Origin of the sequence: Actinomadura nitritigenes, from assembly GCF_017573545.1 — a bacterium.
GTDB classification, from domain to species: Bacteria; Actinomycetota; Actinomycetes; order Streptosporangiales; family Streptosporangiaceae; genus Spirillospora; species Spirillospora nitritigenes.
In genome coordinates, this window is sequence record NZ_JAGEOK010000031.1 from 1 (window position 1) to 56,627 (window position 56,627).

Sequence of the window (56,627 nt, forward strand, 5' to 3'; positions counted from 1 at the left end):
CCTGCGCCGCCGTCCTGCGCCGCCGTCCTGCGCCGCCGTCCTGCGCCGCCGTCCTGCGCCGCCGTCCTGCGCCGCCGTCCTGCGCCGCCGTCCTGCGCCGCCGTCCTGCGCCGCCGTCCTGCGCCGCGCCCGCCGAGAATCGCCCGAAAAGGTGAATTTCGAATGATCGGGTTGAGCCGGGCAGGGGTGCCGGGCCGTGTTAGGAGTATGGGACTCATACTCCGACTGCTGGTCGCCGCGGGGCTCGCCGCGGACGCCGTCGTGCACTGGAGGTTCGCTCCCCAGATGGCGTTCGTCCAGGGCGGCTCGATCCACGGCGACCTGCTCTTCCGCATCCAGGCCGGGATCGCCGCCGTCGTCGCGGTGATCATTCTCACCTACGCGGCCCGCTGGTCGTACGCGCTGGCGTTCCTCGTCGCGGGGAGCGCGGTCGGCGCGCTCCTGCTCTACTACTACGTCGACGTGGGCGCGCTCGGTCCGCTGCCGGACATGCACGAGCCCGTCTGGTACACCGAGAAGACGATCAGCCTGGTCGGCGAGGGGATCGCGGCGGTCGCGGCGGCGGTCGGCATCCTCACCGTCCGGCGGCGGCCGGAGGACGGGGACCCGCTCTTCGAGCGCGAGCACGTCCGCAACCTCTGACCCGCACCGCCCGGGAGCGGGCCACGCGGGGTGACCGGCGAATTCACTAGCGTGGCTAATGATCTTGATTCCCGGGTGGAACCGGGATTTTCCTGGCTACCATCCCCGTTGATCTTGGGAAACGGCGGCGGGGGAGGCGCGGGATGGTCGACCGGCGGAAGCGGGGCGCGGGCGTGCACCGCGCGGCGTCCCCACTCGAGCGGACGCTGCTGCACCGCACGCTCATCAGGCTGGGCGTGCCGCGCTTCATGGCGGACCACGCGGCCGCGCTCCTGGCCGCGAACCGCCGTCCCGCCCCCAAAGGGGCCGAGGGCGACGACCGGTAGGTCCGCGCCTACGCCGCGACCTCCGACTCCTTGGGCGCCGGTGCCGTGACGGACCCGATGAAGCGGGCGGCGTCGCGCATCGCGGCGCTCGCCTCCGGAAGCACCCGGTTCAGGATCTGGAAGACGTGCATCTGCCCCTTCCAGACCTGGAGCTCGCAGTCCGCGCCCGAGGCGGTCAGCGCGTCCGCGAGCGCCTCCGCCTCGGGGCGCAGCACCTCCACGCCGCCGACCTGGATCAGCACCGGCGGCGTGTCCGCCCACGCGCAGGTGAGCAGGGCCAGCCGCGGGTCGTCGAATCCGGCCGACCCCACCACGAGGCGGGCGACCCGGCGCGCCGCATAGGCGCTGATGTACGGGTCGCGGGCGCGCCGCTGCGCGCGGGTGGACAGTTCGCAGGTCAGGTCGACCCAGGGCGAGAACAGGACGATCCCGGCGGGGGACGGCAGCCCCGTCCGGCAGATCTCGCCCGCCAGCGTCGCGGCGAGGTGCCCGCCCGCCGAGTCGCCCGCCACGACGATCCCGGACGCGGGGACGCCGCGGTCGAGCAGCCACCGGTAGGCGGCGGCGGCGTCCTCCAGCGCGGCGGGGAACGGGTGCTCGGGCGCGAGCCGGTAGCGGGGCGCGAGGACGGGCAGCCCGGTGTCGACCGCGAGCCGCGACGTGATGGAGCGGTGCGTGCGCGGCGAGCAGACGACGTAGCCGCCGCCGTGCAGGTAGAGGATCGCGCCCTCGGCGGGGGTCTCGGGCGCGTCGCGGGCGACCACCCACTCGCCCCTGACCGGCCGGTCACCAGGGCTCTCGACGCGCGGGTCCGCCAGCGGGACGACCCGGACGCGCGAACCGGCCCGCAGCAGCCGGGACGCGGCGTCCACGGCGGAGCGGGCGGTGCGGATGCTCGGGGCGTGCCCGGGGACCCGGTGCATGAAGGGGTGGACGCCCAGCCGGAGGGCGCCGGAGATCGTGCGGCTGCGGACGCTCGGGTCCATCGGCACCTCACTGGCTGTTTCCGTTGTGTTATGTACATGCCCATTTGTGGCGTGTAATCAACATCACAGCTTGATCGCGAGGGAGGCCCGGACCGGCGGGGTCTGTGATCCTGGCCACGGGCCCGCCGCGATACCGTGAGGTCATGAGCGCCGTGCCGCCTTCCCAGCCTCCGCCCCGGGGCTGCGGGCTGGAGATCTTCTGGGACGACCGGCTCGTCTCCTACGACTTCGGGCCCGGCCACCCGATGAACCCGGTCCGCGTCGAGCTGACGATGGCGCTGGCCCGCGAGCTCGGCGTGCCGGACCGCCCCGGCGTGCGGGTGTCCCCGTTCGAGCCCGCCGGCGACAAGCTGCTCCGCCTCGTCCACGAGGAGGCGTACATCGCGGCCGTCAAGCACGCGGGCGCGACCGGGCTGCCGGAGCCGCGGTACGGCCTCGGCACCGACGACAATCCGGTCTTCCTCGGCATGCACGACGCGTCCGCGCTGGTCACGGGCGCCTCGGTGGCCGCGGCGGAGGCGGTCTGGACGGGCCGCGCCGAGCACGCCGCGAACATCTCCGGCGGCCTGCACCACGCGCTGAGCGGCGCCGCGAGCGGCTTCTGCGTCTACAACGACCCGGCCGTCGCGATCGCGTGGCTGCTGGAGAACGGCGCCGAGCGCGTCGCCTACGTCGACATCGACGTGCACCACGGCGACGGCGTCCAGGCCGCCTTCTACGACGACCCGCGCGTCCTGACGATCAGCCTGCACGAGACGCCGCGGACGCTGTTCCCCGGCACCGGGTTCCCCACCGAGACCGGCGCCGACGGTACGGCGGTCAACGTCTCGCTGCCGCCCGGCACCAACGACGCGTCCTGGCTGCGCGCGTTCGAGGCGGTCGTCCCGCAGCTGCTGCGCCGGTTCCGCCCGCAGGTGCTCGTCACCCAGCAGGGCGCCGACTCCCACGCGCTCGACCCGCTCGCCCACCTGATCCTCACCGTGGACGGGCAGCGGACGGCGTACGCGGCGCTGCACCGGCTCGCGCACGAGACGGCCGGCGGCCGCTGGATCCTGACCGGCGGCGGCGGTTACGAGCTGGTCCAGGTCGTCCCGCGCGCCTGGACGCACCTGCTGGCGGAGGCGTCCGGCGACCCGATCCCGCCGGCCACCGAGACCCCGGAGGCCTGGCGCGAGTTCGTCCGGCGGCGCACCGGCGAGATCGCCCCGCGCCGGATGACCGACGGGACGGACGTGGTGGAGGTGCACCGGTGGGGGAACGGCTACGACCCCGCGAACCCGGTCGACCAGGCGATCCTGGCGACCCGGCGGGAGGTCTTCCCCGAGCACGGCCTCGACCCGATGACGGACGAGTGACGGCGGACGAGCGACGAGCGGCGACGAGCAGCGACAAGCGACGACGAGCAGCGACGAGCGACGACGAGCAGCGACGAGCGACGACGAGCAGCGACGAGCAGAGTGACGGCGGACGAGTGATGGCGGATCCTGGCAAGCCCCCCACGCGGGACGAACTGCGCGCGCACCTCGTCCGGACGATGATCGCGGGCGACGTGGCGACACCGCGGCAGAACAACCTGCTGCACTACCGGCGCATGGCGGCCGGCAACCCGTACTACCAGTTCGGGCTGGAGCTGAAGCCGTCGTGGACCGAGCGCTCGGTGCTGGAGATGATGGTCGAGCGCTGCGGCGTGAACCCGGATCCGCGGCACGTGTACGGCGACGACACGATCGACCCCGGCATCACCCTCGACACGCTGGAGGCGATGGGCGACCGGATCGGCCTCGCGGCGCGCCGCCGGGAGACCGTGGTGATCGCGACCGGGCATCCGGCCACGCTGACCCCGCTGTACCAGGCCGTCGCACGGGCGCTGGAGGGCGCGGGCTGCCGCATCCTGACCCCGGCGGCGGGCTGGACGTACGAGATCGAGGTCGACTACGGCGGCTCCGACCTGCGCCGGATCGTCTACGCCGAGCCGGGGGTGGCGATGCTGGAGGGCGAGGACTTCCGCACCCACCACACGCACGATCCGCATCCGATGGAGGCGATGCTCCGCGAGCTGGCCTCCGGAGGCGCCGACCCGGCCGCGTCCGCTAATAGCGGAAACGGCGAGACCATGAACGATAAACACGATTCTTGGCCGGATCTGGCCATTGCCGATCATGGCTGGGCGGGCGCCGCCGGGCAGGCCGGCATCGACACCGTCGGATTCGCGGACTGTAACGATCCCGCGCTGTTCGCCGGCGCCGCCGAAGGCAAGATCGATGTGGTCGTCCCGCTGGACGACGGCGTATCTCCGCACCATTACGCGCCCTTGACGGCGTATCTCCTCGCCCGCGCCGGCCTGTCCTCGAAGGACTGACCTTGCTTACCTTCCGGCGCGGCCGTCCATCCTGTCACTGGGTGTGACAGGGCTGCCGTAACGGTGTCCGTGGTTTGGCGCGACCCCAGCGCGAACCTCTGAGTCGCAGGTCATCGCCTGTTTTCGGTTGACATTCGGTTGAATCGCCACGCCCTGTGCCGTCATGTTCGCGCTCCGTACGGGAGCAACGATATGGCCGCCCGGTCAGGGTCGGATACGGAAATGTGCGGAACTCCCCTCTTGCGACTGCCGATACGCGATTTACGCTGGAGGAAGTACACGTGCGTGATCAAAGTCACCCGAAGGGCCGGTGCGCGGCACGTGTGGAAGAGGGCGTCCGATGAGCTCAGGCGAGCGACCTCTCAGCGAGGTCAGGTTCCTGACCGTGGCCGAAGTGGCCTCGGTGATGCGGGTGTCCAAGATGACCGTCTACCGCCTCGTCCACTCGGGCGAGCTTCCCGCCATCCGGGTGGGCCGCTCGTTCCGGGTCCCCGAACAGGCTGTTCACGACTACCTGCGCGACGCGTACATCGAAGCCGGATAACGGGTGAGGGCGGGGCCGACAGGCCCTCGCCGAACCTGCCACCCGGCCGTGCAGGGGGCGCCGGGACGACCCCGAGAGGACCGTCCCGGAGCTGGGGAAACAGGACGAGGACCGGCCGGCGGCCGACAGGTCGCCGGACTCGGGGACCGGGCGGACGGGGCATCGCCGATGCCCCGCGCGACCCCCGGTCCGGGGCCGGTCCGGACACCGCGGGACGGGCGGAATCACCATCCCCGCCCGCCCGCGCGGAAAGGTGCCCGGCATCGCGGGCGGCGCCGCGGGACGGCGCGCGCGGCGCGATGCCGGTCGCCGCGCGCCATGCCGCGGCGAGATCTCCACCTGCGCAGCGGTACCCTTGGGCAGCGGACCGTGCGCGCTTATCGAGTCACCACTCGCCTGCGGCACGTTCGTCTCCTGCACAACACCCGATACGCCGAGCGAGGTCTCGTGGGCTCTGTCATCAAGAAGCGCCGCAAGCGGATGGCCAAGAAGAAGCACCGCAAGCTGCTGAAGAAGACGCGCATCCAGCGCCGCAACAAGAAGTGAGCACGCCGGTCGCTCAGCCGTAAGGGGTGGGGCGCACAGTGCCTGCAATGCCCGCCGCGGCCCGTGTCGTCCTCGTCACGGGCGTCTCCCGCTTCCTGGGGGCGCGGGTCGCGCACGCCCTGCAAGCCGACCCGGGGATCGAGCGGGTCATCGGGGTGGACACCGTGCCGCCCACGATGCCGCTCGGGCGCACCGAGTTCGTGCGGGTCGACATCCGCACGCCCGGCATCGCGAAGATCATCTCCTCCGCCCGCGTCGACACCGTGGTGCACCTCAACCTGGTCACCTCGGCGTCGGTGCCGCGGGCGAAGGTGAAAGAGCTCAACGTCATCGGGACGATGCAGCTGCTCGGGGCGTGCCAGCGCTCGCCCGACGCGCGCAAGCTCGTCGTGCGGTCCTCGGCCGCCGTCTACGGCTCCTCCCCGATGGACCCGGCCGTGTTCACCGAGCGGGACGAGCCCGTCGAGGCGCCGACGTCCGGGTACGCCAAGGACGCCGTCGAGGTCGAGGGGTACGTCCGCGGGCTGACGCGGCGCCGCTCCGACCTGACGGTGTCGGTGCTGCGGTTCGCCAACTTCGTCGGCCCCGGCGTCGACTCGCCGCTCACGCGGTACCTGCGCATGCCGGTCGTCCCGACGGTGCTGGGCTTCGACCCCCGGCTGCAGTTCGTCCACGAGGACGACGGCGTCGAGGTGCTGCGGCGGATGACCGTCGAGGACCACCCCGGCTGCTACAACGTGGCCGGCGACGGCGTGCTCCTGCTGTCGCAGGCGCTCCGCCGCGCGGGCCGCCCCTACGTGCCCGTCCCGGCGCCGTCGATCTCGCTGTTCGGCGACATGGGACGACGGTTCGCGGGCATGTCGGGATTCTCGCCCGAACTGCTGCGCTGGCTCACCTACGGCAGGGTCATCGACACGTCGGCCCTGGAGGAGGAGCTGGCCTGGCGCCCGAAGTACGGGTCGGAGGCGGCGTTCGCCGACTTCGTCGCCGCCCAGGGCCTCGGCCGCCGCGGCCCGGCGGCACGGCTGGCCTCGCTGCTGCGCGGCTGACCGGCGAGCGCGGTCGCACCGGCACGGTCCGGCCGGCCGCGCGACCGGGCGACCCGTCCGGGGACGACACCGTGCGGCCCGCGCCGCACGGGGAAGGAGGCAGGACGATGCACGCCCGCCACGAGGACGACGAGGGCGCGCAGGTCATCCGGCTCGCCTCGGCCCGCCACGACGGCGGCGAGGACGGCGGCGAGGCGGGGGAGCCCGGCGGGGACGCCGATACCGGGCCCGGCCCGCTCGAACGCGGCATCGCGTCCGGCCTGGCCTTCCTGCGCCGCCGCATCTCCGGCGAGTACGAGGTCGACGAGTTCGGCTACGACCCCGACTTCAACGAGCACGTCCTGCTCCCCGCGGCCCGCGCCCTCTACGAGCGCTGGTTCCGCGTCGAGACCGCGGGCGTCGAGAACGTCCCGGCGGAGGGCGGCGCGCTGATCGTCGCCAACCACTCCGGCACCGTCCCGCTCGACGCGCTGATGCTGTCGGTCGCGCTGCACGACAACGCCCGCCGGTGCGTCCGGCTCCTCGGCGCCGACCTCGTCTACCAGGTGCCCGTCCTCGCGCACCTGGCCCGCAAGGCCGGCCACACCCTCGCCTGCCAGGCCGACGCCGCCCGGCTGCTCGGCAAGGGCGAGCTCGTCGGGGTGTTCCCGGAGGGCTTCAAGGGCGTCGGCAAGCCGTTCTCCGACCGCTACAAGCTGCAGCGCTTCGGCCGCGGCGGCTTCGTCGGCACCGCGCTGCGCGCCGGCGTCCCGATCGTCCCGGCCGCCATCGTCGGCGCCGAGGAGATCTACCCCAAGATCGGCGACCTGCGGCCGCTCGCGCGGCTGCTCGGCCTGCCCTATTTCCCGGTCACCCCGACGTTCCCGCTGCTCGGCCCCGCCGGGCTCGTCCCGCTGCCGTCCAAGTGGATGATCCAGTTCGGCGAGCCGATGACGCTGGACGAGTACGCCGCCGAGGACGCCGACGACCCGATGACCCTTTTCAACATCACCGACCACGTCCGCGAGAACGTCCAGCAGATGCTGTACGACACCCTGCTGCGCCGAGGGCCCGCCTTCTTCTGAGAGCGTCCGCGGGCGGGACGCAGCCTAGAGTGATCGCATGCCATCGCTGCGCACCCGGATGGTCGCCCGTGACCTGGCCGAACCCCACCGCGTCTCCAGCCCCCTGGAGCTGCTGTTCGACCTGACGTTCGTCGCCGCCGTGTCGCAGATCGCCGGACGGCTCGCGCACGCCACCGAGGAGGGCGAGGCGGGCCACGCGGTCGGGGCGTTCCTCGCCGTGTTCTTCGCGATCTGGTGGGCGTGGATGAACTTCACCTGGTTCGCGTCCGCCTACGACACCGACGACGTCCCGTACCGCGTGATGACGTTCGTGCAGATGGCCGGCGTCCTCGTCCTCGCGGCGGGGGTGCCGTCGGCGTTCGACGGCGACTTCACCACCGTCACCATCGGCTACCTCGTCATGCGCGTCGGCCTGGTGAGCCTCTGGGTGCGCGCCGCCATCGCCCATCCCGACGGCCGGGCCACCGCCCTGCGCTACGCGATCGGGGTCTCGCTCGTGCAGGTGCTGTGGGTGTCCCGGCTCGCCCTGTCCGGCGACGGCCCGGTGTGGGCGTTCGTCGTCTGCGCCCTCGCCGACCTCTCCGTCCCGCTGTTCGCCGAACGCCCGGGCATGACCACCTGGCACCCGCACCACATCGCCGAACGGTACGGCCTGTTCACCATCATCCTGCTGGGCGAGAGCGTCCTCGCCGCCACCAACGCCGTCCAGGGCGCCGTCGCCCACGGCCTCAGCGCCGAACTCGTCGTCATCGCCCTCGCCGGGCTGGCCGTCCTGTTCACGATCTGGTGGATCTACTTCTCCGAACCCGCCGGCGAGGGCCTCGAAGCGCGCCGCGACCGCTCCTTCATCTGGGGCTACGGCCACTACGCCATGTTCGCGGCCCTCGCCGCCCTCGGCGCCGGGCTCGAGGTCGCCGTCGCGTCCGCCGGCGAGGGCGAGCACGCCATCAAGGCGAGCGCGACGACCGTCGTCGCCGCCACCGCCGTGCCCGTCGCGATCGTCCTGGCCATGCTGTACGTCCTGCACGCACCGCTCGGGCACGTCACCGTCCCGCCCCCGTTCACCGCCGTCGCGGTCGTCCTCACCCTGCTCACCGTGCCCGGCGCGGGCACCATCGGCGTCGCCGGCTCGCTCACCGCGATCGCCGTCGTGCTCGTCCTGCTGCTCGGCGGCACCCTCGTCCGCAAGAGCCGGAGCCCCGCCACGATCTGACGGTACGCGATCAAATGATCACAGACGGCTATGGTCTGAGAGGAGAGGCACCGGCCACCAGGGGGACCACACCATGCTCCGTCGATTCCGGCTCGCGGCGACCATGCTCACGATCGCGGCGGGGTCCGTCGCACCCGCGGCACCGGCCGCCGCCGACGACGCCCCGCCCTCGTGCCCGCAGGACGCGGCGTGCCTCTACGAGAACCCCGACTACACCGGCGCCGTCACCGTCCTGCGCTTCGACCGGCTCCCGTCGCAGTGCGCGTCCCTGCCCCGGACCGTCCGGTCGGGCGTCAACAACACCCCGTACTTCTTCAGTCTCTACGACGCCCCGGCATGCTCCGGCAGCAGCAGCGTCGCGCTCCTGCCCGCCCACTCGACCAAGCCCGCGTTCCCCGCCCCCATGCGCGCGTACTTGTAGGGGCCGCCCCGACCGGACCGCCGAGTAAGATCATCGGGTTCGCGCCGCGGGCGCGCGACCTGACGACGGGGGCTCCCATGGCGACCCAGATCACCGCGGACGAGGTACGGATCGACGTCGGGGAGCCGGCGCCGATGAACGCGTACCTGGCCCGCCCGTCCGGCCCCGGCGCGCACCCGGCGGTCCTCGTCTGCTCCGAACTGTGGGGCCTGACGGACCAGGTCCGCGACATCGCCCGCCAGGTCGCCGAGCTCGGCTTCGTCGCCATCGCGCCGAACCTCTACCACCGCTCCGGCCCCGAGACCGCGTCCGGCTTCGCCGAGAGCGACGCCAACCGCACCCGCGCCTTCGACCTCCTCGGCCGCCTCACCCGCGACGACGTGGAGGCCGATCTGCGCGCCTGCGTCGCCCACGCCCGCGAGCACGCGGACGCCACCGAGAAGACCGGCGTCCTCGGCTTCAGCCTCGGCGGCCACATCGCCTTCTTCGCCGCCACCCGCCTCGACCTCGCCGCCGCCGCGATCTACTACCCCGGCTGGCTCCCCGTCGCCGGCACCGCCCTCAGCCGTCCGGAACCCCTGCTGGACGACACCCCCGCCATCGCGTCCCGCGACGTCCGCACGCTCATGTTCTTCGCCGAACTCGACCACGTCATCGACGCGGCCCAGCGGGACCAGATCAGCGCCGCCCTGGAGTCGGCGGGCGTCCGCCACGAGGAGATCGTCTACCCGGGCGCGCGGCATGCCTTCTTCTTCCCGGGCCGCGAACCCTACGACGCCTCCGCCGCCGAGGACTCCTGGACTCGCGTCCGCACCCTCTTCGCCACCGAACTCGCTCAGTAGGGGCTCCTGGGCGCTGCTCTTCGCTTTCGGCTGTTGGAGTCGAGCGGAGGGTCATTAGGACGGCACCGGAGCGGCCGCACTGGCGCGCGAGCAACGCCACGCCGAGACCCGGAGCTACGGGGCACGGAGCATCCGGGGCACGGGGCTGCGGGGCACGGGGCTGCGGGGCACGGGGCTGCGGGGCGCGGGGCTGTTGGGCGCGGGGGACGGAGCATCCGGGGCGCGAGACCCGGGCTGCGGGGGCAGGGCGCGGAGCGCGGAGCATCGTGGCGCGGGACGCGGGGACGGAGCATCCGGGCGCGAGACCCAGGCTGCGGGGGGCAGGGCGCGGAGCGCGGAGCATCGTGGCGCGGGGCACGGAGCATCGGGGTGCGGAGTACACGGAGCGCGGGGCAGCGGGGGCACAGGCATAAGGGCATCGGGGCGTAGGGGCCCAGAGGCGGTGGGGGCGGCGCTGGCGTACGGGGCCGCCCCTCCAAAGTCAAGGGCGCCTTCGGCGTCGCTTCGCGATGGACTTCGTCCACCCTTGACTTTGGAGCCTCTGCGGCCCCTGAGGCAGCGTTAGGGGCAGGCTCCGCCTGCCCCGCCCTGGTCGCGCCGCCCCCACCGTCCGCCCACGTAAGGGAAGACCGGGAGATGGAGAGACCGGCCGCCGAGCCCGCTGGTGAGGCCATCCGGTGATTTCCCAGGGGTGATTCGGAGGGTTCGGCAGCGCTCGGCTCGCTCATTAGAGCAACCCGGTACGGATTACTAGTGCACGGGTGTGGTCACCGGCAGCGTTGGAAGACAGGCGGCAGGGCAGACGCCCGCGCCGGTGGCGCGGGCGTGCGTGTACCCGGTGTGGCGGTGTGCAAGTGGTGATCAAGCGGCCCAGTCGAGGGCGGGGTTGTCGGGCGGGCCGATGCTGCCCGGTGGTCCGACCCCCCTCTTGTCTCGCGCGTCGGCTGGTGGGAGTAGTCGGTAGATGTACCGCCCGTCGTGATCCTTGCGGATCTGGATCTGGTCGGGGTTGGTGTGCTTGAACCGGTTGTGCCATCCGCAGGCGAGTGCGAGTTGATCGATGTCGGTGGGCGATCGTCCGAGCGCCCATCCGTGGACGTGGTCCACTTCGCACAGTGTTCCGGGGACTTCGCATCCGCGTACCGCGCAGGAGGGGTAGAGCGTTTCCAGCACCTGTCGTTGTGCGGCGGAGGCGAATCGTTCCCGGTATCCCAGGTAGAGCGGGGTGTTTCCGCGGCCGAGGAGCAGGGGTGAGACTCCGGCCGAGAAGGCGATGCGTCGTGCCTGGGCGGCGGGGATCGGGGTGCCGTCGGTGAGGCGGGCCGGGGCGTTGCCCCCGGTGAGCGTCTCCAGGTCGCAGATCACGGTGACCTTGGACGCTTTGTGTCCGCCCGACAGCACGCAGGAGAGGGCGGCTGCGGTGCGTTCGGGGAGGTCGCGGCGGTCGTCGGGGCCGGCCGGCTTGGCCAGCGGCGCCAGGGTGCCGTCCCAGATCGCGGCGTCCTCAGGGTTCAGCCACCCTTTGACGTACCGGCCGCCGTCCAGCGAACGGGTGGTCGTGAGCCATGACTTGTCGTAGCCGCGTTTGGTGTCCTGGTCGGGGGCGTCTTCGGTGTCGTCGCGGTCGGCGATGAGGTCGCGGATGCGGCGCCCGAACGCGGCGACCTTCCCGGCGGAGAACCCCTGGTCGACGAAGCCGAGCAGTGTTGTCTCCGCCTCGGCGCAGTCGGTGTCGTCCAGGCGCGAGACCGAGTCGGCGACCGTGACGGCGTAACCGTAGGACAGGTCACCGGAGGCTAGCTGGGCGCAGACCTCGGGCAGGCGACGCCGCTGCCGGGCGAGAGTGAGGCGCTCCTTGGCGCGGTTGTCGCGCATGCCGAGCCGGGACCGCAGCCATGCTTGGGTGGAGGGATATCCCCACCGGGCCTGCTCTTTGGTGGCGTCGACTCGGCCGATGAATGCGGCGAGCGCGCTTTCCTGCTTATCGGAGGCGGCCACGAGGGTTTCGGTGAGCTCCAGGCATGCCGCAGGAGATTCCGGAGCCTCGCGGGCGGCCAGCTCGGCGGCGATCATCGCAGCGGCGTTCACCAATTCCATGGTGGACGCCTCGTTGAGATCGACCGTGACCGAATGCATGGGTTAAGTATATCGATTGGGGGTGGTCTTCGCGCTGAGAAAGGGGGCTATTTTTGTTGCCTGGGGGATAGGTATAGCTGGGTATACCTATCTTTCTCTGTGTGGTTCGACTTAACGCCAATTCATATTTCGCGCCAGTTCTCCTTACGTGGGCGGACGGTGGGGGCGGCGCGACCGGGGCGGGGCAGGCGGAGCCTGCCCCTAACGTTGCCTCAGGGGCCGCAGAGGCTCCGAAGTCAAGGGTGGACGAAGTCCATCGCGAAGCGACGCCGAAGGCGCCCTTGACTTTGGAGGGGCGGCCCCGTACGCCAGCGCCGCCCCCACCGCCTCTGGGTCCTATGTCCGAGAGCTTGGGACACCCCGTCTCCGCATCCCCTCTTCGTTACCCCGGGTTCCGCCTCCCGGTTCCCGCTCTCCGGTTTCCGCCTCCCGGCTTCCGCCCCGAGTTTCCAGCCTCCATCCCCGGCTTCCGGCGTCTTAAATTTTGTACTTTGAAGAGGCGCGGTCTTGCAGAAGCATGTTGAGTATGGAGACGGATGGCCTGAAGGCATCGATGGCCGGCGGTGAGCGGGACGTCCCGTCGGAGATCTGGCGCACCCAGAGTTTCCGGCGCTGGTACACCGCGCAGTGCGACGCAGGCAATGTGGTGCTCGGTGCTAGGCCCGTGTGGACGTCACCCATCGACGGTGAATCGGGCGCGGTGTTCTTCTGGGCGCTGCATGTGCGGATGCATGTCGCCGCCGAGAACATGACGAAGGACAACGAGATCGTCATCTCCCGGCCGGACGTCTCTGTGGTGGCCCTCTACCGCCCTGGTCCGTCATTGGACGAGACGACGGTCGTGCTCGTCCGGGAGTTCCGCAGTTCTGCTTCGACGCCCGACGGGTACGTGCACGAACTGCCCGGCGGCTCGTCTCCGGACGAGGCGACTGATCCCAGGGAAGCGGCTGATCCCATCGAGGCGGCTGGCCCCGTCGAACACGTCGGCGTGGCGTTGCCTGTTGAGCCGTTGGCCCAGGCGGTCGACGAGTTGGCGGAGGAGACCGGCCTGCGGGTCGACGCCAGTCGCTTCCGCGCGCACGGAAGCCGCCAGGTCGCCGCGACCGTGTCCGCGCATCACGTTCATCTCTTCTCCGCTGAGATCACTGACGACGAGCTGGCCTGGTTGCGGACGCAGCGAGACCGTCCGCACGGTGTGGACGGCGATTCCGAGCGGACCTGGGTGGAGATCGCGACCTTCGGTGAGATCCGTGCGGCACGGCTCGTCGATTGGGCCACGCTGGGCATGCTCACCCAGGCGCTCACCCAGGCGCTCACCCAGGCGCTCACCCAGGCGGTCACCCAGGCGGTCACCGAGGGGCGGTCAAGCCGTATCCCGGCGGAGGAGACAAGCTGAAACCGGCTGAAACCGCGGTGAAAGCGTCCTGAAGGCGGGCGGGCGCAGAGTCGGCGGCATGACGACGAAACCGGCGCAGACGGCCATCGAGGTGGCCGGGCTGCGGAAGAAGTTCGGAGACAAGGTCGTGCTCGACGGGCTCGACTTCGAGGTGCCCCGGGGGACGGTCTTCTCGCTGCTGGGGCCGAACGGCGCGGGCAAGACCACGGCGGTGCAGATCCTGTCCACGCTGATCGGCGCGGACGGCGGGCAGGCGCGGGTCGCGGGCCGCGACGTCGCGCGGGACCCCGAAGGGGTGCGGCGCGCGATCGGCGTGACGGGCCAGTACTCGGCGGTGGACGGCCTCCTGACCGGCCGCGAGAACCTGATCCTGATGGCCGACCTGTACCGGCTCGGCCGCGCGGAGGGGCGGCGGCGCGCCGATGACCTGCTGGAGCGGTTCGACCTGGTGGAGGCGGGCGGGAAGCTCGCGTCCACCTACTCCGGCGGCATGCGGCGCAAGCTCGACATCGCGATGACGCTGGTCGGCGACCCGCAGATCATCTTCCTGGACGAGCCGACGACGGGACTGGACCCGCGCAGCCGCCGGGCGATGTGGGACCTGGCGCGGGGCCTGGTGGCCGCCGGCGTGACGATCTTCCTGACGACCCAGTACCTGGACGAGGCGGACCGGCTCGCCGACCGGATCGGCGTGCTGAACGGCGGCCGACTGGTCGCGGACGGCACGTCCGAGCAGCTCAAGCGGATGGTGCCGGGCGGGCACGTGGTGCTGCGGCTGGCCGGCCCGGACGGCTTGGACGCGGCGGCGCGGGTGCTGCCGGTGTCGGCGCGCGACGACGAGGCGCTGACGCTCCAGGTGCCGAGCGACGGCGGCGTCCGGTCGCTGCGGGTGCTGCTCGGCCGCCTGGAGGACGAGGCGATCGAGGTGGAGGAGTTCTCCGTCCACACCCCCGATCTGGACGACGTGTTCCTCGCCCTCACCGGCGACGCTCCGGACGGCCCGGGTGCGCCAAGCGGCACGGAGAACCCAGGCGCCTCCACCGACATCACGCAGGACGACGACCGGAAGGCGGCTTCGCGATGACCGCGCTCTCCCAGGTGGCGGCGGACTCGGCGACGATGCTGCGCCGCAACCTCCGGCACGCGCTGCGCTACCCGGCGCTGTCGTTCAGCTCGATCATGACGCCGATCCTGTTCCTGCTGCTGTTCGTGGGCGTGTTCGGCAAGGCGCTCGGCAAGGGCGTCGGCGGCGTCGACTACATCGACTACGTGACGCCGGGGATCATCCTGATGGCGGTGGCGTCGGGCTGCATGTCGCCGTCCGTGGCGGTCGCGGTGGACATGACGGAGGGCGTCATCACCCGGTTCCGCACGATGCCGATCGCGCGGTCGTCGCTGCTCACCGGGCATGTCGCCGGCAGCATGATCCAGACGCTGACCAGCCTGGTGCTGGCGGTGCTGGCGGCGGTCGCGATGGGCTACCGGCCGGACGCGGGGCTCGGCGGCTGGCTCGCCGCGGCGGGCCTGATGGTGCTGCTGACGTTCGCGCTGACCTGGTTCGCGGTGGCGCTGGGGCTGCTGGCGAAGGGCCCGGAGGGGGCGAGCAACTCGCCGCTGATCATCCAGTTCCTGCCGTTCCTCGGCAGCGCGATCGTCCCGCCGGACTCGATGCCGGCCGGGGTGCGGTGGTTCGCGGAGTACCAGCCGTTCACCCCGATGATCGAGGCGCTGCGGAAGCTGCTGATGGGCCGGCCCGCGGGGCATGACACGGCGGTCTCGATCGCCTGGTGCGCGGGCGTCGCGGTGGTCGGCTACCTGTGGGCGAAGTGGCTGTTCAACCGCGATCCGTCGCGCTGACCCAGACGTCCAGCGCCGCGCGGGCGGCGGTCCGCAGCCCGTCCCGGCCGAGGCCGGCGTAGGCCGACACCGCGTCGGCGTACGCCGGCCCGTCGGCGTCCTGGGCTGCGCGGCGGACGGCGGCCGGGGCCATCGTCGGCTGGAACGTCCGGACGAAGTTCAGCCGCTCGGCCAGGGCGATCATCCGCGCGGCGCGCGCCCGGTCGCCGCCGCGGGCGAGGTCCACCATGGCGAGGGCCACCAGGATCCCGCCCTGGACGGGCAGGTCCATGAAGAACGCCGGCACCGGCAGCGGCGGGTCGGCCAGCAGCGCCGCGAGCTTGGCGGGGAGCCCGGCGACGACGTCCGGGACGAGGTCGAGCCGGCCGTGCCGGGCGTGCGCGACGACCGCGGCGATGTGCGTCTCCAGCGTCCAGGGGTCGAACTCGGGCTCGACGGACGGGTCCGCGTCGTGCTTCAGCCGGCCGACGGCCTCCCGCCACAGCCGCAGCCCGGTGCCGGTGTCGCCGCGCCCGAACGCGAGTTCGGCGCGGGCGCCGAGGTCGAAGGAGGCGGTGCCGTACGAGTCCTCGGGCCCGTGGGTCAGGGACCGGTCGAGCCAGCGTTCCGCCTCGTCGTGCTCGCCGAGGTGGAGGTTGACGCCTGCGATCGCCCAGTGCAGCCCGAACATGTCCCGCCAGCCGTGGCGCTCCATCAGCCGCAGCGCGGCCAGCAGGTGCGTCAGGGCGAGTTCGCTCTCGTCGACCTGCATGAGCAGCTCGCTGAGCCGGGAGTGGGCGGCGAGCCCGACCCAGGGGGTGACCGGGGCCTCGATCGCCTTCAGCGCGACCTCGGTGGCGGCGAGCGCCCCCTGCAGGTCGCCGTTCCGTTCGAGAACGTATCCGGCGAGGACGTCCGCGATGCCGGCGAGGAGGGGCGCGTCGCTCGCGCGCATCTCGTCCAGGACGGTGGAGTCCTTCGCGAAGATCTCGGGCGCGGACCGGATGACGAGCGCTATCGCGCCGCCCAGCGTGGACGGCGACGGCGGCGGCAGGCGCCGCAGCGCCACCAGCGTGCGCGTGATCTGCGGGCCCTTCAGCACCAGCGAGATCATGGAGCAGAGGGCGAGGGCCGTCCGGGCCGTGGCGACCTGCGCGGGCTCCGGCCGGAACATGGTCAGCGCGCCCGACGCCTCCCCGGCGAGCGCGGACAGCCGGGTGAAGGCGGACTCGATCGTCCAGAGCGCCCCGAGGACGGCCGTGACGGCCGCGACCGTCGGGCCGTCACTGCGGGCGAGCCCGTACCGGAGGGCCTGCTGGAGGTTGTCCTGCTCGGCCCGGACGAGGTCGATCGTGTCGAACGGCTCGGCGTCGAAGAGCCGCTCGTGGTGCGCCGTCCCGAACTCGCGCGCCCAGGCGAGCAGCCCGTCGACGGCCCGTTCCGTCTCGCCGGCCTCCTCGCGGTACGCGGCGCTGAACTCGCGGACGCTCTCCAGCATCCGGAAGCGGGCGCCGGCGCCGGTGTCGGTGACGACGAGCAGGGACTGGTCGGCGAGGTCCTCCAGGACCTCCAGGACGCCGTCGCCGACGAGGTGGCGGGCGGCGCCGGCGGTGAACCCGCCGGGGAAGACCGACAGCGCCCGCATCGCGGCCCGCGACCGCGGGGTGAGCAGGGTCCAGCTCCAGTCGACGACCGCGTGCATGGTGCGGTGCCGGGCGGGGGCGTCGCGGGCGCCGCCGCGCAGCAGCGCGAACCGGTCGTCGAGCCGGCGCGCGATCTCCGCCACCGACATGATCCGCACGCGCGCCGCCGCCAGCTCCACGGCGAGGGGCAGTCCGTCGAGGTGCCGGCACAGCTCCCGGACCCGCTCGCGGGGCAGCTCGGCGTTCGGGCGGGCGGCGCGGGCGCGCTGCTCGAACAGCTCGGCGGCCGTCGCCTCGTCCAGCTCGGGCAGCGGGTACACCGTCTCCGACGACAGCCCGAGCGGCGCCCGGCCGGTGGTGAGGACGCGCAGGTCGCGGGTCATCGAGACGAGCGCGCCGACCAGGTCGGCGGCCGCGGACACGACGTGCTCGCAGTTGTCCAGCACGAGCAGCGCCGGACCGGGGCCGAGGGCGTCGGCGATCCCGGCGACCTCGTCGGCGGGCCCGGCCATCAGGGCGGACGCGTGCCGCGCCTCGCCAACGCCGAGGGCGGACGCGACCTCGCCCGCGACGTCGCCGTCCGGCGCGACGCCGGCGAGCGGGACGACGTGCACCGTCCGCTGCTCGGCCTCCCGCGCGACGGCGTGCGCGAGCCGGGTCTTGCCGAGGCCGCCCGTCCCGACGATCGAGGTGACGCGGGAGGTGCGCAGCAGGCCGAGGACATTCGCGATGTCCGCGGCGCGGCCGAGCAGCGGGTTCGGGTCGTGGACGATGCCGCGCCGCACGACGGGCACGGCGTCGGCGTCGGTGCCGCCGGCGGTGTCGGCGGCGGTGTCGCGCAGCAGCTCCCGGTGGACGGCGCGCAGCGCCGGGCCGGGATCGCTGCCGAGCTGGTCGCGGAGGGCACGGCGGTAGGTCTCGAACCGCGCCAGCGCGGCGGGCGGCCCGGCGGTCGCGGCCTCGCTGCGCAGCAGTTCGGCGAGGATCTCCTCGTCGTGCGGGTGCTCGGCGGCGAGGGCGGTGAGCGGGCCGGCCGCCTCCCCGTGGCGGCCGAGCCGGGAGAGCGCCAGCGCGCGGCCGCGGACGAGGTCGCGGTAGGTCCGGGCGCGGTCGGCGCGCAGCAGCGAGAGCGGGTCGTCGCCGGACGCGTCGGGCGGGCCGTCCCAGAGCGCGAGCCCGTCCTCGGCGTGCGCGAGCGCGGCGGCGTGGTCGCCTTCGCGGGCGCTGCGGGCGCTCCTGGACGCGCCGGCCAGCACGGCGGACGCGTCCACGGCCGGTTCGTCGAGCCCGAGCCGGTAGCCGGACGGGGTGCTGACGATGACGTCGGAGCCGAGCTGCGACCGGGCGCGGGACACGACGACCTGCAGCGCCTTCGCCGGGTTCTCCGGCCGCTCGTCCGGCCAGAGCCCCTCGACGAGACGGGCGGCGCTGAGGCCGGTGCGGTGCTCGCCCGCCAGGAGCGCGAGGAGGTCGCGGAGCCGGGGGCCGGTGATGTCGCGCCCACGGCACGAGACCCGCGATAACAGCGCGAGTTCGACGTTCACCCGGTCCGGCTTCACACCGACAGGGTAGAGCGTGTCACCCCAACTCGCGATAGGTCGCGAGTTGGGGGATCGGGGGGTGGAATCGGGCGATGGGTTCGGGTTGCGGGAGCGGGTGTCAGTTCGACCGGTAGTGGCGGCGCAGGGCGATGCCGGCGGCGACCCCGCCCGCCAGCGCGCCCGCGCCCGCGGCGGCCGGCAGCGCGACCATGGTCACCTTCCGGCCCGTCCGGAAGTCGTGGATCGGCCAGCCGTTCTCCCTGGCGTGCTCGCGCAGGGCCCCGTCGGGGTTGACGGCGTGCGGGTGCCCGACCGCCGTCAGCATCGGCAGGTCGTTGATCGAGTCGCTGTAGGCCGAGCAGCGGGACAGGTCCAGCCCCTCGCGCGCCGCGAGCGCCCGGACGGCCTCCGCCTTCGCCGGCCCGTGCAGCAGGTTCCCGACGAGCCGCCCGGTGTAGACGCCGTCGCGGGTCTCGGCGACGGTGCCGAGCGCTCCGGTGAGCCCCAGCCGGTGCGCGATCGTCCGGGCGACCTCGACGGGCGTGGCGGTGACCAGCCAGACCTGCTGGCCCGCGTCCAGGTGCTGGAGGGCGAGGGTGCGGGTGCCGTGCCAGATGCGGTCCGCCATCACCTCGTCGTAGATCTCCTCGGAGAGCCGGACGATCCCGGCGACGCGCTGCCCGGCGACGAACGCCAGCGCCGCCTCCTTCGCGCTGCCGATGTGCTCGGAGTTCTCCGTGCCGCGCAATCGGAAGGCGGCCTGCCCCCAGGCGAACATGGCCAGGTCGCGCATGGTGAACAGCTTGCGGGCGGCGAGGCCGCGCGCGAAGTAGTAGATGGACGCGCCGCGCATCATCGTGTTGTCGACGTCGAAGAACGCCGCCGCGGCGGGGTCCGGCTCGGGGAGCGGGCTCGGTTCGGCCGCCGCCGCGGCGGCCGCCTCCCCGGCGCTCACGGGGTCCTCGTGCTTGCCGCGCTGCCAGAATCGCCGCATACGCCCGAGCCTAATCAATGCGCGCGTTCCGGCCGTCGTCCCGCGCCTCATTGCGATCGTTGTCACTGGCGCCGTCACCCGTGCGTTCACCGGCGCGTCCGGCGGCGGTCACCAGGCGCTCGCGCAGCAGCGCGCGGAAGCGCGGATCGGGGCCGGGATCGGCGGCCCCGGGCCGGTCCGGGCGCAGCCCGTCGAGCCGCGCGCCCGCCCCGGTCCTCTTGCCGTGCCTGCTCCTCACGTCCGCCTCCTCACGCCCGCAAGAACGACCGGACGGCGCGACGGGTTACGGCCCGACCTTAATTGACAGTTCATCCAATAAGTCTCGCGGCGGCCGGCGGCGCGACCCGAACGGCTAGGGGTGCAGGTCGGCCGGGAGCATCCGGGCGAGCGAGCGGACGGCGCGGTACTGCAGCGCCTTGATCGCGCCCGCCTTCTTGTCCATGATCAGCGCGGTCTCCGCGACCGACAGCCCGTGCATGAACCGCAGCACCACGCACTCCTGCTGCTCCGAGCCGAGCCGCCGGACGGCGGCGAGCAGCGTGCGGTGCGTCATCGCGTCCAGGACGGCCCGCTCCGGCCCCTCCTGCGAGCGCTCCGGCTCGACCGGCTCGGCCGTGCAGACCTCCAGCCGGTAGCGGCCCGACTTGAAGTGGTCCGCGACGAGGTTGCGGGCGATGGTCACCAGCCAGGCGCCGAAGTCCTTGCCCTGCCAGCGGAAGTCGCGGATGCGCCGGAGCGCGCGCAGGAACGTCTCGCTGGTGAGGTCCTCGGTGAGGGAGTGGACGCCGACGCGGTAGTAGACGTACCGGTAGACCAGCTCCACATAGTGGTCGTAGAGCGAGCCGAACGCCTCGGCGTCGCCCTCGCGGGCCCGCAGGACCAGCGCCTTGAGGACCTCGGCACGGTCGGCGCCGGGGGCGGACTCCCGGGAACGCCGAGGAAGCGGGACGACCCGGGCTTCGAGAGCCAAGCTGCTCATGCAGTTCTCCTCGGGGCGTACGCGACCTCCGACGCGATCTGCCACTCTAGATACCGATCCGTACGGCAGGCAATGGGCGGTGAGCCCTCCCCGGCCGCGAATCCGTGCGCGGAGCCGCCGTCCGAGGTGCCGCGTGAAGACGGCGGTTACCTCTCATCGCCCGCCATCGGGCACCATGGGGTCGCCATGGTCGATGCCCTCATCGCGTTCGTTGCGACCCTTGGTGCCCTCGCGGCCACCGGGTTGCTCGTCCAGCGCGCCTACAAGGACCGGCTGCTCTACCTCATCGCCTGGTCGTTCACACAGGTCGGACTGACGCTCGCGCTGCTCTGCATGGCCATCGGCTTCATGGCCGGCTACAACGGCCTGTTCTTCCGCGTCATGGAGCTCGGCGCGGCGCTGATCGGACCGGTGTGGCTGGCCCTCGGCATGATCGAGCTGATCGCCCGGTACGTCCAGGTCCGGTTCGCCGCCTGGCTGTTCACGATCTCCTACACGGTCGTCGCGATCGTCATCCTGCTGGTCGACCCGCTCAAGGGCTCGCTGTCCAAGAGCCTGCCCAAGCCGAGCGCCACCTACGACGCCCTGCCGCTGCTGCTGATCGACGGCGCGCACGTGGTCGCGGTGATCGCGCTGGTCGGCTGCACGGGCGTCACCGCGTGGCTGGCGAGCAAGCAGGACCGCGAGGCCGGCGAGCTGCTCATCCCCGTCGCGCTCGTCGCGCTCGCGGGGGTGCTGGTGGTCAGCGGCACCCGCGGGTTCCTGCCCGCCCCGCTCGCGATCATCGCGCTCGGCGGCGCCGCCGGCCTCGTCTGGTACGGCGCGATGCGCACCATCCCGGTGTACGAGGACGACGAGGGCTACGACGAGTACGGCGAGGAGTACGCCGACGAGCCCGCCGGCGGCTACGAGGAGCAGGCGTACGCCGCGCGCTCCGAGCCGGTCCCGGCGCCGACGCCGGCCGGCGACTCGCGGCGCGGCGAGCTGCGCTTCCCCGAACCGGCGCCCGCCGAGGAGCTGCGCTTCCCCGAACCGTCCGCGCTGGAGGCCGCGGCGCCCGCGGCGCCCGCGGCGCCCGCGGGCTTCGACCCGTCCGCCTTCGGCCCGGACCCGGCCGGCCCGACCAGCGTCGACGGCCCGCCGGCCCTTCCGGAGCCCGCGCTGCCCGGCGGCGCCCTCGCGGGCCCGCTCGGCGGGCTCGGCCCGTCCGGCGCCCTGTCCGGAAGCGGCCTCCCCGACGGGTGCGGCCAGATCACCGTCTACACGCTGCTGGACGGCCGGGAGGACGCCTTCGACCGGCTCGCCGCCGAGCTGGTGAAGGCCGTCCGGGCCGTCGAGCCGGACACGCTGGTCTTCACCTGCCACGAGGTGGTGAACGGCCCCACCCAGCGGATCTTCTACCAGCTGTTCCGCAACGACGCGGCGTTCGCGGTGCACCGGCGCCAGCCGCACCTGCAGCGGTTCCTCGCCGAGTCCCGGACGCACGTCCTCGCCACGAACGTGATCGAGCTGCGGCTCGGCGCGGCCAAGCTGCCGCTGCCCGCGCCCGACCACCAGGGGAGGTGACCGTGCCGTCCGGAGACCAGGGCCGCGAGGTCCGCATCACCCTGCTCGGCAAGCCGGGCTGCCACCTGTGCGAGGACGCCCGCGCGATCATCGAGCGCGTCGCGTCCGAGCTGGACGTGCCGTGGGACGAGCGGGACATCACCCGGTCCGAGGAGGACACCCGGGAGTACTGGGAGCAGATCCCGGTCACGCTGATCAACGGCGTCCAGCACGACTTCTGGCGGGTCGACGAGAACCGCCTGCGCGCCGCGATCGCCAAAGCCCGCGGCACCGCCTGACCCACCCGGCCTGACCCGCCCGCCCCACCCGGCCTGACCCGCCCTCCCGGGCGGCCCGGGCGGCCCGGGCGGAGCGCCGCCGGAACACGCCGGAGCACCGGCCGGGCGCTGGAACGGCGGGCCGGTGAATGTCTCGTCGGTCACACCGCGCCCGCGCCGCGCCGGGCGGCCCGCCGCGGGTACGGTCACGAAACCCGCTGCTGGGCGGGCTTCGGGCGGCGGTGCGCGTACCGGGCGTCCCGCCCGTTCACCGGGGGGCACTTTGTGCGCGTATTCACAAAGGCTTAACCTGATGGGTAGCCCTGGGGCGGTCCGGCCGCGGCCGTGCGGTCCGGCCACGAGCCGGGGTGAGGGGTTCTCGGGCCCCGCCCCCAGCGTCGAGCCCCGAAGAGCAGGCCGTGACATCTCGACAGAACCGCAACCACCGCGACCGCGCGGACCGCGGCATCCCCGAAGCCACCGTCGCGCGCCTGCCCGTCTACCTGCGGGCCCTCACCGGGCTCCAGGAGCGCGGTGTGGCGACCGTCTCGTCCGAGGAACTGGCCGCGGCGGCCGGGGTGAACTCGGCGAAGCTCCGCAAGGACCTGTCCCATCTGGGCTCCTACGGCACCCGCGGAGTCGGGTACGAGGTCGAGTACCTCGTCTACCAGATCTCACGTGAGCTTGGCCTCACCCAGGATTGGGTGGTCGCCATCATCGGTGTCGGTAACCTGGGCCGTGCATTGGCCGGTTATGGCGGATTCGCGTCCCGCGGATTCCGGGTGGCCGGCCTTCTCGACGCCGACGAGGCGATCGTCGGCCAGGAGATCTCCGGCATGACCGTGGAGCACACCGACCGGCTCGAGGACGTGATCGCCGATCACGGCGTGTCCATCGCCGTGATCGCGACCCCGGCGGCCGCCGCCCAGGGGGTGTGCGACCGCGTCGTCGCCGCGGGCGTGACGAGCGTCCTGAACTTCGCGCCCGTCGTGCTGTCGGTGCCCGACGGCGTCGACGTGCGGAAGGTCGACCTGTCCATCGAGCTGCAGATCCTCGCGTTCCACGAGCAGCGCAAGGCCGGGGGGCCGGGTGACTACGCCCCCCTGGAGAGCGGCGACGCCCCTCCCGGCGCCACGCAGTACGTAGAGGCGGTTGAAGCATGAGCGGGACGGAGCGGCGCGGCGTCGCCTGGACTGAGGAGCGGCGGGAGCGAGGAACGAGCGACCAGAGCGACGAGGGAAGGCGGCGGCGCATGGAGCCGCGTAGGCCCGCGGGAGACGCAGCATGAGCGGGACGGAGCGGCGCGGCGTCGCCTGGACTGAGGAGCGGCGGCGGATGGAGCCGCGCAGGCCCGCGGGAGACGCAGCATGAGTGTGTTGGTGGTGGGGCTGAGTCACCGGAGCGCGCCCGTGCCGGTGCTGGAGCGCACGGCGGTGACCGGGGACGACCTGGCGAAGCTGCTGCACGCGGTGCACGAGTCCGCGAACGTCGCGGAGACGGCGATCGTGTCGACGTGCAACCGGGTCGAGATCTACGCGGTGGTCGACAAGTTCCACGGCGGTGTCTCGGCGATCTCCGAGCTGCTGGCGCTGCACTCCGGCGTGCCGCTGGACGAGCTGTCCCGGCACCTGTACGTGCACTACGAGGAGCGGGCCGTCCAGCACGTGTTCGCGGTGGCGTGCGGGCTGGAGTCGATGGTCGTCGGCGAGGGCCAGATCCTCGGGCAGCTGCGGAAGGCGTTCCGGCTCGGCCAGGACGAGGGGACGCTCGGCCGCGACCTGCACGACGTGCTGCAGCAGGCGCTGCGGGTCGGCAAGCGCGCGCACGCCGAGACCGGTATCGACCAGGCGGGCGCGTCGCTGGTCAGCGTCGGCCTGGAGGTCGCGCAGCGGCACCTCGGCCCGCTGGACGGCGTGCGGGCGCTGGTCGTCGGCGCGGGGTCGATGAGCTCGCTGGCGGCGGCGACGCTGAGCCGCGCCGGGGCCCGCGAGGTCGTGGTCGCGAACCGCACGCACGCCAACGCGGTCCGGCTGGCGGAGTCGCTGGAGGTGCCGTCGCGGGCGGTGGAGCTGGCGGCGCTGGACGCGGCGATCGCCGACGCGGACCTGGTGGTGTCGTGCACGGGCGCGACGGGCCTGGTGCTGACCGCGCCGCAGGTGGCCGCGCAGGGCGTCGGGTCGGACGGCCGGGACCGGTTCTTCCTGGACCTGGCGCTCCCGCACGACGTGGACCCGGCCGTCGGCGCGCTGCCCGGGGTGCGGCTCGCCGGGCTGGACGAGCTGCGCACCGCGCAGGAGGCCGCGCAGGCGATCGGCCCCGAGGCGGTGGACGCGGTCCGGCGGATCGTCCGGGACGAGGTCGAGGCGTTCCTCAGCGCGGCCCGCGCCGCCGCCGTCGCGCCGACGGTGGTCGCGCTGCGCACCAAGGCCGCGGCGGTCGTGGAGTCCGAGCTGACCAGGCTCGCGGGGCGGCTGCCGGAGCTGGACGAGCGGACCGCCAAGGAGATCCAGCAGACCGTCCGGCGGGTCGCCGACAAGCTGCTGCACGCGCCGACCGTCCGGGTGAAGGAACTGGCGGCGGCACCGGGCGGCGACTCCTACGCCGACGCGCTGCGCCGGCTGTTCGACCTGGACCCGAAGGCGCCGGTGGCGGTCGCGCGCGCCGACATGGACGCCGACGCCGACGCCGGGGAGCCGGCGCCCGGGAGCGCCGCGGCGCCCTGGAGCGGTTCCGCGCGTACGGTGGAGGGGGCCCCTGCGGCGGACGAGGCCGCCGGGGCGCGGGTCGCGGACGCGGCGAAGGCCGCGGAGGTCGCCCGGGTGACGCGGGTGGAGTGCGCCGAGGCCGACTGCGTGAGCGGCGCTCCCGCGGACGCCGCGGCGGACACGGTGGACGCGGTCGACGCCGGCACCGTGAACGCGCAGGCCGAGAGCGTCCGGGCGGTCAGCGCGCGCGGCGCCGCGCCGCGCGATGGGGAACAGTCGTGACCGCGGGGGCCGTGGAGCGGGCCGCCCGTCACCGCGGTCGGAGCCGAGCAGTGAGTGGAGCAGCGCATTGAGTACCGCGGACAGGGGCCCGCTGCGGCTCGGCACCCGCAAGAGCCTGATGGCGATGACGCAGTCGCGGCTGGTCGCGGACGCATTGACGGAGCGGACCGGGCATGCCGTGGAGCTCGTCGGGGTAACCACCGAAGGTGATGTCTCCAAGGCGCTGCTCGCCCAGATCGGCGGGACCGGTGTCTTCGTCAACGCGCTGCGCGACACGCTGCTGGCCGGTGAGGTGGACTTCGCCGTGCACTCGCTGAAGGACCTGCCGACCGGGCCCGCGGAGGGGATCGCGCTCGCCGCGACCCCCGTCCGCGACGACCCGCGCGACGCCCTGTGCGGCCCCTGCAAGCTGGCGGACCTGCCGCGCGGGGCCCGTGTCGGCACCGGGTCGCCGCGCCGGGTCGCGCAGCTGCGCGCGATGCGCCCGGACCTGGACGTCGTGGCGATCCGCGGCAACGCCGACACCCGGCTGCGCAAGGTCGCCGACGGGGAGCTGGACGCGGTGGTGCTCGCGCACGCGGGGCTGCGCCGGATCGGCCGGCTGGACGCGGTCGCCGAGGTCTTCGATCCCGACCAGATGCTGCCGGCGCCCGGGCAGGGCGCGCTCGCGCTCGAATGCGCCACCGGGAGGGACGACCTGCGTGCGCTGCTTGGAACGGTCGACGATCCGATGACCAGGGCCTGCGTCACCGCGGAGCGGACGGTGCTCGCCGTCCTGGAGGGCGGTTGCTCCGCGCCCGTGGGAACATACGCTGCCGAAGTAGAAGAAGAGCTGCATCTGACCGCGACCGTCGCCGCGTTCGACGGGAGCCGGCAGATCAGGCTGTCCGCAAGCGGCCACCCGGACGACGCCGAGAGGCTGGGGCGCGACCTCGCGCACCGGCTGCTCGCGCAGGGGGCCGACCAGTTGATGGGGGAGCGCGATTGAGCCCCGCTAGCCAGAGCCCCGCCCGCCCGGGGGCCGCCGGCACGGCAGGATCGACCACTGCCGGATCGACCACGGCCGGGAGGCCGAGCCGCACCGCCGACCCCGGCACGGTCGCGATCGTCGGCATGGGCCCGGGCGACCCGGGCCTGCTGACGCTGCGCGCCGCGGCCGAGCTGGAGCGCGCCGACACCGTCGTGGTCAGCCGCGCGTACTGCCCCGCCGAGATCCTCGCGCACTGCCGCCCGGACGTGGAGATCCTCGACACCGCCGAGGGCGACCCGGTGAAGCTCGCGTCGCGCGCCGCGAAGGCGGGCCGCCGCGTCGTCCGGCTGTTCCACGGCGACCCCGGCGTCGTCTGCGGGCTGGCCAAGGAGGGCGCCGCGCTGCACAAGGCCGGGGTGCCGTTCGAGGTCGTCCCCGGCGTGTCCGCCGTGACCGGTGTGCCCGGCTATGCGGGCATCCCGCTGACCGACCCCGAGCACCGCGAGTTCCGGTTCGTCGACGCCTCCGACGGCGGCGTCGACTGGGAGGAGTTCGCCGGGTCCGACGCGACCCTCGTGATCTTCGGTGTGGAGGGCTCCGTCGCCGAGGTCGCCAAGGGCCTGGTCGCGGCCGGCCGCCCCGACTCGACGCCCGCCGCGATGACCAGCCTCGGCACCACCACCGAGCAGGAGACGGTGGTCTCCACCCTGCAGAGGCTGGCGTCCGACACCAAGGGCATGGAGGCCCCCGCGATGATCATCGTGGGGGACGTGGTCGGCTGGCGCGACAAGCTGTCCTGGTTCGAGACCAAGGCGCTGTTCGGCTGGCGGGTGCTGGTGCCGCGCACCAAGGAGCAGGCCGCGTCGCTGTCGGACCAGCTCCGCGGGTACGGCGCCGTCCCCGACGAGGTCCCGACGATCTCCGTCGAGCCGCCGCGCACCCCGCAGCAGATGGACCGCGCCGTCAAGGGCCTCGTCACCGGACGCTACGAGTGGGTGGTGTTCACCTCCACCAACGCGGTCAAGGCCGTCCGGGAGAAGTTCGTCGCCTACGGGCTGGACGCCCGCGCGTTCGCCGGGCTGAAGGTCGCCGCCGTCGGCGAGCAGACCGCCGCCGCGCTCGTCGAGTTCGGCATCCACCCCGACCTGACCCCGTCCGGGCAGCAGTCCAGCGAGGGCCTCGCCGAGGTGTGGCCGCCCTACGACGAGGACCTCGACCCGATCAACCGGGTGCTGCTGCCGCGCGCCGACATCGCCACCGACACCCTCATCGCCAAGCTGACCGAGCTCGGCTGGGAGTGCGAGGACGTCACCGCCTACCGGACGGTCCGGGCCGCGCCGCCGCCCGCCCCGATCCGCGAGGCGATCAAGGGCGGCGGGTTCGACGCGGTGCTGTTCACCTCGTCGTCCACGGTGAAGAACCTGATCGGCATCGCCGGCAAGCCGCACAACGTGACGGTGATCGCGGTGATCGGCCCGCAGACCGCCAAGACCGCCGAGGAGTACGGGCTGCGCGTCGACGTGATGGCGCCGAAGCCGTCGGTGTCGGCGCTCGCGGAGGCGCTCGCGGAGTACGGTGCGAAGCGGCGGGCGGCCCAGATCGAGGCCGGCGACCCGCTGCGCAAGCCCAGCCAGATGCGCCGGGGAGCCCGGCGCCGCAAGTAGGAGTCCGCCGACCGGGCCCTGCGCCGCCGCGCCGGGCACCGGGAAAGAAGGATCATGTCTGCTCAGTTCCCCGTCGCCCGGCCGCGGCGGCTGCGCCGCACGCCCGCCCTGCGCCGGATGGTCGCCGAGACCACGCTCGCCCCCGCCGATCTGGTGCTGCCGATGTTCGTCAAGGAGGGCATCTCCGAGCCGCAGCCGGTCGCGTCGATGCCGGGCGTCGTGCAGCACACCCGCGACAGCCTGCGGAAGGCCGCGCACGAGGCGGCGGAGGCCGGCGTCGGCGGCCTCATCCTGTTCGGCGTCCCGGCGGTCAAGGACGGCGTCGGCTCGGCCGCCGACGACCCCGCCGGGATCGTCCAGCTGGCGCTGCGCGACCTGAAGTCCGACCTCGGCGACGCGACCGTGGTCATGACGGACCTGTGCCTGGACGAGTACACCGACCACGGGCACTGCGGCATCCTCACCGCCGCCGGCGAGATCGACAACGACGCGACGCTGGAGCGCTACGCCTCCATCGCCGTCGCGCAGGCCGCCGCCGGGGCCCAGGTGGTCGGCCCGTCCGGGATGATGGACGGCCAGGTCGGCGTGATCCGCGAGGCCCTCGACAAGGGGGGCTACAGCGACGTCGCGATCCTGGGGTACTCGGTGAAGTACTCCTCCGCCTACTACGGCCCGTTCCGCGACGCCGCCGAGTGCGCCCCCCGGTTCGGCGACCGCGCCACCCACCAGCAGGACCCGGCGAACGCCGAGGAGTCGCTCCGCGAGGTGTTCCTCGACATCGACGAGGGCGCCGACATGGTGATGGTGAAGCCCGCGGGCCCCTACCTCGACATCGTCCGGCGCGTCCGCGACGCCGTGGACGTCCCCGTCGTCGCCTACCAGGTCAGCGGCGAGTACGCGATGATCGAGGCCGCCGCCGAGAAGGGCTGGATCGACCGCGACCGCACCATCATGGAGTCGCTGCTGTCGATCCGCCGCGCGGGCGCCGACATCACCCTCACCTACTGGGCCACGGAAGTGGCCAAGAAGCTGCGCTGACCCGGGAGACGCCCCCCGGAACCGCCGGGGGAAAGCTCCAATGATCATGGGCGGGTAGTTACTTAGGGTCGTTTTGGCAGGGGCGCCGTGTCTGGCGCGGCGCGGCGCGGGCATCATCGTCTATCAAGAACCCACGTTCGACCTTGGGTATTGGGGGGCGGAGATGCTGGCGGTCTCGGGGAACAGGCGGCAACGGGCGGCGCGCGACCGGATGGCCTCGGCCGCCCTGGAGTACGCCGCGATGGGCTGGCCCTGCTTTCCGGGGGCGCATCCGCCCGCCGCCGGCGACCGGTCCTGCTCGTGCGACCGGATCGGCTGCCCCGACCCGGCGGCGCATCCGGTGTCGGCGGCGTGGGCGCACCAGGCGTCGGCCGACCCGGACCGGATCCGGCGCTGGTGGTCGCAGCGCCCCCAGTCCAACATCATCCTGCCGACCGGCCGGGTCTTCGACGTGTTCGACGTCCCGTCCGCCGCCGGCGCCGCCGCCCTCGACCGGATCGCCCGCGACGACCTGCCGGTCGGGCCCGTCGCGAACCTCGGGGACGAGCGGTACCTGTTCTTCGTCGCCACCCGCGGCGCCCCCGCCGACGAGGACGAGTGGTGGTCGTGCCACCTCGACACCTCGCCGGAGACCGTGGCCGAGACGCCCGGGATGCGGTGGCACTGCCGCGACAGCTACGTGGTGGCGCCGCCGTCGATGCTGGCGTCCGGCAAGGAGGCCGCCTGGGTGCGGCCCCCGCGGGACGAGCCGCTGCCCGACCCGCTGCGGCTCCTGGAGGTCCTCGCCGACAGCTGCGAGTGACCGGCCCGCGCGGGCCGGTCCCGGCCCGCCGTCAGCGCGGACCGGCCCCCGCCCGCGGTCGGTGAGGACCGGTCCGGCCCGCGGTCAGCGCGGCGCCTTGATCGCCTTGCGGCCCCAGGCGGAGTACGACGTCGTGATGATCTGGTTGCGGCCCTTCGCCGGTCCGGCCCGCAGCCACAGCTTGACCGGGCGGGACGAGCCGTCCAGCTTGAGCGCGAAGCTGATCTGCTCGACGCCCGTGGCGCGCGCCATCTCCGCGTACAGCGCGCCCGATCCGGGCGCCTGCGCGAGCTTGGCGACGGGCGCCTCGCCCCTGTACACCCCGCCGGACTCGCTCAGCGTCGAGGCGGCGTTCAGCAGCGTCGTCACCGCGGACACCGAGCTCCCGCGACGCACCTGCTCGGCCAGCCCCGGGTAGCCGCGCCCGCCGACGGGGGACGGCCGCCACTTCTTGCCCGCCCGCAGGAACACCCGGTCGCCGACGATCACGGCCTGGGCCCGCTTGCGGGTCTTGGCGGACCCCGACAGCGTCATCGAGTACGACGGCTCCGTCCCCTTGACCAGGCCGAAGGTGCCCTGCGCGATGCTGGGCGCGCCGCAGCAGCCGGTGCGGTGGAAGCTGAACCGGGCGCCGGGCGCCTGGTCGGTGGCCTCGGTGATGCGCGCCGCGAGCGGCGCGGGGGCGACGCCCCCGGGCGGCGCGGACGGCTGGGGCGTGCTGCTCTGCGCGGGCGACGGGGTCGGCGGCGTGGCGTCGCCCTTGCCCGACTTCACGAGGACGAAGCCGCCCGCCACCGCGCCCGCGATGACGACCGCGGCGATGGCGGCCGCGATCCGGCGGTTGCTGGAGCCGCGCGCGGCGGTCTGCCCGGTGGCGATGACCTGGTTGCGGCCGGTGGTGCGGGGCACCTTGGGCTTGGCCGGCTCGGGCTGCATCGCGGCCTGCGCGGCGAGCTCGGTGAGCCGGCCGCGGCCCTGCGCCTCCCACGACGGCCCGTACGCCGCCACGGCGGCCTCTTCGAGGGCGCCGAGGTAGTCGGCCGCGGTCTTCGGGCGCGTCTCCGGGTCCTTCGCGAGGCCGTGCTCGATCAGCTCGCGCAGCGGCCCGGGGACCTCCTCGGCCGGGATCGGCGCCTCGCGGTGCAGCCGCGCCATGTTGCGCCCGGCGTACGGAGGGTGCCCGGTGAGGCACTCGAAGAAGATCGCCGTTGCCGCGTACAGGTCGGTGGCGACGGTGGCGGACGCCCCGTCCCACAGTTCCGGCGCCGCGTAGGCGGGGGCGAGCTGCGCTTCGGTGCCGGGCGCGGCGGTCGCGAAGTCGGTGAGGCGCGCGTTGCCGTCGCCGTCGACGAGGACCGCGGACGGCCGTACGGCGCCGTGCACGACCTCGAGGGCGTGCGCGGCGGCGAGCCCCAGCAGGGTCCCGCCGAGCAGCGACAGGGCCGCCAGCGGGCCCGTGGGGCCCTGCGCGGCCAGCACCCGGCGCAGCCCGACCCCGTCGACGTACTGCATGACGACGGCGGCGCCCTCGGGGGCCTCGACGAAGTCGTAGAGATCGGCGACGTTCGGGTCCTCGAGCTGGGACAGTGTGCGCGCGGACGCACGGAACCGCGCCATGAACGCCTCGTCGGCGCGCAACCCGCCGACGAGGTACTTGATCGCGACCTTCGTGCTGGTCATGTCGTCGACCGCCAGCACCACCCGGCCCGCGGCGCCGTCGCCCAGTTCCCGCTCATGGGTGAAGCCCGGGACCGTCCAGCCGTCAACCACGTTGAAAGCCATCCCTCCGATACGGCGGACGCCGGTGAAGATAAGGGGCGCCTCACGTACGGGCGCCGATGTCGTACTTGGTGGAATATCGGCCCGTACCGGGCGAGGTCAAGCGCAGTCGCCGAACTGCAACTGAGAGACTGGAAACGTGACTGTAACCGATCGCTCCCAGCAGTTGTTCGAGCGCGCCGAAGGGCTCGTCCCCGGCGGCGTGAACTCGCCGGTCCGCGCCTTCGGGGCGGTCGGCGGGACGCCGCGCTTCATCGCCTCGGCGCGCGGACCCTACCTGACCGACGCCGACGGCAACGAGTACGTCGACCTGATCTGCTCGTGGGGTCCGATGATCCTCGGGCACGCGCACCCGGACGTGGTCGCGGCGGTGCGGGAGGCGGCGGGCCGCGGCACGTCCTACGGGGCGCCGACGCCCGGCGAGGTCGAGCTGGCCGAGGAGATCGTCGCGCGGACGCCGGTGGAGAAGGTCCGGCTGGTCAACTCGGGGACCGAGGCGACGATGTCGGCGATCCGGCTGGCGCGCGGCTTCACCTCCCGCCCGAAGATCGTCAAGTTCGCGGGCTGCTACCACGGGCACGTCGACTCGCTGCTGGCCGCGGCGGGGTCGGGCGTGGCGACGTTCGCGCTGCCGGACACCCCCGGCGTGACGGGCGCGACGACCGCCGACACGATCGTGCTGCCGTACAACGACGTCGCGGCGGTGGAGACGGCGTTCGACGAGCACGGCCACGAGATCGCCTGCGTGATCGCCGAGGCGGTGCCGTGCAACATGGGCGTCGTGCCGCCGCTGAACGGCTTCAACGCGCTGCTGAAGCGGCTGTGCGAGCGCTACGGGGCGCTGCTGGTGCTGGACGAGGTGCTGACCGGCTTCCGGGCGTCGCGGTCCGGCTGGTACGGGATCGAGGGCGTCGCGGCGGACCTGGTGACGTTCGGGAAGGTGATGGGCGGCGGGCTGCCCGCCGCCGCGTTCGGCGGCCGCGCCGAGATCATGGACCGGCTCGCGCCCGCCGGGCCCGTCTACCAGGCGGGGACCCTGTCGGGGAACCCGCTCGCGACGGCCGCGGGGCTGGCGACGCTGCGCGGCGCGACCGACGAGGTGTACGCGGCGATCGACCGGGCCGCCGGGATCGTGTCGAAGGCCGCGTCGGAGGCGCTGGCGAAGGAGGGCGTCCCGCACTCGCTGCAGAACGCCGGCAGCCTCTTCTCGATCTTCTTCGCGGACGGCCCGGTCGGCGACTTCGCCGCCGCGCAGCGCCAGGACGTCAAGGCGTACGGGGCGTTCTTCCACGCGGCGCTCGAACGCGGCGTCTACCTGCCGCCCTCGGCGTACGAGGTGTGGTTCCTGTCGGCCGCCCACGACGACGAGGCGATCGGCCGCATCCTGGACGTCCTGCCCCACGCCGCCCGCGCCGCTGCGCTGTCTTCTTGATCCCGGCCCAGGGGGCTCGCCTGGCGGCTCGCCCCCTGACCGGGATCGGGCGAGCGCGGCATCGCTTCGCGATCTTCCCGGTGAGGCTCGCCTTCGGCTTCGCCTCACCGGTCAGGTAACGCGCTCGCGTGACGGCTGAGGCACCTCAAGGCAGCCTGAGTGAACTGAGGGCGCGGAAGGCGCGGAGCGCGGCGGCGGTCGACTCCGGGTGCGGGGCGTGCAGCGGAGCGCGGACGGCGGGGTCGTCGATCACGCCGATCTCGGCCAGGCACGCCTTCAGCACGGACGGCGACGGCTCGGCGAACAGCGCCCGCGCGAGCGGCAGCAGCGCGTTGTGCATCGCCAGGCCGCGGGCCGCGTTGCCGTGCCGGACCGCGTCCGCCATGTCCGCGTAGGCCCGCGGCGCCAGGCACGCGGACGCGGCGACGCCGCCTGACCCGCCGAGCTGCAGCATCGGGTAGATGTACGCGTCGTCGCCGCACAGCACGGCCTTGCCGGTCTCCGCCGCCAGCATGTCCAGGGTGTCCTGGTCGACGGCGCCCGCGCAGTGCTTGATCCCGGCGACGCAGTCGAGCCCGAGCAGCCGGACGAGCGCCTCCCCGGACAGCGCCTTCCCCGTCCGGTAGGGGACGTTGTAGGCGATGAGGGGGACGTCCACGGCGGCGCCGACGGCCGCGAAGTGGTCGATGACGCCGTCGTCGGACGGACGCAGGTAGTACGGCACGACGACGAGCAGCGCGTCGGCGATCGGCGCGCGCTCGCGGGCCTCCCGGATCGTGTCCGCGGTGCCCATCGTCCCGGCGCCGACGATCAGCCGGGCGCCGTGCTCGATGGACACGGCCCGGCACACCTCCAGGACGGTCCGCCGCTCCTCGGCCGTCAGCAGTGGGGCCTCGCCGGTGGTGCCGAGCGCGACGAGCCCGTCCGCGCCCTGCTCCAGGCAGTGGACGGCGAGGCGTTCGAGGGACTTGGCGTCGACTTCGCCGGAGCCGGTGAACGGCGTCACGAGCGCCGCGTGGATTCCGTGCATGGGTGTCACCTCGTCTGGACGGGCTCCGGCGGAGCCACCTGGATGGGCGCGCGGGACGCGCGGGACCGCAGCCGGACGCTGCCCGCCGCGACGCCGCAGATGATGAGCGCCGCCCCGGCGAGGCGCGTCCCGTCCACGTGCTCGCCGAGGACCAGCGCGGCGGACAGCAGCCCGAACGGCGGGACGAGCAGCGAGTACATGGCGACGGTGCCGGCCTCGTAGCGGCGCATCAGCCAGCCCCACACGCCGAACCCGACGAGCGTCGAGACGTAGGCGATGAACGCCAGCGAGCCCACCCCGGCGACGGACAGGTGGCGCGCGGCGTCCGGCACCGCTCCCGGCCCCTCGAAGATCAGCGAGAGGGCGAACAGGGGGACGGGCGGGACCAGCGACATCCAGACCATGAACCCGAACGCGTCGACGGGTTCTGCCGCGGTCTGGTTCATCCGCCGCATCGCGACGTTCGCCAGCCCCCAGCTCGCCGCCCCGCCGATGCACAGCAGGAACGCACCGACAGGACTGCCGCCCTCGGCCTGGGCCACCCCGAGGAGCGCGACGCCGCTGAACGCGACGGCCATCCCGGCGATCTGCCGGGCGCCGAGACGCTCGCGCAGCAGCACCCCGGCGAACAGCGCGGTGAAGATCGCCTGGACCTGGAGGACCACCGACGACAGCCCCGCGGGCATCCCCAGCCGCATGCCGATGAACAGCAGCGCGAACTGCCCGACGCCCAGCGGGATCCCGACCAGCCACAGCCAGCGGACGGCGACCGGCGGGCGCCGCACGAAGAACACCGCCGGCAGCGCGGCGGCGGTGAACCGCAGCGCGGCGAGCAGCAGCGGCGGGAAGTCCTCCAGCGCGACCTTGATCGGGACGAAGTTGAATCCCCAGATCGCGGCGATCAACGTGGCCAGCAGGACGTGGCGCGGTCTCATGTCCCGATCGTCGCCGCGGCCTTGTTTTAGGACAAGCTAGAATCTGTCGACTTCTCGTTTTAGAGTTACTACATGCTCGATCTCGAACGGCTGCGCGCCCTGCACTCCGTCGCCACCTACGGCTCGGTCAGCGCCGCCGCCGACGTGCTGCACGTCACCACCTCCGCGGTCTCCCAGCAGCTCGCCAAGCTGGAGCGGGAGACCGGGCAGAAGCTGCTCGAGCGCAACGGCCGCGGCGTGCGGCTCACCGACGCCGCCGAGCTGCTCGTCGGGCACGCCGAGCGGATCCTGTCCCTCGTCGAGCAGGCCCAGGCCGACCTGGAGGCGCACCGCGGCTCGGTCGTCGGCCAGCTGACCCTCGCCGCGTTCCCCACCGCCGTCCGCGGGCTGATGCCGCAGGCGCTGCCGCTGCTCCGCACCGAGCACCCGGACCTGCACGTCCTGGTCCGCGAAGAGGACCCGCTGCACAGCATGCCCCTCGTCCTGCGCGGCGACCTCGACATGGCGGTCGTCCAGGACTGGAGCAACGAGCCGCTCCCGCTGCCCGAGGGCCTGCACAAGGGCGCCATCTGCGAGGACGTCGCCGACGTCGCGCTGCCCGCCGGGCATCCGCTGGCCGGCCGCCTCAGCGTCGACCTGAAGGAGCTGGCCGGCGACCCGTGGATCAGCTCCGTGCCGGACAGCATCTGCTGCGACTGGCTCCTGCGCACCCTGCGCGCCATCGACAGCGAGCCCCGCATCGAGCACATGGCCTACGAGTTCGCGACGCAGCTCGCGCTCGTCGCCGCCGGCCTCGGCAACGCGATCCTGCCCCGCCTCGGCCGCTGCGACGTGCCGCCGGGCGTCGCGATCGTGCCGCTCGCCGAGCCGCTGACCCGCCGCGTGTACGCGGTCTGGCGGGAGGAGGCCGCGCGCCGTCCCGCGATCCGCGCGGTCGTGGCGGCGCTGCGCTCCGGCGTCCCCGACTCCGCCGAGCGAGCCGCCTGACGGCCCGCGCCCCGCCCCATCTCGCGCCCTGTCCCAGACCCTGGAGCGGCCGGTTCGCCGCACCGCGCCCGATTCGGTACGTTCTTCGCGATCATGGCGGGAGGGCGCGATGAGCGGCTGGCGGGTCGAGGGCTACACCGAGGTACGGGAGCTGGGCGCGGGCGCCCAGGGACGCGTCGTGCTCGCCCGGCACGAGCCGTCCGGCACCCCCGTGGCGATCAAGTACCTGAACGCGTCCGCGAGCGAGGCCGAGCGGGAGCGGCTGCGACACGAGGCCCGGATGCTGGGGCGGGCCGAGAGCCCGCACGTCGCCCGCCTCTTCCACCTCGTCGAGGGCCCCGACGGCGCCGCGATCATCATGGAGGCCGTCGACGGGGTGTCGCTCAAGGAGCTGCTCGCCCGGCGCGGGGCGCTCGGCCCCGAGGCGTCCCTGTCGGTGCTGAAGGGCTCGCTGCTCGGCCTCGCCGCCGCCCACGCCCTCGGCGTCGTGCACCGCGACTACAAGCCCGCGAACGTCGTCGTCCCGGCGGACGGGCGGAGCCGGCTCGTCGACTTCGGCATCGCGACCCCCGCCGGGCGGGAGGCGGGCGGCGCCGGCACCCCGTACTACATGGCGCCCGAGCAGTGGGACCGGCACATCGCCACGCCCGCGTCCGACGTGTACGCCGCGACCTGCGTGTTCGTCGAGTGCGTCAGCGGGCACCGGCCGTTCGGCGGGAACCGCGCCGAGCTGATGCGCGCGCACCTCACCGGCCCCGTGCCGGTCGAGACCGTCCCCGAGCCGCTCCGCCCCCTCGTCGCGCGGGGCATGGCGAAGGACCCGGCCGACCGCCCGCCGGGCGCCGCCGCGTTCGTCGACGACCTGGAGCGGACCGCCCGGGAGGTGTACGGGCCGGACTGGGAGTCCCGCGGGATCCGTGCGCTCGCCGCGTCCGCCGTCGCCCTCGCCGCCCTGTTCCCGCTGGCCGCGTGGGTCGTCCCGGGCGCCGCGTCGGCGGCCGGGACCGCCGCCGCGCAGGGCGCCGCGCACGCCGCCGGGCAGGCCGCCGGGCACGCGGCCGGGCAGGCCGCCGCGGGCCACGCCGCCGGCAAGGTCGGCGTGGCGAGCGCGATCAAGGCGTTCCTCGGCAGCGCGGGCGGCATCGCGACGGCCGCCGCCGGGACGGCCGTGGTCGTCGGCGCCGGCGCCATCGCCGTCCAGCAGTTCACCGGGGACGATCCGGCGCCGCGCCCCACGAGCACCCGGCCCGTCGCGGCCGTCGCAGCCGTCCGCGGCTGCCCCACCACCGACGCCGGCGGCGGGAAGACGACGCCGTCGCCCGGCCCCGCGCAGGTCCGCCTCCCCGAGCAGGTGAAGCTGCCGAAGGACGCCGCCGTCTACGCCCTCGGCCAGGGCCGGTACCTGATCGGCCCGGCCTCGACGGGGTGCTCCGGTTCGATGGGCGCGAACGCCGGATACACCACGATCGGCGATTCGAAGACGCTCCGGATCACGCAGAACTGGCAGGGATCCGTCGGCAACATCGCCGACCAGGTCTGCAAGTACTTCCCGGACTCGCCCGAGGCCGCGAAGGCGAAGCGGAACTTCGGCCCCTGCACGTCCGCCGTGCATGACCGGCAGGACGTCCCGACGGGGGAGCCGGCGCTGCGGCTTGCGCTGGCGACCGAGCAGCCGACCGAGCTGCCGCCGCCGTCGCCCTACATGATGGTGACCCTGGTCACGATGGGATCCAACGGGCTGCCCTCGCCCGTCACCTGCCTGGCGCCCGCGGCCCGCGCCGACATGTGCGACGCCGCGCTCACGCACTGGTTCGTCCAGGCCACGACAGACACGAAGATCGCCAAGCCCGACCTGGACCGGGTCGCCGCCCGCATCGCCGCGTACGTGAGGACCGCCGCCAAGTGAGCGTCCCGTCCGCGCCCCGGGGCCGGGGCGCGGACGGGACGGCCGGGCGGCGCGGGTAGCCTGATCGGGCCATGACTGACACGACGATCGTTCACCTGCTGCGGCACGGTGAGGTGCACAATCCCGAAGGCGTCCTGTACGGGCGCCTGCCCGGCTACCGGCTCAGCGAGGACGGCGTCCTCATGGCCAAGGCCGCCGCCAAGTGGTTCGCCGACCGGGACGTCACCGCGCTGTTCTCCTCGCCGATGCAGCGGGCGCTGGAGACCGCCGCGCCGCTGGCCGACTCGTTCGACCTGCCCGTGACGGTGGACGATCGGCTGATCGAGGCGGAGAACCACTTCGAGGGGCTGACCTTCGGGGTGGGACCGGGCTCGCTGCGCCGCCCCGAGCACTGGCGCCACCTGGTGAACCCGTTCCGCCCGTCGTGGGGCGAACCGTACAAGGAGCTCGCGGCGCGGATGCGCGCGGCCGTGATCCGGGCGCGGGAGGCGGCGCGCGGCCACGAGGCGGTGTGCGTCAGCCACCAGCTGCCGATCTGGATCCTGCGGCTGCACGCCGAGCACCGCCGGCTCTGGCACCACCCGAACCGGCGCGAGTGCGCGCTGGCCAGCGTGACCAGCCTCACGTTCGAGGGCAGCAGGCTCGTGGACGTCGGCTACCACGAGCCGGCCGAGGGGATCGCGAAGGGCCCCAGTGTCGCGGGTGCCTGACGGCACCGCTAAGTTGTGTACTACGTCTTGTAGTAGTAGGAGGGTCCGTTGAGCCCCCGAATGACCCACGCGCGCGCGGCGGCCGCCTCCGTCGCGCTCTGCGGGCTGCTGGCCGGCTGCGCGGGAACCGGTTCGGCCAAGAGCGGCCCGGACGGGAACGACAACCGGTTCATCTCGGGCGACGGCAACGTCACGCAGTACCAGCCCGGCCACCGCAAGAGCCTCCAGGAGGTCACCGGCCAGACGCTCGACGGGCGGTCGTTCCGGCTCGACTCCCTCAAGGGCAAGGTCGCGGTCGTCAACTTCTGGGCGTCGTGGTGCGCGCCCTGCCGCGGCGAGGCGCCGTCGCTGGAGCAGATCTACACCGAGAACAAGGCGAAGGGCCTGGAGCTCCTCGGCGTCAACTTCAAGGACGCCAAGGACAACGCCAAGGCGTACGAGCGCAAGTTCAAGGTCACCTACCCCAGCCTGTTCGACGGGGACGGCCAGGTCACGCTCGCGTTCCGCGAGGTGCCGCCGAGCGCCATCCCCAGCACCCTCGTCCTGGACCGGCAGGGGAAGGTCGCGGCGCGCATCATCGGCGCCACCACCTACTCCAAGCTGAACCCGCTGGTCGCGAAGGTGCTCGCGGAAAAATGAGCGCGGCGCGGTGAACGTTGACGAGACGGTGACGAGCGGGTCGCTGGTGGCGGCGGCGCCGCTGGCGGCGCTCGCCGGGCTCGTCTCGTTCCTGTCGCCGTGCGTGCTGCCGCTCGTCCCCGGCTACCTGTCGTACGTGACGGGGATGACCGGCGCGGACCTCGCCGAGCAGCGGCGCGGCCGGCTGCTGTCCGGCGTGCTGCTGTTCGTCGCGGGCTTCAGCGTGGTGTTCGTCAGCTACGGGGTGGCCTTCGGCGGCCTCGGCCGCTGGCTGCTGGAGTACCAGGACCAGATCACCCGGGTGCTCGGCATCGTCACGATCGTCTTCGGGCTGGCGTTCATGGGCCTGATCCCGGGACTGCAGCGGACGATGAAGTCGGGCCGGCTGCCGTCGGCGGGCCTCGCCGGCGCGCCGCTGCTCGGCGCCCTGTTCGCGCTCGGCTGGACGCCGTGCATCGGGCCGACGCTCGGCGCCGTCCAGTCGCTGGCGATCAGCGAGGCGAGCGCCACCCGCGGCGCGCTGCTGTCGCTGGCGTACTGCGCCGGACTGGGCGTGCCGTTCGTCGTGACGGCGGTCGCCTACCGCCGCGCGCTCGGCGCGTTCGGGGCGGTGAAGCGGCACTACCCCCTCGTCATGCGGATCGGCGGGGGGATGCTCGTCCTCATCGGGGTGCTGCTGGTGAGCGGCCTGTGGGGGGAACTGAACATCGAACTGAAGTCGTGGATCAGCGGCTTCGAGCCGGTTCTGTGAGGCCGAAGGATCGGCAGAGGCATTGATATGAGCGACATCAAGGACATCGAGACCGGCACGCAGGCGCCCGCCGCGCGGCAGGCGCCCGAGGAGGTGCCGCGGCCCAGGGGCATCGGCCCGCTGGGCTGGCTGCGCTGGGGCTGGCGGCAGCTCACCACGATGCGCACGGCGCTGATCCTGCTGTTCCTGGTGGCGCTGGGCGCGGTGCCGGGGTCGGCGCTGCCGCAGCGCGGGCAGGCGCCGGAGAAGGTCGCGGCCTACCTCGCCGACCACAAGACGATCGGCCCGGTCCTCGACAAGCTCTCGATGTTCGACGTGTTCGCCGCGCCCTGGTTCGCGGCGATCTACATCCTGCTGTTCGTGTCGCTGGCGGGCTGCGTCGTCCCGCGCGCCGTGAAGCACTACCAGTCGATGCGGGCCCGCCCGCCGGCGGCGCCGAGCAACCTCGGGCGGCTGCCGCAGTCGGTGTCGTACGAGACGGACGGCGCGCCCGAGGACGTCCTCGCCGAGGCGCGCAAGGTGCTGCGCGGCCGCCGGTTCCGGGTGGACGTGTCGGGCGGCGCGGCGGCCGCGGAGAAGGGCTACCTGGGGGAGACCGGCAACCTGGTCTTCCACCTGGCGCTGCTCGGGCTGCTGTTCGCGCTCGGCGCGGGCAACATGTTCGGCTACCGGGGCAGCGTCCTCATCACCGAGGGCAAGACGTTCGCGAACTCGCTCGGCCAGTACGACCAGTTCACCCCGGGGCGGCTGTTCAATGACGGCGACCTCTCCCCGTTCACCGTCAGCCTGGACGACTTCAAGGCCAAGTACGAGCTGGAGGGCGACAAGCGCGGGCAGGCCACGGCGTTCGACGCCTGGATCCACTACCGGGACAAGCCGTCCGGCAAGGACGAGAAGTACGACCTGCGGCTCAACCATCCGCTGAAGGTCGGCGGGACGAAGGTGTACCTGCTCGGCCACGGCTACGCGCCGAAGTTCACCGTGAAGGACGCCAAGGGGAACATCGCCTTCCAGGACGCCGTCCCGTTCCTGGCGATGGAGCCGCGCAACCTGACGTCCGAGGGCGTCATCAAGGTCCCGGACGCCGAGCCCGACCAGCTCGCGTTCTACGCGATCCTGTGGCCGACGGCGGTCGCCAGCCAGGACGGCAAGCAGATCGTGTCGGCGTTCCCCGGCGCGCTGCGTCCCGTCATCACCCTGTCGTCGTTCAAGGGCGACCTCGGCCTCGACTCCGGCACCCCGCAGTCGGTGTACAAGCTGGAGGGCATCGGCAAGACGCTCCTGCCGATCAAGGGCGGGGAGAAGCTGCTGGAGCCGGGCGAGACCTTCACGCTCCCCGGCAACGCGGGCTCGATCACCTTCGACGGGATGGCGGAGTACGCGACGCTGTCGGTCAACCACGACCCCGGGCGCATCCCCGCGCTGATCGCGGCGGTGCTCGCGGTGCTGGGCGTGGCGACCTCGTTCCTCGTCCGGCGGCGCAGGGTGTGGGTCCGTGCGAGCGCCGGGAAGGGCGGGCGTACGGTGGTGGAGGTCGGCGGCCTCACCCTCGGCAACCCGACCTCGGAGTTCGACGACATCGTGGCCGCGCTGCGCGGCCCCGACGCCGGATCGGACGCCGGACCGGAGGCCGAGAAGGAGACGTCCGGACCGGACGGGTCCGGACCGGCGGAGACAGGGCGGGAGAAGGCCGAGCCCGCCCGGGACGAGGCCGTCCGGGACGAGCCCGTCAAGGACGAGCCCGTCAAGGACGAGCCCGGGCCAGAACAGAACGGGTCCGAAGCGGAACCCGGCGCCGATCGGGGTTCCGGGTCGGCAACCGAACCGAAGGAGTGACGAGGTGAGCAACGCCGACCTCGCGAACCTGAGCGACAAGCTCATGCTGACCACCGTGGTGATGTACATCGTCGCGCTGGTCGCCTACGCGGCCGATCTCGGCTTCGGCCGCCGCTCCGCGGCGGTGGCCGAGGAGCGGGCCGAGGCGAAGGTGCTCGTCGGCGCCGCGGGCGCCGAGACCGTCGAGGACGCCGAGCCGGCCCGCGCGGCGGCCGCCGCGGACGGGGACGCCGGGTCGCAGCGCCAGCGGGTCGAATGGGCGCGGCTGGCGGTCCTGCTGAACGTGCTCGGCTGGGTGTCGCACCTCGGCATCCTGGTGACCCGCGGGCTGGCGGTGCACCGCTGGCCGTGGGGCAACATGTACGAGTTCATGACGGCGCTGTCGTTCGCCGCCGTGACCGCGTTCATGATCGTCGCGGTGCGCTACAAGGCACGGTTCCTCGGCGCCTTCGTGATGGCCGCCGTGGTGATCGCGCTCGGCGTCGACAACATCTGGCTGTACGACTCGGCCGGCCCGGTCAGCCCGGCGCTGAACTCGTACTGGATCGCGATCCACGTCACCGCCGCGATCATCGCGACGGGCTCGTTCACGGTGGCGGGCGCCGCGACCATCCTGTACCTGCTGAAGACCCGCGCGGAGGCGAGCGAGGCCGGGGTGGGCGGCGGGATGCTGTCGCGCATCCCGTCCGCCGAGGACCTCGACCGGCTGTCGATGCGGGTGACGACGTTCGCCTTCCCGATCTGGACGGCCGCCATCATCATGGGCGCCATCTGGGCCGACGAGGCGTGGGGCCGGTACTGGGGCTGGGACCCCAAGGAGGTCTGGTCGTTCGTCACCTGGATCGTCTACGCCGCCTACCTGCACGCGCGCGCGACGGCCGGGTGGAAGGGCCGCAAGGCGGCGATCCTGTCGCTGATCGGCTTCGGCTGCCTGCTGTTCAACTTCTTCGGCGTCAACTACATGTTCTCGGGCATGCACTCCTACGCCTGAGCGCGCTCACCGAGCACGTCACGAGCAGGTCATCGAGGACCGCGGCACCGTTCCGGCGGGCGCCGCGGTCCTCGCACATCCGCGCCCGTCCGTTCCGTGGTGACTCGCGGGGATGACGCCGTGTCGGGTTGCGGCTTACCCTGCCTCCGGGGGCCCTCTCGCTCGGCGACTCCGCGGGCCCCGCTGACAGAGGAGCCCGATGCGCTTCAAAGGCATCCACCGAAAGCCCCGGGAGCTCAGGAATCGGGAGGCGCCCCGGGGCTCCGCGGTCCGCGGGGACGACGCGGGCTACGCGCCGTCGCCGCCGGACTCGGGACGGCGCCCGGAGCCCGCGCACGTCAGGCCGCGCAGCAACCAGCCCCGCGACCGGTTCGGCCGGTTCCGCAAGGCCGGCCGCGACGACGACTTCGCGCTCGCCCCCGGCGCCGACCGCCCGGACCCCGCCGAGGCGCACCCCGGACGGTACGGGCGGCGCGGCGCGGGCCGCCCCCGCCCCGGCGACTACGCGTGGACCGACTTCGAGCTCGACGACGCGCTGCGCGTCGAGCCGTACCCGCCGGGCATGCCGCACGTGGCCGACGGGCGGCGGCACTGCGGCGTGCTGGAGAGCGTCCTGCACCGGCAGTGGGACGCCCGGCAGGGCCCGCCGCCGCCGGAGGTGATCAGGGCCGTCGACAGCCTCGCGTCGCTGCCGGAGCCGCTCAAGGAGAAGCTCGCGGGCGGCCTCGACGGCATCTACGTCGGGCCCGGCGGCGTCCCGCAGCTGGACGACATGGGCCACCTGCGCGACCGCCCGCTGCCGTCCGGCCGCGCGACCTGGGACATCTGCGCCGGCGCCTACGGCGACCGCAAGATCATCGTGGGGGACCGGCCGTCGCCGACCCCGGACGTGATGCTGCACGAGGTCGGGCACGCGCTCGACGACATCGACGGCGAGTCCGGCGGGTGGACCTCCGACAGCCCCGCCTTCCGGGAGCTGTACGAGCTGTGCCGCCCGCACCTGGCCAGCGACTTCCACCGGCAGCCCGACGCGCTCGGCCGGCGCGAGTTCTTCGCCGACGCGTTCGCCGCGATCTCGTCCCGGCAGCGGCCCGCGCTGGTCGATATGCTCGCCGGCAACATCAGGACGGCACTGGAAGTCATGCTCTTCTTCAACCGCAGATACGGCATCTAGGACACCGTGATGCCGGCGAAGGCGATGGACTCCGAAGGTGATCGACGATGTACGTGATCCGGCTCCCCGACGGCACGCTCCGGGTGCCCCACAGCGTCCTCGCCGACCAGGGCGACGACGCGGCGGGCGCGGGTCACGACGGGGCGGGGCTGGAGCGGGGCGGGCGGATCATCGCCGACGCCTATGTGGAGATCGGGCCCGGTGATCCCGACTACGACCGGCTCCTCGGCCAGTCGCTGACCGAGGAGGAGTTGGAGGACAGGCGCCGCCGGTGGCGGGACGAGGACGCCGAGCTGGCGCGCAGGTTCGAGGAGTGGCGGGACGGCGGGGCGGAGGAGTAGCCGTGCCGGATCATCGCGCTGCCCCGGCCGCCCGGGCTGGTGGACCGGCCGCGGGAGGGCGGCGGTCCGGGCGGTTCCGAGGCGGGGGCGGGCCCCCATGCGTTCCCGGCCGGTGTCGCCGGGGTCAGAGTCTTCCGAGGGGGGACGACCCCCCACATCCCCCGAGCGGCTTCGCCGGGGTCAGTGTCTTCCGAGGGGGGACGACCCCCCACACCCCCCGAGCGGCTTCGCCGGGGTCAGTGGACCGAGTGCTCGGCGACCGGCTCTTCCCCGCGCAGCAGCGCGTGGACCTCGGACTCCCGGAAGCGGCGGTGGCCGCCGGGAGTGCGGATGCTGCTGATCCGGCCGGCCGCGGCCCACCGGGTGACCGTTTTCGGATCGACCCGGAAGAGGGCGGCGACTTCCCCTGGGGTCAGCAGGCGCTCGCTCGTGCTCTCCACGTTTTCTCTCCCCCTTTGTCCCGCTCTCGGTGCGGGTGGACTGTTTAACAGTGTGGCGGGTCAAGACCGATTTCTCCCTTGTTTTCGGAAAAGATCACGCTCCGTAGTTCGCCGAGCAGCGGCGATGACGGTCGGTGCCCGCCACCTGGGCCTCCGGGGCCTCGCACACCACACTTGACCTGCCGTGTCACGCCGGCAACGGGCCCTTGACAGGCCGATGGACGCTCGGTGGCGCGCGCGCCGGAACCGCGCCGGAACCGCGCCGGCACCGCGGGCGCGTTAACGGCCCGGGCGGCCGACCCCATACCCTCGTGACCATGTCCGATCTTGTTTCGCTGCCGGAGATCGAGCGCGCCGCCGAACGCCTCGCCGGCGTCACCGTGCGCACGCCGCTCGTCCCGTTCCCCGGGTCCGGCGACGGGACGGCGCTGCTGGTGAAGGCCGAGTCCCTGCAGCCGATCGGAGCGTTCAAGCTGCGCGGCGCGTACAGCACCATCGCCGGGCTGTCCGAGGAGGAGCGCGAGCGCGGCGTCGTCACCCACTCCAGCGGCAACCACGCCCAGGCCGTCGCCTACACCGCCCGCGAGCTCGGGATCCCCGCCGTGCTGGTCATGCCGCACACCACCCCCGGCGTGAAGGTGGACGCCTGCATCGCGCTCGGCGCCGAGATCGTCTACGTCGAGCCGACCGCCGAGGCCCGCCAGGAGACCGCGGCCAAGCTCGCCGCCGCGCACGGTTTCACCCTCGTCCCGCCCTACGACGACGCCCGCGTCATCGCCGGCCAGGGCACCGTCGGGCTGGAGATCGTCCAGGACCGTCCGGACGTCGACGTCGTGCTCGTCCCGGTCAGCGGCGGCGGACTGATCGCCGGCGTCGCCGCCGCCGTGAAGGCGCTGCGCCCCGAGGCGAAGGTGATCGGCGTCGAGCCCGAGCTGGCCGCCGACGCCCGCGACTCGATGCGCGAGGGGCGGCCCGTCGCCTGGGACGCCGAGAAGACCGGCCGCACCATCGCCGACGCCCTGCGCGTCCAGCGCGTCGGCGACCTGCCGTTCGCGCACATGCGCGAGCACGTCGACGGCATGATCGCCGTCACCGAGGACGAGATCCGCCGCACCATGCGCCGCCTCGCCCGCGAGGCCCGGCTCATCGCCGAGCCCGGCGGCGCCGTCGCCACCGCCGCCTTCCTCTACCACCGCGCCGAACTGCCCGCCGGCACCACCTATGTCTCCGTCCTCTCCGGCGGCAACGTCGACCCCGCCCTCTTCCTGGACGTCCTGAAGTAACCCCCAGGAGAGATCACGATTTCGCCGGGGTAACCTCGAAGGGTCATGCGTTCCGTACTGCTCTACACCGCAGGCCGGCTGGCGATCTTCGCGGCCACGGCCGGTGTGCTCGCGCTGTTCGGGGCCCGCGGGTTCCTGCTCCTGCTGCTGGCGCTGCTGATCAGCGGCATCGTCAGCTTCGTCCTGCTGTCCGGCCAGCGCGACCGGATGTCGGCCGCGGTGACCTCCGGGCTGAGCTCCCAGCGCGACAGGTTCCAGCGCGCGAAGACCCGCGAGGACGCGTAGCCCGGTACCGCACGGGCGCCTCGATGGCGCGCGCGGGGCGGCAATAGGCTGGCCTCATGACCCGCGCCTCCTTGGATAAGAAACCCGCCGACGTGGCGGCGATGTTCGACGGCACCGCGGAGCGGTACGACCTGCTGAACACGCTGATGACGGGCGGGCAGGACCGGCGCTGGCGGCGGGAGGCCGTCCGCGCGCTGGACGCGCGGCCGGGCGAGCGGATCCTCGACCTCGCGGCCGGGACCGGGACGTCCTCGGTGCCGTTCGCCGAGGCCGGGGCCGAGACCGTGGCCTGCGACTTCTCCCTCGGCATGCTCCGGGTGGGGGTGCGCCGGCAGGCGGGCGTGCCGCGGCTGAGCTTCGTGGCCGGCGACGCGCTGCGGCTGCCGTTCGCGGACGGCTCCTTCGACGCGGTGACGATCTCCTTCGGGCTGCGCAACGTCGCCGACACCGGGCGCGCGCTGCGCGAGCTGCGGCGGGTGGCCAAGCCCGGCGGCCGGCTGCTGATCTGCGAGGTCAGCCATCCGCCGAACCCGCTGCTGGCGCTCGGCCACAAGGCGCACCTGAAGTACGGTCTGCCGCTGCTGGCGCGGGTCAGCTCCAACCCCGGCTCCTACCGCTACCTCGCCGAGTCGACGCTCGCCTGGCCCGACCAGGCGGGGCTGGCGCGGCTCGTCCAGGACGCGGGCTGGACGAAGGTGCGCTGGCGCGATCTCACCTTCGGGGTGGCGGCGATGCATCATGCGATCAACCCCGGCTGATCGCCCGCCCGGCGGGTTCGGGACCGGTCCAAAACGGAACCGGCCCAGATGTACCCACCGGGCGTGATAAAGGAATAGACTCCCCACCGGATCCTTGTGAAGTACTTCACAAGCGAACGAGCTAAAGAGGAACGCCGTGACCGACTCCACCCGACACGCGGACGTCATCGTCGTCGGGGCAGGCCCCGCCGGATCGTCGACCGCCTACTGGCTCGCGCAGGCCGGGCTGGACGTGCTCCTGCTGGAGAAGGCCACCTTCCCGCGCGACAAGATCTGCGGCGACGGCCTCACCCCGCGCGCGGTCCGCGCGCTCATCGGGATGGGCGTCGACATCAACGACCCCGGCTGGGGGCGCAACAAGGGGCTGCGCATCTACGGCGGCGGAGTGAAGGTCGAGCTGCCCTGGCCGGAGCTCGCGAGCTTCCCCGACTTCGGCCTGGTCCGCAAGCGCACCGACCTCGACCAGCTGCTCGCCGAGCACGCCGCGAAGGCCGGCGCCCAACTGCTGCAGGGCTGCAACGTGACCGGCCCGATCGTCGACGACCGCACCGACCGGATCAAGGGCGTCACCGCCACCTATGAGGGCGAGGAGATCGAGTTCCACGCGCCGCTGGTCGTCGCGGCCGACGGCAACTCGACCCGGCTGTCACTGGCGATGGGCCTGCGCCGCCGCGAGGACCGGCCCATGGGCGTCGCCGTCCGGCGCTACTTCCAGACGCCGCGCCACGACGACGAGTACATGGAGGCGTGGCTCGAACTGTGGGACGGCGAGCGCCTGCTCCCCGGCTACGGCTGGGTGTTCGGCGTCGGCGACGGCACGTCCAACGTCGGGCTCGGCCTGCTCAACACCAGCAAGGCGTTCCAGAACGTCGACTTCCGGGGCATGATGCGGCGCTGGTGCGCGCAGATGCCGGAGGACTGGCAGTTCGACGAGGAGCACGCGACCTCGAAGATCCGCGGCGCGGCGCTGCCGATGGGCTTCAACCGGCAGCCGCACTACACCCGCGGGATGCTGCTGGTCGGCGACGCCGGCGGCATGATCAACCCGTTCAACGGCGAGGGCATCGACTACGCGCTGGAGTCCGGCCGGCTGGCCGCCGACATCATGGTGCAGGCGCTGGCGCGGCGCACCCCGGCGCAGCGCGAGCGGACCCTGTACGAGTACCCGCGCATCCTGAAGGACGAGCACGGCGGCTACTTCACCCTGGCCCGCGTGTTCGTGCAGGCCATCGGCGACCCGCGGATCATGAAGTTCCTGACCGCGCACGGCCTGCCGCACCCCACCCTCATGCGGTTCACCCTCAAGCTGCTCGCCAACCTGACCGACCCGAAGGGCGGCGACGCCATGGACCGGGTCATCAACGCGATGCAGAAGGTGGCGCCGGCGGCATGAGCGAGTTCCGGATGCTCCCGCAGATATCGCTGTTCGCCGCGAAGTCGCAGGTGAGCGGACTACAGTGCATTACCCGACCCCCTGAGGGGAGTGCTATTGATCACCTTGGCTAGGGTGGCGACCCGTGCTCGTGAGAATTTTCACGAGCGTGTGAAGGGTCACGCCGCCGAGGCGCGCCGGTCCGGCCCCGGACCCCGCGCCCCGTACAGCGTCGTACGTACCGAGGAGGGGCGGTAGAGACATGGATCTCTATGTTCCGATCATCGTGCTGGGAGCGCTCGCCTTCGTCTTCGCCGCCGGCTCGGTGGCGATGGCCTCGCTCACCGGCCCGAAGCGCTGGAACCGCGCGCGGCTGGACGCCTACGAATGCGGCATCGAACCGACCCCCCAGCCGGTCGGCGGCGGGCGGTTCCCCGTCAAGTACTACCTGACGGCGATGCTGTTCATCGTCTTCGACATCGAGATCATCTTCCTGTACCCGTGGGCCGTCGCCTTCGACCACATGGGCATGTTCGGCCTCGTGGAGATGGTCCTTTTCATCGTCACCGTTCTCGTCGCCTACGCCTACATCTGGCGTCGCGGCGGTCTGGAGTGGGACTGACATGGGTCTTGAGGAGAAACTCCCGAGCGGGTTCCTGCTGACGACGGTCGAGCAGGTCGCGGGCTGGGCGCGCAAGAGTTCGGTGTGGCCGGCGACGTTCGGCCTGGCGTGCTGCGCGATCGAGATGATGGCCGCCGGCGACCCGAGGCACGACTTCTCCCGCTGGGGGATGGAGCGCGCCTCCGCGACGCCGCGGCAGGCCGACCTGATGATCGTCGCGGGCCGGGTGAGCCAGAAGATGGCCCCGGTGCTGCGGCAGATCTACGACCAGATGACCGAGCCCAAGTGGGTCATCGCGATGGGCGTGTGCGCCTCGTCCGGCGGCATGTTCAACAACTACGCGATCGTGCAGGGCGTCGACCACATCGTCCCGGTGGACATCTACCTGCCCGGCTGCCCGCCGCGGCCGGAGATGCTGCTGGACGCGATCCTGAAGCTGCACGACAAGATCCAGAACACCAAGCTCGGCCCGCAGCGCAAGAAGCAGATCGTCGAGCTGGAAGAGGCCAAGCGCCGCCAGCTGCCGCTGCTGGGACAAGGAACGGTTTAGATGTCTTCCGAGAACCCTGAGCAGAGGGCCGAGCAGGGCGCCGACCAGCTGCCCGCGCAGGCCGAGGAGGAGCGCCGCGAGCAGCCGATCGCCCGCACGGGCATGTTCGGCGCCAAGACGACCGGCGACACCTCCGGATACGGGCGGCTGGTCATCCGGCAGAGCCCGAAGGTCACCGCGCCGCGCCCCTACGGCGGGCCGGGCGGCGCCGCCGAGCCCGGCGAGTTCGACGAGATCGCCGACGAGCTGGAGCGCGCGCTCCCCGACTTCGGCGACGCCATCGAGCGCGTCGTGGTGCACCGCGGCGAGCTGACGTTCTTCGTCAAGCGCGAGCGGCTCCTCGACGTCGCGCGCACCATGCGGGACGAGGCGTCGCTGCGCTTCGAGCTGTGCTCCGGCGTGTCCGGCGTGCACTACCCGAAGGACGAGGGCGCCGAGCTGCACTCGGTCGTGCACCTGCTGTCGATCACCCACAACCGGCGGGCGCGGCTCGAGGTCACCTGCCCGGACGCCGACCCCCACGTCCCGTCGCTGGTGCCGGTGTACCCGACGTGCGACTGGCACGAGCGCGAGACCTACGACTTCTTCGGGATCGTCTTCGACGGCCACCCGGCGCTGACGCGCATCGAGATGCCCGACGACTGGGTCGGCCATCCGCAGCGCAAGGACTACCCGCTCGGCGGCATCCCCGTCGAGTACCGAGGCGCGGAGATCCCCCCGCCGGACGAAAGGCGGTCGTACGTATGAGCTCCACGAAGTACACCGAGTACGACGCCTACGCCGCCGAGGAGGCGGCCGAGGGCCGCGTGTTCGACGTCAACGGCCAGGACTGGGACCAGGTCGTCGCGGGCGCCGAGGACCTCGGGGACGAGCGCCTCGTGGTCAACATGGGCCCGCAGCACCCGTCCACGCACGGCGTCCTGCGGCTGATCCTCACGCTCGACGGCGAGACCGTCGACGACTGCCGGGTGGGCATCGGGTACCTGCACACCGGCATCGAGAAGAACATGGAGTTCCGCACCTGGACGCAGGGCACCACGTTCTGCACGCGCATGGACTACCTCGCGCCGATCTTCAACGAGACGGCGTACTGCCTGGGCGTGGAGAAGCTGCTGGACGTCACCGACCAGGTGCCGGAACGGGCCCAGATCATCCGCGTGATGATGATGGAGCTGAACCGGATCTCCTCGCATCTGGTCGCCATCGCCACGTTCGGCCTCGAGCTCGGCGCGACGACCGTCATGCTGAACGGCTTCATCGAGCGCGAGTACACCCTTGACCTCTTCGAGGAGATCACGGGTCTGCGGATGAACATGGCGTACGTCCGTCCGGGCGGCGTTGCCCAGGACCTGCCGAGCGGCGCGCTCAGCAAGATCCGCGACTATCTCGACCGGATGCCCAAGCGGATCCAGGCGCTGCGGAAGCTGATGGACGCCAACCCCGTCTACCTGGCCCGGACCAGGGACATCGCGTATCTGGACCTTACCGGGTGCATGTCGCTGGGCGTCACCGGCCCCATGCTTCGCGCGACCGGCCTGCCGTGGGACCTGCGCAAGTCGCAGCCCTACTGCGGCTACGAGACCTACGACTTCGAGGTCGCGACGCAGGACACCTGCGACGTGTACGGCCGCTATCTCGTGCGGATGCAGGAGATGGAGGAGTCGCTGAAGATCGTCGAGCAGTGCGTCGAGCGGCTCCAGCGGGTCAAGGGCCCGGTGATGATCGAGGACAAGAAGATCGGCTGGCCGGCGCAGCTCGCGATCGGCGCGGACGGGATGGGCAACTCGCCCCGGCACATCGCGCACATCATGGGCACCTCGATGGAGGCGCTGATCCACCACTTCAAGCTGGTGACGGAGGGCTTCCGGGTGCCGGCGGGGCAGGCGTACTCGCACATCGAGTCGCCGCGCGGCGAGCTCGGCGCGCACGTGGTCAGCGACGGCGGCACCCGCCCGTACCGCGTGCACTTCCGCGAGCCGTCCTTCGTCAACCTGCAGGCCACGCCCGCGATGGCCGAAGGCGGCATGGTCGCCGACGTGATCGCTGCCGTCGCCAGCATCGACCCGGTCATGGGGGGAGTGGACCGATGACGTTCTCACCAGAGGTGCGCGAGCGCCTGGAGCGCGACGCCAAGCAGATCATCGGCCGGTATCCGAAGCCGCGGTCGGCGCTGCTCCCGCTGCTGCACCTGGTGCAGTCGGAGGAGGGGCACGTCTCGCAGGACGGCATCGAGTTCTGCGCCGAGCAGCTCGGCATCACGCCGGCCCAGGTGACGGGCGTGTCGACGTTCTACACGCAGTACAAGCACGAGCCGGTCGGCGAGTACCACGTCGGCGTGTGCATCAACACGCTGTGCGCGGTGATGGGCGGCGACCAGATCTGGAACGAGCTGACCGAGCACACCGGCGTCGGCCACGACGAGGCCACCCCTGACGGCAAGGTCAGCCTGGAGCGGATCGAGTGCAACGCGGCCTGCGACTTCGCGCCGGTGATGATGGTCAACTGGGAGTTCTTCGACAACATGACTCCCGAGAAGGCCAAGCGGCTGGTCGACGACCTGCGCTCGGGTAAGGAAGTGCTTCCTTCGCGCGGCCCGAACAAGCTGTGCACCTGGAAGGACGCCTCCCGGGTCCTCGCCGGGTTCCCCGACGGCCGCGCCCACGAGGGCGTGCAGGCCGGGCCCGAGTCGCTGCGCGGCCTGGAGCTGGCGAAGCAGCGCGGGTGGGAGGCCCCTCAAAGCGCCGTTGCCGGGGGGTCTGGGGGGTCGTCCCCCCAGAGTGATACAGCCGACACCGGCAGGGAGGCCCCGGAGGAGCCGGTCCAGGCGCGGGAGATCACCGATCCGCCGCCCAACGAGCCGGGCGAGCCGATCGGCGGCGACGTGAAGCCGGGCAGCCAGGAGGGGCGGAACCAGTGACCACGCTCACCCCGATCCTCACGAAGAACTGGGACCAGGCCGACTCGTTCACCCTCGCGGGCTACGAGCGCGAGGGCGGCTACCGGGCGCTGCGCAAGGCGCTCGGGACGGCCCCGGACGACATCGTCCAGATGGTCAAGGACTCCGGCCTGCGCGGCCGCGGCGGCGCCGGGTTCCCCACCGGCATGAAGTGGGGGTTCCTGCCCGCCGAGAGCCCGAACCCGCGCTACCTCGTCGTCAACGCCGACGAGTCCGAGCCGGGGACCTGCAAGGACATCCCGCTGATGATGGCGAACCCGCACGTCCTCGTGGAGGGCGTCATCATCAGCTCATACGCCATCAAGTCGAGCCAGGCGTTCATCTACGTGCGCGGCGAGGTGCTGCACGTGATCCGCCGGCTGCAGCAGGCGGTCGCCGAGGCGCGCGAGGCCGGGTACATCGGCACGAACATCCTCGGCTCCGGCTACGACCTGGACGTGGTCGTGCACACCGGCGCCGGCGCCTACATCTGCGGCGAGGAGACGGCGCTGCTGGACTCCCTGGAGGGATTCCGCGGTCAGCCCAGGCTCAAGCCCCCCTTCCCGGCGGTCTCGGGCCTGTACGGCGGCCCCACCGTCATCAACAACGTCGAGTCGATCTCATCCGTTCCCTCGATCGTGGAGAACGGTGCCGACTGGTTCACCTCGATGGGCACCGAGAAGTCCGCGGGCTACGGGATCTTCTCGCTGTCCGGGCACGTCACCCGGCCCGGGCAGTACGAGGCGCCGCTCGGCATCACGCTGCGGGAGCTGCTCGACATGGCGGGCGGGATCCGCGCGGGGCACCGGCTGAAGTTCTGGACGCCCGGCGGGTCGTCCACGCCGATCTTCACCGAGGAGCACCTGGACGTGCCGCTGGACTTCGAGTCCGTCGGCGCCGCCGGGTCGATGCTCGGCACCCGCGCCCTGCAGATCTTCGACGAGACGACCTGCGTCGTCCGCGCCGTGCTGCGATGGTCGGAGTTCTACGCGCACGAGTCGTGCGGCAAGTGCACGCCGTGCCGCGAGGGCACCTACTGGTACAAGCTGATGCTCAAGCGGCTGGAGGCGGGCCAGGGCGAGGAAGAGGACCTCGAGACGCTCCTCGACCTGTCCGACAACATCCTCGGCCGCGCGTTCTGCGCCCTCGGCGACGGCGCGACGAGCCCGGTGGTCTCGTCGATCAAGCTGTTCCGGGACGAGTACCTCCAGCACTTCGAGCAGGGCGGCTGCCCGTTCGACCCGGCCAAGTCCACCCTCTGGGGAGGTGCGAAGTGACCGTCACCGACGACAAGTCGGCGGTGGAGAAGCCGGTCGAGATGGTCTCCTGCACCATCGACGGCTTCGAGATCGAGGTGCCGAAGGGCACGCTGATCATCCGGGCCGCCGAGCTGCTCGGCATCCAGATCCCGCGGTTCTGCGACCATCCGCTGCTGGACCCGGTCGGGGCCTGCCGGCAGTGCCTGGTGGAGATCCCCGACGCCGGCAACGGGCGCGGCATGCCGAAGCCGCAGGCGTCCTGCACCACCACGGTGATGCCCGGGATGGTCGTCAAGACCCAGCTCACCTCGCCGGTGGCCGACAAGGCGCAGCACGGCGTGATGGAGCTGCTGCTGATCAACCACCCGCTGGACTGCCCGATCTGCGACAAGGGCGGCGAGTGCCCGCTGCAGAACCAGGCGATGTCCAACGGGCGCGGCGAGTCCCGGTTCGTCGAGACCAAGCGGACGTTCCCCAAGCCGATCCCGCTGTCCAGCCAGGTGCTGCTGGACCGGGAGCGCTGCATCCAGTGCGCCCGCTGCACCCGGTTCTCCGACCAGATCGCCGGCGACGCGTTCATCGACCTGTTCGACCGCGGCGCGAAGGAGCAGGTCGGCGCGGCCGACGGCCAGCCGTTCCAGTCCTACTTCTCCGGCAACACGGTGCAGATCTGCCCGGTCGGGGCGCTGACCGGCGCCGCGTACCGGTTCCGGTCCCGGCCGTTCGACCTGGTGTCGCAGCCGAGCGTCTGCGAGCACTGCGCGTCCGGCTGCGCGCTGCGCACCGACCACCGGCGCGGGAAGATCACCCGCCGGCTGGCCGGGGACGACCCGCAGGTCAACGAGGAGTGGAACTGCGACAAGGGCCGCTGGGCGTTCACCTACGGGACGCGCCCCGAGCGGCTCACGCACCCGCTGATCCGGAACGCGGACGGCGAGCTGGAGGCGGCGTCGTGGCCGGAGGCGCTGACCGTCGCGGCCCGCGGGCTGTCGGCGGCGCGCGGCTCCGCGGGCGTCCTGACCGGCGGCCGGGTCACCCTTGAGGACGCCTACGCGTACGCCAAGTTCGCGCGGATCGCGCTCGGCACCAACGACGTGGACTTCCGCGCCCGGCCGCTGTCGGACGAGGAGACGCGGTTCCTCGCCTCCTCCGTCGCGGGCCGCCCGATCGAGGTGTCCTACGCCGACCTGGAGAAGGCGCCCGTGGTCGTCCTCGCCGGCTTCGAGCCGGAGGAGGAGTCCCCGATCGTGTTCCTGCGGCTCCGCAAGGCGTCCCGCAAGAACAAGCTGAAGGTGTTCGGGATCGCGCCGTTCGCGACGCGCGGCCTGCGGAAGGTCGGGGGGACGCTGCTGGCGACGGCGCCCGGCTCGGAGGCGGAGACGCTCGGCTCGCTGATCGGCGACCCGTCCCGCGCCGGCGTCCGCGCCCTGCTGGAGACGCCCGGCGCCGTCATCATGCTGGGCGAGCGGCTCGCCACCAGCCCCGGCGCGCTGACCTCGGCGGTCCGGCTGGCGCAGGTGACCGGGGCCCGGCTGGCGTGGGTGCCGCGCCGGGCCGGGGAGCGCGGCGCGATCGAGGCCGGGGCGCTGCCCGGGCTGCTGCCGATCGGCCGCCCCGTCGCCGACCCGGAGGCGCGCGCGGAGGTCGCCCGCGCCTGGGGCGTCGCGGACCTGCCCGCCGGGCCCGGCGAGGACACCGCCGGGATCGTCGCGGCGGCCGCGGCCGGACGGCTCGGCGCGCTGCTGGTCGGCGGCGTCGACCCCTACGACCTGCCCGACCCGGACGCGGCGCTGCGGGCGCTCGACGCCACCCCGTTCGTGGTGAGCCTGGAGCAGCGGCCGAGCGCGGTCACCGACCGCGCCGACGTGGTGCTGCCCGTCGCGGCCGTCGCCGAGAAGGCCGGCACGTTCGTCGACTGGGAGGGCCGCGGCCGCCCGTTCGACATCGTGCTGAAGTCCGCCGGGAAGATGTCGGACCTGCGGGTGCTGCAGTCGCTGGCCGACGAGATGGACGTCCACCTCGGGCTTCCCGGCCCGGAGGCGGCGCGGCGGGAGCTGGCGCAGCTCGGCGCCCACCGCGGCGAGCGGCCGGAGCCGCCGGACGTCGCGCCGGCGCTGCCGCCGCACCCCGAGCAGGGCGAGGCGCTGCTCGGGACCTGGCGGCTGCTGCTCGACCGGGGCCGGCTGCAGGACGGCGAGCCGTTCCTCGCGGGCACCGCGAAGGCGGCGGTGGCCCGGCTGTCGCCGGCGACCGCGGCGGAGATCGGCGCGACCGACGCCGTCACGGTGTCGGGGCCGCGCGGTGAGGTGACGCTCCCGCTGGAGATCACCGCCGACCTGCCCGACCGGGTGGTGTGGCTGCCGACGAACTCGGCGGGCTGCGCGCTCCACCGGGACCTGGGCGCGGCGGCGGGCGGCGTCGTCAGGATCGCGAGCGGCGTGCTCGCCCGCCCGACCGAGAACGCGGGAGGTACCCGATGAGTCCGCTTGCGGCGCCCGCCGCCGATCCCACGCTCGCCACGTTCGGCAAGGACCCGTGGTGGCTGATCGGCGGCAAGGTGCTGGTCATCTTCGTCTTCCTGGTGCTGACCGTCCTGCTGTCGATGTGGGTGGAGCGGCGGGTCATCGGGCGGATGCAGCTGCGCGTCGGCCCGAACCGCGCCGGGCCCCAGGGCCTGCTGCAGGGCCTCGCCGACGGCGTGAAGCTGGCGCTGAAGGAGGACATCGTCCCCCGCCAGGTCGACAAGGTCGTGTTCGTCCTCGCGCCGGTGATGTCGGCGGTGCCGGCGTTCATCTCGTTCGTCATCATCCC

At 72.9% G+C, this 56,627-nt stretch carries 53 protein-coding genes and 1 pseudogene (1 of these 54 running past the window's edge); 44 read left to right on the forward strand and 10 right to left on the reverse strand.

Features of this window, described 5'->3' with window-relative positions; all coding sequences use genetic code 11:
• The first annotated feature begins 207 nt into the window (after window positions 1-207).
• Together J4557_RS37050 and J4557_RS37055 are read left to right on the forward strand one after the other, a co-directional pair.
• Entirely contained in the window at window positions 208-642 is a 435-nt protein-coding gene (locus J4557_RS37050; protein WP_208271473.1) for a hypothetical protein, read from the forward strand.
• 143 nt (window positions 643-785) lie between these two features.
• Window positions 786-968 carry a hypothetical protein gene (locus tag J4557_RS37055; RefSeq protein ID WP_208271474.1) on the forward strand — a complete coding sequence of 61 codons (183 nt, stop codon included), beginning with the start codon at window positions 786-788 and terminating at the stop codon, window positions 966-968.
• Window positions 969-976: 8 nt separating this feature from the next.
• Here the strand turns inward: J4557_RS37055 and J4557_RS37060 are convergent, their stop codons facing one another.
• Window positions 977-1,954 carry an alpha/beta hydrolase gene (locus J4557_RS37060; RefSeq protein WP_208271475.1) on the reverse strand — a complete coding sequence of 326 codons (978 nt, stop codon included), beginning with the start codon at window positions 1,952-1,954 and terminating at the stop codon, window positions 977-979.
• Between the two features lie 143 nt (window positions 1,955-2,097).
• Between J4557_RS37060 and J4557_RS37065 the strand changes: the two genes are divergently transcribed.
• The 9 genes from J4557_RS37065 (at window position 2,098) to J4557_RS37105 (ending at window position 9,992) form a co-directional block, all read left to right on the forward strand.
• Window positions 2,098-3,309, forward strand: a complete 1,212-nt coding sequence (locus J4557_RS37065) for an acetoin utilization protein AcuC (protein WP_208271476.1) — start codon at window positions 2,098-2,100, stop codon at window positions 3,307-3,309.
• A gap of 119 nt (window positions 3,310-3,428) precedes the next feature.
• On the forward strand, window positions 3,429-4,313 hold the full coding sequence (locus J4557_RS37070) for a phosphatase (RefSeq protein WP_208271577.1): 885 nt from the start codon (window positions 3,429-3,431) through the stop codon (window positions 4,311-4,313).
• A gap of 340 nt (window positions 4,314-4,653) precedes the next feature.
• Window positions 4,654-4,857 (forward strand): helix-turn-helix domain-containing protein, encoded by a 204-nt coding sequence (locus tag J4557_RS37075; RefSeq protein WP_067466901.1) that lies wholly within the window; start codon window positions 4,654-4,656, stop codon window positions 4,855-4,857.
• Between the two features lie 447 nt (window positions 4,858-5,304).
• Window positions 5,305-5,403: a 30S ribosomal protein bS22 gene (locus tag J4557_RS37080; protein WP_018654693.1), complete on the forward strand. Its 99-nt coding sequence runs from the start codon at window positions 5,305-5,307 to the stop codon at window positions 5,401-5,403.
• Between the two features lie 47 nt (window positions 5,404-5,450).
• A complete protein-coding gene (locus tag J4557_RS37085; RefSeq protein ID WP_208271477.1) occupies window positions 5,451-6,452 on the forward strand; it encodes an NAD-dependent epimerase/dehydratase family protein in 1,002 nt (333 codons plus the stop codon).
• 107 nt (window positions 6,453-6,559) lie between these two features.
• On the forward strand, window positions 6,560-7,516 hold the full coding sequence (locus tag J4557_RS37090; RefSeq protein WP_208271478.1) for a lysophospholipid acyltransferase family protein: 957 nt from the start codon (window positions 6,560-6,562) through the stop codon (window positions 7,514-7,516).
• A gap of 37 nt (window positions 7,517-7,553) precedes the next feature.
• The gene (locus J4557_RS37095) at window positions 7,554-8,729 is read left to right on the forward strand and encodes a low temperature requirement protein A (protein ID WP_208271479.1); all 1,176 of its coding nucleotides are present in this window, start codon (window positions 7,554-7,556) and stop codon (window positions 8,727-8,729) included.
• Window positions 8,730-8,802: 73 nt separating this feature from the next.
• Window positions 8,803-9,150 carry a peptidase inhibitor family I36 protein gene (locus tag J4557_RS37100; protein ID WP_208271480.1) on the forward strand — a complete coding sequence of 116 codons (348 nt, stop codon included), beginning with the start codon at window positions 8,803-8,805 and terminating at the stop codon, window positions 9,148-9,150.
• 77 nt (window positions 9,151-9,227) lie between these two features.
• Window positions 9,228-9,992 (forward strand): dienelactone hydrolase family protein, encoded by a 765-nt coding sequence (locus tag J4557_RS37105; RefSeq protein WP_208271481.1) that lies wholly within the window; start codon window positions 9,228-9,230, stop codon window positions 9,990-9,992.
• Window positions 9,993-10,853: 861 nt separating this feature from the next.
• Here J4557_RS37105 and J4557_RS37110 read toward each other — a convergent pair.
• Window positions 10,854-12,128 carry an HNH endonuclease signature motif containing protein gene (locus J4557_RS37110; RefSeq protein WP_208271482.1) on the reverse strand — a complete coding sequence of 425 codons (1,275 nt, stop codon included), beginning with the start codon at window positions 12,126-12,128 and terminating at the stop codon, window positions 10,854-10,856.
• Window positions 12,129-12,654: 526 nt separating this feature from the next.
• Here J4557_RS37110 and J4557_RS37115 point away from each other — a divergent pair.
• Genes J4557_RS37115 through J4557_RS37125 form a run of 3 tightly spaced genes read left to right on the forward strand, consistent with a single transcriptional unit; the run spans window position 12,655 to window position 15,381 of the window.
• The gene (locus J4557_RS37115) at window positions 12,655-13,524 is read left to right on the forward strand and encodes an NUDIX hydrolase (RefSeq protein ID WP_208271483.1); all 870 of its coding nucleotides are present in this window, start codon (window positions 12,655-12,657) and stop codon (window positions 13,522-13,524) included.
• A 58-nt stretch (window positions 13,525-13,582) separates the two neighbouring features.
• Entirely contained in the window at window positions 13,583-14,608 is a 1,026-nt protein-coding gene (locus J4557_RS37120) for an ATP-binding cassette domain-containing protein (protein WP_208271484.1), read from the forward strand.
• Complete coding sequence (locus J4557_RS37125) at window positions 14,605-15,381, forward strand: ABC transporter permease (RefSeq protein ID WP_208271485.1); 777 nt, start codon at window positions 14,605-14,607, stop codon at window positions 15,379-15,381. Before J4557_RS37120 ends, J4557_RS37125 begins: the two co-directional genes overlap by 4 nt.
• Here J4557_RS37125 and J4557_RS37130 read toward each other — a convergent pair.
• The 4 genes from J4557_RS37130 to J4557_RS37145 all read right to left on the reverse strand — a co-directional run bounded on the left by J4557_RS37130 (window position 15,359) and on the right by J4557_RS37145 (window position 20,517).
• Window positions 15,359-18,562: an ATP-binding protein gene (locus tag J4557_RS37130; protein WP_307800422.1), complete on the reverse strand. Its 3,204-nt coding sequence runs from the start codon at window positions 18,560-18,562 to the stop codon at window positions 15,359-15,361. The genes J4557_RS37125 and J4557_RS37130 overlap by 23 nt on opposite strands.
• A 100-nt stretch (window positions 18,563-18,662) precedes the next feature.
• Window positions 18,663-19,538, reverse strand: coding sequence for an HAD family hydrolase (locus tag J4557_RS37135; RefSeq protein ID WP_208271486.1), 876 nt, complete (start codon window positions 19,536-19,538; stop codon window positions 18,663-18,665).
• 10 nt (window positions 19,539-19,548) lie between these two features.
• Window positions 19,549-19,776 (reverse strand): hypothetical protein, encoded by a 228-nt coding sequence (locus J4557_RS37140; protein WP_208271487.1) that lies wholly within the window; start codon window positions 19,774-19,776, stop codon window positions 19,549-19,551.
• A 114-nt stretch (window positions 19,777-19,890) separates the two neighbouring features.
• Entirely contained in the window at window positions 19,891-20,517 is a 627-nt protein-coding gene (locus J4557_RS37145) for a sigma-70 family RNA polymerase sigma factor (RefSeq protein WP_208271488.1), read from the reverse strand.
• Between the two features lie 186 nt (window positions 20,518-20,703).
• On the opposite strand from J4557_RS37145, the gene J4557_RS37150 reads away from it, so the two are divergent.
• The 8 genes from J4557_RS37150 (at window position 20,704) to J4557_RS37185 (ending at window position 29,801) form a co-directional block, all read left to right on the forward strand.
• Window positions 20,704-22,083 (forward strand): putative quinol monooxygenase, encoded by a 1,380-nt coding sequence (locus J4557_RS37150; protein ID WP_208271489.1) that lies wholly within the window; start codon window positions 20,704-20,706, stop codon window positions 22,081-22,083.
• 2 nt (window positions 22,084-22,085) lie between these two features.
• Entirely contained in the window at window positions 22,086-22,361 is a 276-nt protein-coding gene (locus J4557_RS37155) for a glutaredoxin family protein (RefSeq protein ID WP_208271490.1), read from the forward strand.
• A 398-nt stretch (window positions 22,362-22,759) separates the two neighbouring features.
• Complete coding sequence (locus tag J4557_RS37160; RefSeq protein ID WP_208271491.1) at window positions 22,760-23,503, forward strand: redox-sensing transcriptional repressor Rex; 744 nt, start codon at window positions 22,760-22,762, stop codon at window positions 23,501-23,503.
• 204 nt (window positions 23,504-23,707) lie between these two features.
• Window positions 23,708-25,327 carry a glutamyl-tRNA reductase gene (locus tag J4557_RS37165; protein WP_208271492.1) on the forward strand — a complete coding sequence of 540 codons (1,620 nt, stop codon included), beginning with the start codon at window positions 23,708-23,710 and terminating at the stop codon, window positions 25,325-25,327.
• A 118-nt stretch (window positions 25,328-25,445) separates the two neighbouring features.
• Window positions 25,446-26,315, forward strand: a complete 870-nt coding sequence (gene hemC / locus J4557_RS37170) for a hydroxymethylbilane synthase (RefSeq protein ID WP_243776963.1) — start codon at window positions 25,446-25,448, stop codon at window positions 26,313-26,315.
• Entirely contained in the window at window positions 26,312-27,961 is a 1,650-nt protein-coding gene (locus J4557_RS37175; RefSeq protein ID WP_279576323.1) for a bifunctional uroporphyrinogen-III C-methyltransferase/uroporphyrinogen-III synthase, read from the forward strand. The genes hemC and J4557_RS37175 overlap by 4 nt, the downstream gene beginning before the upstream one ends.
• Before the next feature lie 54 nt (window positions 27,962-28,015).
• Window positions 28,016-28,999, forward strand: coding sequence for a porphobilinogen synthase (gene hemB / locus J4557_RS37180; protein WP_208271494.1), 984 nt, complete (start codon window positions 28,016-28,018; stop codon window positions 28,997-28,999).
• A gap of 163 nt (window positions 29,000-29,162) precedes the next feature.
• Window positions 29,163-29,801, forward strand: coding sequence for a bifunctional DNA primase/polymerase (locus tag J4557_RS37185; protein ID WP_208271495.1), 639 nt, complete (start codon window positions 29,163-29,165; stop codon window positions 29,799-29,801).
• An 84-nt stretch (window positions 29,802-29,885) separates the two neighbouring features.
• Here the strand turns inward: J4557_RS37185 and J4557_RS37190 are convergent, their stop codons facing one another.
• Window positions 29,886-31,583 carry a serine/threonine-protein kinase gene (locus tag J4557_RS37190; RefSeq protein WP_208271496.1) on the reverse strand — a complete coding sequence of 566 codons (1,698 nt, stop codon included), beginning with the start codon at window positions 31,581-31,583 and terminating at the stop codon, window positions 29,886-29,888.
• 136 nt (window positions 31,584-31,719) lie between these two features.
• Between J4557_RS37190 and hemL the strand changes: the two genes are divergently transcribed.
• On the forward strand, window positions 31,720-33,012 hold the full coding sequence (gene hemL / locus J4557_RS37195) for a glutamate-1-semialdehyde 2,1-aminomutase (protein WP_208271497.1): 1,293 nt from the start codon (window positions 31,720-31,722) through the stop codon (window positions 33,010-33,012).
• 145 nt (window positions 33,013-33,157) lie between these two features.
• Here the strand turns inward: hemL and J4557_RS37200 are convergent, their stop codons facing one another.
• Complete coding sequence (locus J4557_RS37200) at window positions 33,158-34,042, reverse strand: 4-hydroxy-tetrahydrodipicolinate synthase family protein (RefSeq protein ID WP_208271498.1); 885 nt, start codon at window positions 34,040-34,042, stop codon at window positions 33,158-33,160.
• 5 nt (window positions 34,043-34,047) lie between these two features.
• Window positions 34,048-34,977 carry an EamA family transporter gene (locus tag J4557_RS37205; RefSeq protein ID WP_208271499.1) on the reverse strand — a complete coding sequence of 310 codons (930 nt, stop codon included), beginning with the start codon at window positions 34,975-34,977 and terminating at the stop codon, window positions 34,048-34,050.
• Window positions 34,978-35,049: 72 nt separating this feature from the next.
• On the opposite strand from J4557_RS37205, the gene J4557_RS37210 reads away from it, so the two are divergent.
• From J4557_RS37210 to J4557_RS37250, 9 genes are all read left to right on the forward strand, one after another.
• Window positions 35,050-35,964, forward strand: a complete 915-nt coding sequence (locus tag J4557_RS37210) for a LysR family transcriptional regulator (protein WP_208271500.1) — start codon at window positions 35,050-35,052, stop codon at window positions 35,962-35,964.
• A gap of 109 nt (window positions 35,965-36,073) precedes the next feature.
• Complete coding sequence (locus J4557_RS37215; protein WP_208271501.1) at window positions 36,074-37,870, forward strand: serine/threonine-protein kinase; 1,797 nt, start codon at window positions 36,074-36,076, stop codon at window positions 37,868-37,870.
• Window positions 37,871-37,941: 71 nt separating this feature from the next.
• On the forward strand, window positions 37,942-38,580 hold the full coding sequence (locus J4557_RS37220) for a histidine phosphatase family protein (RefSeq protein WP_208271502.1): 639 nt from the start codon (window positions 37,942-37,944) through the stop codon (window positions 38,578-38,580).
• Between the two features lie 48 nt (window positions 38,581-38,628).
• The gene (locus tag J4557_RS37225) at window positions 38,629-39,219 is read left to right on the forward strand and encodes a TlpA family protein disulfide reductase (RefSeq protein ID WP_243776956.1); all 591 of its coding nucleotides are present in this window, start codon (window positions 38,629-38,631) and stop codon (window positions 39,217-39,219) included.
• 10 nt (window positions 39,220-39,229) lie between these two features.
• Complete coding sequence (locus J4557_RS37230; RefSeq protein WP_208271503.1) at window positions 39,230-39,970, forward strand: cytochrome c biogenesis CcdA family protein; 741 nt, start codon at window positions 39,230-39,232, stop codon at window positions 39,968-39,970.
• A 27-nt stretch (window positions 39,971-39,997) separates the two neighbouring features.
• Window positions 39,998-41,806, forward strand: a complete 1,809-nt coding sequence (gene resB, locus J4557_RS37235) for a cytochrome c biogenesis protein ResB (RefSeq protein ID WP_208271504.1) — start codon at window positions 39,998-40,000, stop codon at window positions 41,804-41,806.
• Between the two features lie 4 nt (window positions 41,807-41,810).
• Window positions 41,811-42,797, forward strand: coding sequence for a c-type cytochrome biogenesis protein CcsB (gene ccsB / locus J4557_RS37240; RefSeq protein WP_208271505.1), 987 nt, complete (start codon window positions 41,811-41,813; stop codon window positions 42,795-42,797).
• A gap of 199 nt (window positions 42,798-42,996) precedes the next feature.
• Window positions 42,997-43,971, forward strand: a complete 975-nt coding sequence (locus J4557_RS37245; RefSeq protein WP_208271506.1) for a hypothetical protein — start codon at window positions 42,997-42,999, stop codon at window positions 43,969-43,971.
• Between the two features lie 47 nt (window positions 43,972-44,018).
• The gene (locus J4557_RS37250) at window positions 44,019-44,312 is read left to right on the forward strand and encodes a hypothetical protein (RefSeq protein ID WP_208271507.1); all 294 of its coding nucleotides are present in this window, start codon (window positions 44,019-44,021) and stop codon (window positions 44,310-44,312) included.
• Window positions 44,313-44,548: 236 nt separating this feature from the next.
• On the opposite strand, the gene J4557_RS37255 is transcribed toward J4557_RS37250, so the two are convergent.
• Window positions 44,549-44,752, reverse strand: a complete 204-nt coding sequence (locus tag J4557_RS37255; RefSeq protein ID WP_151543245.1) for a BldC family transcriptional regulator — start codon at window positions 44,750-44,752, stop codon at window positions 44,549-44,551.
• Between the two features lie 317 nt (window positions 44,753-45,069).
• On the opposite strand from J4557_RS37255, the gene J4557_RS37260 reads away from it, so the two are divergent.
• The 12 genes and pseudogenes from J4557_RS37260 to nuoH all read left to right on the forward strand — a co-directional run.
• A complete protein-coding gene (locus J4557_RS37260) occupies window positions 45,070-46,035 on the forward strand; it encodes a threonine ammonia-lyase (protein WP_208271508.1) in 966 nt (321 codons plus the stop codon).
• 45 nt (window positions 46,036-46,080) lie between these two features.
• Window positions 46,081-46,320 carry a DUF4229 domain-containing protein gene (locus tag J4557_RS37265; RefSeq protein ID WP_208271509.1) on the forward strand — a complete coding sequence of 80 codons (240 nt, stop codon included), beginning with the start codon at window positions 46,081-46,083 and terminating at the stop codon, window positions 46,318-46,320.
• A gap of 56 nt (window positions 46,321-46,376) precedes the next feature.
• On the forward strand, window positions 46,377-47,078 hold the full coding sequence (locus tag J4557_RS37270; RefSeq protein ID WP_208271510.1) for a demethylmenaquinone methyltransferase: 702 nt from the start codon (window positions 46,377-46,379) through the stop codon (window positions 47,076-47,078).
• 136 nt (window positions 47,079-47,214) lie between these two features.
• Window positions 47,215-48,471 (forward strand): geranylgeranyl reductase family protein, encoded by a 1,257-nt coding sequence (locus J4557_RS37275; protein WP_208271511.1) that lies wholly within the window; start codon window positions 47,215-47,217, stop codon window positions 48,469-48,471.
• A 241-nt stretch (window positions 48,472-48,712) separates the two neighbouring features.
• Window positions 48,713-49,072, forward strand: a complete 360-nt coding sequence (locus J4557_RS37280) for an NADH-quinone oxidoreductase subunit A (RefSeq protein ID WP_208271512.1) — start codon at window positions 48,713-48,715, stop codon at window positions 49,070-49,072.
• A 1-nt stretch (window position 49,073) separates the two neighbouring features.
• Window positions 49,074-49,622 (forward strand): NuoB/complex I 20 kDa subunit family protein, encoded by a 549-nt coding sequence (locus J4557_RS37285; protein WP_208271513.1) that lies wholly within the window; start codon window positions 49,074-49,076, stop codon window positions 49,620-49,622.
• Window positions 49,623-50,369, forward strand: coding sequence for an NADH-quinone oxidoreductase subunit C (locus J4557_RS37290; protein ID WP_208271514.1), 747 nt, complete (start codon window positions 49,623-49,625; stop codon window positions 50,367-50,369).
• Window positions 50,366-51,712 (forward strand): NADH-quinone oxidoreductase subunit D, encoded by a 1,347-nt coding sequence (locus J4557_RS37295; protein ID WP_243776957.1) that lies wholly within the window; start codon window positions 50,366-50,368, stop codon window positions 51,710-51,712. The genes J4557_RS37290 and J4557_RS37295 overlap by 4 nt, the downstream gene beginning before the upstream one ends.
• Window positions 51,709-52,365 (forward strand): annotated as a pseudogene (gene nuoE / locus J4557_RS37300) (NADH-quinone oxidoreductase subunit NuoE); the annotation flags it as partial. The gene J4557_RS37295 and the pseudogene nuoE, both read left to right, overlap by 4 nt.
• Window positions 52,366-52,535: 170 nt before the next feature.
• A complete protein-coding gene (nuoF, locus tag J4557_RS37305) occupies window positions 52,536-53,834 on the forward strand; it encodes an NADH-quinone oxidoreductase subunit NuoF (protein WP_208271516.1) in 1,299 nt (432 codons plus the stop codon).
• Window positions 53,831-56,296 (forward strand): NADH-quinone oxidoreductase subunit G, encoded by a 2,466-nt coding sequence (locus tag J4557_RS37310; protein ID WP_208271517.1) that lies wholly within the window; start codon window positions 53,831-53,833, stop codon window positions 56,294-56,296. Before nuoF ends, J4557_RS37310 begins: the two co-directional genes overlap by 4 nt.
• Window positions 56,293-56,627 carry the 5' end (the start) of an NADH-quinone oxidoreductase subunit NuoH gene (nuoH, locus tag J4557_RS37315; RefSeq protein ID WP_208271518.1) on the forward strand. Its footprint extends 1,015 nt past the window's final position, so 335 of the gene's 1,350 nt are visible here — the first part of the coding sequence; the start codon lies at window positions 56,293-56,295; its stop codon lies off the right edge, out of view. Before J4557_RS37310 ends, nuoH begins: the two co-directional genes overlap by 4 nt.

Bases quoted from the DNA above. Each gene is read 5' to 3' on its own strand.
- resB (WP_208271504.1), top strand. From the start codon at position 39,998: ATGAGCGACATCAAGGACATCGAGACCGGCACGCAGGCGCCCGCCGCG.
- J4557_RS37295 (WP_243776957.1), top strand. From the start codon at position 50,366: ATGAGCTCCACGAAGTACACCGAGTACGACGCCTACGCCGCCGAGGAG.
- J4557_RS37270 (WP_208271510.1), top strand. From the start codon at position 46,377: ATGACCCGCGCCTCCTTGGATAAGAAACCCGCCGACGTGGCGGCGATG.
- J4557_RS37090 (WP_208271478.1), top strand. From the start codon at position 6,560: ATGCACGCCCGCCACGAGGACGACGAGGGCGCGCAGGTCATCCGGCTC.
- J4557_RS37260 (WP_208271508.1), top strand. From the start codon at position 45,070: ATGTCCGATCTTGTTTCGCTGCCGGAGATCGAGCGCGCCGCCGAACGC.
- hemB (WP_208271494.1), top strand. From the start codon at position 28,016: ATGTCTGCTCAGTTCCCCGTCGCCCGGCCGCGGCGGCTGCGCCGCACG.
- J4557_RS37185 (WP_208271495.1), top strand. From the start codon at position 29,163: ATGCTGGCGGTCTCGGGGAACAGGCGGCAACGGGCGGCGCGCGACCGG.
- J4557_RS37145 (WP_208271488.1), bottom strand. From the start codon at position 20,517: ATGAGCAGCTTGGCTCTCGAAGCCCGGGTCGTCCCGCTTCCTCGGCGT.
- J4557_RS37095 (WP_208271479.1), top strand. From the start codon at position 7,554: ATGCCATCGCTGCGCACCCGGATGGTCGCCCGTGACCTGGCCGAACCC.
- J4557_RS37085 (WP_208271477.1), top strand. From the start codon at position 5,451: ATGCCCGCCGCGGCCCGTGTCGTCCTCGTCACGGGCGTCTCCCGCTTC.
- J4557_RS37250 (WP_208271507.1), top strand. From the start codon at position 44,019: ATGTACGTGATCCGGCTCCCCGACGGCACGCTCCGGGTGCCCCACAGC.
- J4557_RS37135 (WP_208271486.1), bottom strand. From the start codon at position 19,538: ATGCGGCGATTCTGGCAGCGCGGCAAGCACGAGGACCCCGTGAGCGCC.
- J4557_RS37070 (WP_208271577.1), top strand. From the start codon at position 3,429: ATGGCGGATCCTGGCAAGCCCCCCACGCGGGACGAACTGCGCGCGCAC.
- J4557_RS37205 (WP_208271499.1), bottom strand. From the start codon at position 34,977: ATGAGACCGCGCCACGTCCTGCTGGCCACGTTGATCGCCGCGATCTGG.
- J4557_RS37285 (WP_208271513.1), top strand. From the start codon at position 49,074: ATGGGTCTTGAGGAGAAACTCCCGAGCGGGTTCCTGCTGACGACGGTC.
- J4557_RS37055 (WP_208271474.1), top strand. From the start codon at position 786: ATGGTCGACCGGCGGAAGCGGGGCGCGGGCGTGCACCGCGCGGCGTCC.
- J4557_RS37060 (WP_208271475.1), bottom strand. From the start codon at position 1,954: ATGGACCCGAGCGTCCGCAGCCGCACGATCTCCGGCGCCCTCCGGCTG.
- J4557_RS37110 (WP_208271482.1), bottom strand. From the start codon at position 12,128: ATGCATTCGGTCACGGTCGATCTCAACGAGGCGTCCACCATGGAATTG.
- J4557_RS37065 (WP_208271476.1), top strand. From the start codon at position 2,098: ATGAGCGCCGTGCCGCCTTCCCAGCCTCCGCCCCGGGGCTGCGGGCTG.
- J4557_RS37290 (WP_208271514.1), top strand. From the start codon at position 49,623: ATGTCTTCCGAGAACCCTGAGCAGAGGGCCGAGCAGGGCGCCGACCAG.
- J4557_RS37050 (WP_208271473.1), top strand. From the start codon at position 208: ATGGGACTCATACTCCGACTGCTGGTCGCCGCGGGGCTCGCCGCGGAC.
- J4557_RS37075 (WP_067466901.1), top strand. From the start codon at position 4,654: ATGAGCTCAGGCGAGCGACCTCTCAGCGAGGTCAGGTTCCTGACCGTG.
- J4557_RS37100 (WP_208271480.1), top strand. From the start codon at position 8,803: ATGCTCCGTCGATTCCGGCTCGCGGCGACCATGCTCACGATCGCGGCG.
- J4557_RS37210 (WP_208271500.1), top strand. From the start codon at position 35,050: ATGCTCGATCTCGAACGGCTGCGCGCCCTGCACTCCGTCGCCACCTAC.
- J4557_RS37280 (WP_208271512.1), top strand. From the start codon at position 48,713: ATGGATCTCTATGTTCCGATCATCGTGCTGGGAGCGCTCGCCTTCGTC.
- J4557_RS37265 (WP_208271509.1), top strand. From the start codon at position 46,081: ATGCGTTCCGTACTGCTCTACACCGCAGGCCGGCTGGCGATCTTCGCG.
- J4557_RS37220 (WP_208271502.1), top strand. From the start codon at position 37,942: ATGACTGACACGACGATCGTTCACCTGCTGCGGCACGGTGAGGTGCAC.
- J4557_RS37105 (WP_208271481.1), top strand. From the start codon at position 9,228: ATGGCGACCCAGATCACCGCGGACGAGGTACGGATCGACGTCGGGGAG.
- J4557_RS37215 (WP_208271501.1), top strand. From the start codon at position 36,074: ATGAGCGGCTGGCGGGTCGAGGGCTACACCGAGGTACGGGAGCTGGGC.
- hemC (WP_243776963.1), top strand. From the start codon at position 25,446: ATGGCGATGACGCAGTCGCGGCTGGTCGCGGACGCATTGACGGAGCGG.
- J4557_RS37190 (WP_208271496.1), bottom strand. From the start codon at position 31,583: ATGGCTTTCAACGTGGTTGACGGCTGGACGGTCCCGGGCTTCACCCAT.
- J4557_RS37125 (WP_208271485.1), top strand. From the start codon at position 14,605: ATGACCGCGCTCTCCCAGGTGGCGGCGGACTCGGCGACGATGCTGCGC.
- J4557_RS37200 (WP_208271498.1), bottom strand. From the start codon at position 34,042: ATGCACGGAATCCACGCGGCGCTCGTGACGCCGTTCACCGGCTCCGGC.
- J4557_RS37150 (WP_208271489.1), top strand. From the start codon at position 20,704: ATGGTCGATGCCCTCATCGCGTTCGTTGCGACCCTTGGTGCCCTCGCG.
- J4557_RS37165 (WP_208271492.1), top strand. From the start codon at position 23,708: ATGAGTGTGTTGGTGGTGGGGCTGAGTCACCGGAGCGCGCCCGTGCCG.
- J4557_RS37245 (WP_208271506.1), top strand. From the start codon at position 42,997: ATGCGCTTCAAAGGCATCCACCGAAAGCCCCGGGAGCTCAGGAATCGG.
- J4557_RS37115 (WP_208271483.1), top strand. From the start codon at position 12,655: ATGGAGACGGATGGCCTGAAGGCATCGATGGCCGGCGGTGAGCGGGAC.
- J4557_RS37120 (WP_208271484.1), top strand. From the start codon at position 13,583: ATGACGACGAAACCGGCGCAGACGGCCATCGAGGTGGCCGGGCTGCGG.